The organism is Mesorhizobium sp. WSM4848, assembly GCF_055811375.1.
Map to the genome: position 1 here is coordinate 111,551 of NZ_JBVVPX010000010.1, position 56,587 is coordinate 168,137.

The following is a 56,587-nucleotide window of genomic DNA, read 5'->3' on the forward strand; positions in this document are numbered from 1 at the left end:
GCCTTGAGCGTGCCACCGGCGCGAAACAGCTTTATGCCGAGATAGATCAGATAGAAGGCGCCGACCACCTTCAGCACCGTGAATACGGTGGCCGACGCCGCCAGCAGCGCGCCGATGCCCAGCATCGACAGCGTCATCGCGGTAAAATCGCCAAACGCTACGCCGGCCGCCATCGGCAGCGCTGTGCGCCAGCCCTGGCCGAGCGCATAGGACACGACCAGAAGGATGGTCGGGCCGGGAATGACAAGAAGGATCGTCGAGGCGGCGGCAAAGGCGGCCCAGTTTTCGAAGGACATGTTCGTCTCCTTGAGCTCAAAGAAGAGGATAAATCCTTGGCCTCGCAAAGATGTAAAGGGGCAAAAATCGAAAATGCCTCGGTTAACATCGGGCAACGGTTCTTCACGCTTTTTCAACCATGATTGGTAAAAATGCACTCTATCCGGCCGGACCGTGTTTCCCGCCGACAGCGTAGGGTTTGGGTAGATGCGTGAGTTGCCGCAAGGTCTGACGCCGCCGCACAATGGCGACGAATTCGAAATTTCCGAAATCCAGCTTTCCCGCCGCGCAGTGTTGTCCGGCGCCGGTGCGCTGGCGCTGCTCGGCGTCGCCGGCTGCAGCCAGACACTCGACCTGTCGGCGCTGCAACTCGACGGCGTCACCACTGGCGCGATCACTCCCATCCGCCCGAGCATCAGCGTCGACAAGAACATCACCAGCCCTGGTGTGATGTATGCCTCCGTCACCGACGGCGGCTTCACGCTGCCGGAAGTGCCCTACCTCAAGGTCAAGCCGGAGTTCCGCCGCCAGATCGTCGTCGACCCGACCGGCGAGCAGCCCGGCACCATCGTCGTCCATTCGCAGGAGCGGCTGCTCTATTTGGTGCAGCCCGGCGGTGACGCGATCCGCTACGGCGTCGGCATCGGCAAGGAAGGCTTCCGCTGGTCCGGCCGCGCCAACATCCAGTACGGCAAGGAATGGCCGACCTGGAGGCCGCCGGCCGAGATGATCGCCCGCAAGCCGGAACTGGTGAAATGGCAGGCCGGGCAGCCCGGCGGCCTCGACAACCCGCTCGGCGCGCGTGCGCTGTACATCTACCAGAACGGCCAGGACACCGGCTACCGCATCCACGGTTCGCCCGAATGGTGGAGCATCGGCCAGGCGATGTCGTCGGGCTGCGTTCGCCTGATCAATCAGGACATCATCGACCTCTACAGCCGGGTCTCCAGGAAAAACCCGGTCGTCGTCGTCTGACCCTGCCGGTCATCGTCTGACCTCGAGGCGGCTGGCGGCGGCCGCTCGACTCTCCCGTTGCGCGATCTCGCAAGACAGGCGAATGTGCCTTGCAAAGCCACTGCTCGGGAGACGTGAAGCATGTCCGGAACTTTTGTCATCGCGCAAGGCGGCGGCCCGACCGCCGTCATCAACCAGACGGTGGTGGGCGCCACACTCGAGATCCGCAAACGGCATCCCGGCGCCAAGGTTTTGGGCTCGATCCATGGCGTGCGCGGCATCCGCGACGGCAACTATGTCGATCTTTCGGCTATCCCTGAGGACCGGTTGCGGTTGATTGCGGCGACGCCGAGCGCCGCGCTTGGCTCGACGCGCGACAAGCCGGACGAGGCCTATTGCGAGGTCATCCTCAACGGCCTGAAGAAGGCGGGCGCCGATGCCTTCATCTATATCGGCGGCAACGATACGTCCGGCACGCAGCAGATCCTGACCGACGCCGCCGGCGGCAAGATAGCTTTCGTCCATGCGCCGAAAACCATCGACAACGATCTGGAGGAGAACGACCACACGCCGGGCTTCATTTCGGCAGCCGAGTTCGTCGCCGGCGCCTTTCTCTCGGTCGACCTCGATTTCCGTGCTCTGCCGGGCATCTATGTCGGCATCGTCATGGGCCGGCACGCCGGGTTCCTCACCGCCGCCGCCGCCGCATGGCAGCTTGATCCCGACAGCGGCCCGCATCTCCTCTATGTACCGGAGCGTCCGTTCTCGGCCGCGGCCTTCATCGACGACGTGCGCGCCACGCTGGATCGCCACAAGCGCTGCATCGTCGCAGTCTCAGAAGGCGTCAGCACCGCCGACGGCAAGGCGCTGGTCGAAAGCCTTGTGCCGCCGGACAAACTGGAGCGCGATGCGCATGGCAACGTCAAGCTGTCGGGCAGCGACCTGCCGGCCGCCCTCGAGCGCGCGCTGGCCGAAGGATTGCCGGGCAAGCGGGCGCGCGTCGATGCGCTCGGCTACATGCCGCGCGGCTATGTTGGCGCCATCAATGCCGTCGATGCGCAGGAAGCCTTCGATGCCGGCGTCTTTGCGGTCGCTGTCGCCGAACAGGGCGGCGGCTCGGTGGCCCTGCAATATGACGGCGAGAAAACCGTGCTGAACAAGGTGCCGCTGAAAAACGTTGCCGGCAAGACCCGTCACATGCCCGACGATTTCATGCTGCCGGATGCCAACCAACTCTCCGACGCGGGGATGGCCTATCTGAAGCGGCTGGTTCCCGAAAAGTACAAGGTCGGAAAGCCGTTCGTCTGAGCCGGCTCGCTTCTGATGCCGGAAATCTCGTGATGCCGGATATCTGCTAGATGCTTGACTGGTTCAGCAAGACCGTCATCGACGCCGATACGACGATGCTGACCGAGCCGTTCGTGCATGATTTCGTGCGCGCCAACATCTGGCATCTGCGCGGCCGCGACGTCGACCTGCTTGTCGACACCGGCATGGGGATTTGCCCGCTGGCGCCGGAGATCGACACGCCTGATGGCAAGCCGCTGCTCGTCGTCGCCACCCATATCCACCTTGACCATGTCGGTTCGCTGCACGAATTCCCGCTGCGGGCGGGGCCGAGGATGAGTGCCGCGCAATTCGACAGCATGGACGACGCCGTCACCTACGCCCACATGTTTCATGAACTCGACGGCGCCGTCTCGAGGCTGCCGGCGCCCGGCTGGAGAGCAGCCGAATACAGAATCCCGCCGGCGCCGCTGACGCGGACGCTTGACGAGGGCGATCTGGTCGACCTCGGCGACCGGCAATTCCGCGTGCTGCATCTGCCCGGCCATTCGCCCGATTCGATCGCGCTGTTCGATGAGGCCGACGGGCTGTTCTTCGCCGGCGACGCCATCTACGACGCGATGCTGATCGACGACCTGCCGGATTCCGACCGATCAGCCTATCGCCGAACCATGCAGCGGCTGCTCGATCTGCCCGTCAGCATCGGCCATGGCGGCCATGGGCCAAGCTTCGACGCCAAACGCATGCGCGAGATCGCCACCGGTTATCTCAGGCGAACAGACGGCGCATAAGCCAAGAATCTGGTTGCCCGCCAGAGTATCTTTGACAACATTGGTGAAGGCCGACCGGCGGCCTGATGCAAACGGATTTGTCTCGATGATCACCCGCGGCTTCTCTTCAGGACGAAAGCCCCCGACGGATGCGGATGCGCGTATCCCGCCGGGGCAGTATCTCGAGCAAGGGTTTCCGGTGCTGTCGGCCGGGCCGACGCCGCGTGTGCGCACCGAGGACTGGTCGTTCACGCTCAAGCACGGACCGCGACCGATCAAGACGTGGAACTGGACAGAGTTCAACGCGCTGCCTTTGACCAAAATGACGCGCGACATCCATTGCGTCACCGCGTGGACCAAGTTCGACACGGCGTGGCAAGGTGTGCTGGTCGACGATATTCTGGCGGATGCCGGCATCGAGCCACCGACCGTCTTCACGCTGGCGCTGTCCTTCGACGGCTATACAACCAACGTGCCGACGCAGGATCTCACTGCCGGCAAGGCGATGGTGGCGCTGCTTTACGAAGGCAAGCCGATCACGCCGGACCATGGCGGCCCGGCGCGGCTGCTGGTTCCGCATCTCTATTTTTGGAAGTCGGCCAAATGGCTGAACGGGCTGCAGTTCACCGAGCGCGACGAGCCGGGCTTCTGGGAACTGCGCGGCTATCACATCTATGGCGACCCGTGGCGCGAGCAGCGCTATACGGGCGATCCATGAGCGACGCGCCGGCGGCGCAGTCGCCATGGCAGACGGTGACCATCGCCCGCATCGAAAAACGCACGCCGCGCGTCACCAGCTTTTTCCTCGAGCCGTCGCGGCCCTTTGCCTATCGTGCCGGGCAGCATGTCGATGTCAGGCTGACGGCGCCGGACGGCTATCAGGCGCGCCGCTCCTACTCCATCGCCTCGGCGCCGGAAGCCGGCGGGACGATCGAACTGGCGATCGAAAGGCTCGATGACGGCGAGGTCTCACCCTTCTTCCACGATATCGCGGCGGTCGGCGACGAGGTCGAACTGCGCGGACCGCTCGGCGGCCACTTCGTCTGGTCCGACAGCGACGGCGGCCCGCTTCTGCTGGTCGGCGGCGGGTCCGGCGTGGTGCCGCTGATGGCGATGACCCGCCATCGCGCGGCGCGCAAATCGACGGTGCCCGCGGTGCTGGTGTTCTCTGCAAGGGTCTGGGACGAGGTGATCTTTCGCGACGAGCTGATCGAATTCCACAATCGCCGGGACGGCTTCGATCTGGTGTTGGCGCTGACCCGCGAGGCCGCCTGGCGCCCGACAGACTATTCGCGGCGGGTCGATGTCGCGATGATGGAGCAATCGATGCTGCGGCTGCCCGCGCCGCCAAGGTTCGCCTTTGTCTGCGGCTCGAATGCCTTCGTGTCGGCCGCCGCCCAGGCGCTGACCGATGCCGGCGTTCCGGCAAGCCTTATCCGCACCGAACGCTATGGGGTCTAATGCATGTCGCGCAAAAGTGTGCAGCGGTTTTGCGATAACGACATGCATAACAATAACTTAAAGCGCGTCGCATGAATCCATTCAGCCGCGACGCGCTTCAAGCCCCCCACCTATCAGACCTCAATTTCGAGCGCCGACAGCGGCCTTGAACAGCAGGCGAGAATAAAACCGTCGTCGATCTCGTGATCGAGGATGCCGCCATTGTGGCTCATCTCGACTGTGCCCGAGACCTTTTTCACCTTGCAGGTTCCGCACAGGCCGAACTCGCAGGCTGCGGGAATTCGTACGCCCGAAGCGCGCGCCGTCTGCAGCACGGTCTGGCCGGCAACGCATTCGGCATCGACATCCGAAAGTGAAAAGCGGATCGGCGTTGCGGCCTCGGCAGGTATCTCGACCCCGTCCTCTGCCGGCCCACCTTCTGCCGGCGAACCGAAGGGAGCCGGTATTTCCTCCACCCCCGGGGCCGCAAAGCTCTCCTGATGATAGTTGGCCATGTCGAAGCCGGCCGCCTCCAGCATCTGCCGCACGGCGCGCATGAACGGGTCGGGGCCGCAGCAGAAAATTTCACGCTCGCGAAAATCGGGCGCCAGCAGCGGCAGCCTTATCGCGTCGATCCGGCCCATATGGCCGAACCAGCCCTCACGACTGGACCGCTCCTCGATCATGAAGCCGAGCGTCAGGCCCGGCATGCGGCTGCCGAGCAGCTCGAGCTCCTTGCGGAAGATGATCTCCTCGGGCTTGCGCGCGCAGTTGACGAAGCCGACATCTGTCCATGGCGCGCAGTCGTTCAGCCAGCGCAGCATCGACATCATCGGCGTCACGCCGGAGCCAGCCGAAATGAACAGATACCTGGCCGCGGGATGGCTGTGCAGCGAAAAGTCGCCCGCCGGCCCATAGGCCTTCACGTGAACGCCGGGCTTCAGATTGTCGAACATCCAGCGTGTGCCGAGGCTGCCGGTCTGCGCTTTCACCGTCACCGCGATCGAGAACGGCCGCGACGGCGAGGACGACAGCGTATAGGTCCGCATCAACGGGCCCTCGGTGGTCGGCAGTTCCAGCGTCACGAACTGCCCCGGTCTGTAACGGAACCAGGTCTGGTTGTCGGAGCGGAAGGTGAAGGTCTTCACCTCAGGCGCCTCGTCGCTGACGCCGATGACTTCCAGCACCTGGAGCCTGTCGTTCCAGGGCGCCATCTCGTCGAGATGGCGATAGAGGCCAAGGTCCGTCATTGCATTCATCCCCTTGACCTCGCTCAGGCGACGCTGCGCAGCGCCGGCCGCCCAGCCTCGGCAAGGCGCGGCCCGATGAAGGAGGCGTACCATTCGACGAACTGGATGACGCCGCCCTCATGCAGTTCCGAATAGGGGCCGGGCTCATAGGCCGGCGACAGGATGCCGAAGGCGTTTTCCTCAACGATGCGACGGTCCTGATCGTTGGTTTCGGTCCAGACATGGGTAAGCTCGGCGAGGTCGTAGTCGACGCCTTCGACCGCGTCCTTATGGACAAGCCATTTGGTGGTGACGGCCGTTTCCGTGGCGCTGATCGGCAGCACGCGGAAGGTGACGGCATGATCGCCGAGGATGTGGTTCCAGGTCGTCGGATAGTGATAGAGCAGCAGCGAGCCGATACGGTCGGTCGAAACGCTGTCGGAAAGGTCCTTCTTCACCGCGCGTCTGCCCGTCATCGTATAGCTGACGGCGTCGCGCAGCAGCGGCGCGCGGGTGGCGCGATACTGCCCGGCCGGATCGATGCGGAATTTGCTCGGCAAGCCCGCCGCCTCGCATTTCGCCCAGTGGGCGAGCATCTCCGGATCGCTGTCGGCGCCCTGCACGCCGGTGACGGTCGGCGCTTCCGGGAATGTCTTGCAGAGTTCCGGATGGTTGCCGGCGCAATGGTAGCACTCGCGGTTATTCTCCCAGACGAGCTTCCAGTTGCCCTTCTCGACGATGGTCGATTCGAAGGCGATTTTTGCCTCGCGCAGCCGGTGCGGCAGGAGGTAAGGCTCGATCATGGCGCGCATCGGCGCGAAGTCCGCCGGCTCGTTGGCCAGGCAGATGAAGATGTAGCCGCCAACGCTTTCGCAAGCCACCGGCTTCAGGCCGAACTGGCTCTTGTCGAAGCCGTCCGCCATATGGCGAGCAAACAAGAGCCGGCCGTCCAGCTCGTAGGTCCACTGGTGGTAGGGGCAGACCAGCTTCGCCGCAGTGCCCTTGTCGGCATTGCAGACACGGCTGCCGCGATGGCGGCAGGAATTGTGGAAGGCATTGATCTTGCCTTGCTGGTCGCGGGCCAGCACGAGCGGGTAGTCGCCGATCTGGGCGGTGATGTAGCTGCCAGGTTTCGGCAACTCGCAATCGTGGCCGATGAACAGCCAGTCGCTATACCAGATCAGCTCCATGTCGAGCTTGAAGAAATCTGGATCGGTGTAGAAGGGCTGCTCGAGCGAATAGCCTTGCCTGCGGCCGTGCAAGAGCCTCAGCATGTCGTTGCGCGCGTCCATGTCCTGTCCTCGTGTAAAGGACTGAACTGGTGGTGATGGAGGGAGGACCGCTTGCACGCCGGCGACATGCATCATCCACCTCTTGACCGCCCACCGCGATCAGTCGAGTCTAGAAATCTCGGGCTGGTTTCCGGGCTCTGGAGTGTCCTTGCGGACTCATCGCGACACCTTCCCAGGCTTGTGGCCCAGTGGTCTCCCGTTGCGACTTGAACTCCACCACCGTTGCGGGGGCAGCGCCGGGTTCTGACCGGCTTCCCAATTCTCCGCTTCGTCGTCACCAAGCGGCACCTGAGATGGCGTGATCTAATCATGACGGCCGGCTGACTGCCGGCATGAAAGCGACATCGTATTCATGCGGCGCGACACGGCCGGCGAAACCTGCAGGTTTATATCTGCAGGGCTGAAACCCCACTTTGTCGGAGGCCATTGTCGGCTGCCGTGACATCGAATCCGACCCGCGGCAGAGATCAGGAAGGTTAACAGTTTACAAAAGTGACTATTAGTCGCTTCTAAAATCGAACCGAACGGTTCGTTTCTGTTGACAATGCGTGCAGCACGCTGTGAACGCAGGTCCGCCAATCCGTCAAATCATGAACGGCTAACTTGCCATAAATCGTTGAAAAGAAAACAGAAAATCATTGAAGTAAATGTCTCTGGTACAATTTCAAGGTGTAGATTCTTGGTCCACACGGAACAACTTCGTGATTGGAATCCGCCGAATGGCCTTCCCACATCGGGGCTGTCCGAACGACGCGCATCCTCCCAAGACACGCCGCTAGACGGACGGAAGACTAAGATACTGGAGTACTAAAATGAAAAAGATTGCTCTTGCTGCCGTCGCCGTTCTGGCCACCGGCAGCGCCTTTGCCGGCAGCGACCATTATGGGTCCAACGCCGCCAACCAGCCGACTGCTGCGGTTGACAGCTCCTACACGGCCTCTGTCCAGACGCCGGCTCACGCTGAAAAGCAGCCCGTTCTCCAGGGCTCCGACCGCAACCTTTTCGGCAACAATTAACAGCCGATCCCAACAGCAAAGTGGCGGTCCGCCGCTCGGGCTTTGAGGAACTCAGGAGTACTAGAAATGAAGAAGATCATTCTTGCCACCGCCGCCATTGTGGCCATCTCCGGCAGCGCTTTTGCCGGTAGTGACAACTTTGGATCGAATGGCGCCAACCAGCCGGCCGCTGCGGTCGATAGCAACTCGTACACGGCTTCGATTCGGAATTCGGCTTCGGCGCAGAATCCGGTTCCGGCTGACGAGAAACCCGTCAACGGCAGCGACCGTAACCTGTTCGGCAACAACTAACAGTTCGTTCCAACGGCAGCCGCGGCATTTTCCCGCCGCGCTGGTGCTACGGTACGCAATAACGGCTCGCCGGTCTACACGCGCTGAACTCGTCGGGCGACGTACAGAAGTCCGCCCCGCAGGGCAGCGACCGGAACGCACAAGAGCGGCGGGCTTTTGCCCGCCGCTCTCGTTTGTGGGTCACCAAACATCCATCAGTTCGGCTGCCGCTCTCAGGCTGCCTTTGCTTCCGCTTTGTGGAGCGTGAATGAATGTCCGTCGGCATCGAAAATATGCAGGTCGCCGGCATCGGCATTCAACCGCAGCGCAGCGCCGCGCTTGACCTCCACGTTGCCTGGCAGCTTGGTCACCAGCGGCAGGTCGGCGCGGCCGATGTCGACATAGACGAGCTGGACCTCGCCGAGCTGCTCGACATAATCCACCGTTCCCTCGAAAAGATAATCCGCGCCGGTGGCGATCATCAGATCCTCCGGCCGCACGCCGAAGCTCACCGAAGCGCCCGTCGCCGAGGCCGGCGTGGCGATCGGCACCGTCGCCTTGCGGCCTCCGACATGGCTGACGATGGTCGGGTTGCCTGATTTGTCGATCGTCGCCGGCAGGATGTTCATGGCCGGCGAGCCGATGAATTGCGCGACGAACAGATTGCCGGGTTTCTTGTAGAGCTCCATCGGCGTGCCGACCTGCTCGATATGGCCCTCCTTGAGCACCACGATGCGGTCGGCCAGCGTCATCGCCTCGACCTGGTCGTGGGTGACGTAAATCATCGTTGTAGCAGGCATCGACTCCTTGAGCTTGGCGATCTCGATGCGGGTTGCGACGCGCAGTGCCGCGTCGAGGTTCGACAGCGGCTCGTCGAACAGGAAGACCTTGGGATTGCGCACGATGGCGCGGCCGATGGCGACGCGCTGGCGCTGGCCGCCCGACATCGCCTTGGGCAACCGGTCGAGATATTTGGTCAGCTGCAGGATTTCCGCCGCCTGGCGCACCCGCTTGTCGATCTCGGCCTTGCTCTCCTTGCCGATCTTCATCGAGAACGCCATGTTGTCGTAGACGGTCATGTGTGGATAGAGCGCATAGGACTGGAACACCATGGCGATGCCGCGCTTCGACGGCGGCACGTCGTTCACCACCTCGCCGTCGATTTTGAGCTCGCCGGAGGTGATTTCCTCAAGCCCGGCGATCGACCGCAGCAAGGTCGACTTGCCACAGCCCGAAGGGCCGACGAAGACGATGAACTCGCCCGACTTTATGTCGAGGTCGATGCCGTGGAGAATGTTGAGATTGCCGTATGATTTCTTCACTTGCCTTAGCGTGACATCGGCCATGGGTTCCCTCCAGTGAATTGCAAACTCAATCGATACGCCCGAACCAGGCGCCGTAGCCGTCGAGGCGGATAAAACCGGCGTCAGTCTGTCCCGAAAACCCGTGCCCCGGCAAGGGCTGCAGCGAGCGTCCGCCGAGATCGACTTCGGCCGGTCGGCTGCCGAGATTGAAGGCGCAGACGATCTGCTCATTGCCCTCGCGGCGCGTGAAGGCGACCGTATCGCCCTGGCTTTCGATGAACTCGATGTCGCCCTTGGCCAGCGCCGGATGCAGACGGCGGAAAGCGAGAAAGCGCCGGTAGTGTTCGAGCAGCGAACTGTCGTCGCCCTGCTGCACATCGACGGCCTGCGAAAGGTGCTTGGCAGGCACTGGCAGCCAGGGCTTTGCCGTGGAGAAGCCGCCATTGCTGTCGGCGCCATTCCAGACCATCGGCGTGCGGCAGCCGTCGCGGCCCTTGAATTCCGGCCAGAACCGGATGCCGTAGGGGTCCTGCAGGTCTTCGAATTGCAGCTCGGCCTCGCCGAGCCCAAGCTCCTCGCCCTGATAGATGCAGACCGAGCCGCGCAGCGACATCAGCAGCGCCGAGATCACCTTGAGATAAGCGGACTGGTCGGCCTCGCCGCCCGCCCAGCGCGAGGCAGTGCGCATCACGTCGTGGTTGGAGAAGGCCCAGCACGACCAGCCGTCGCTGGCGACCTTGCCAAAGGCTTCCAGCACCGAACGCACCTTTGCCGCGCTGATCTTTTCGGGCGCCAGGAAGTCGAACGAATAGCACATGTGCACGCGCTTGCTGCCGGCGGTATAGGCCGCCACCACCTCCAGTCCGCGCTGCGAATCGCCGACTTCGCCAACCGCCGCCGTCGCCGGATATTCGTCGAGCAGGGCGCGGAAGCGTTCGAGGAAGCCGAGGTTTTCGGGGCGGCTCTTGTCGTAGAGATGGTCCTGGTAGTTGTAGGGGTTGACGGAAGGAGCGGTCTGGTCGTTGCGCTGTTCGGGCGGCAGCGGCGGATTGTCCTCGAGGCCCTGGCTGTGGAAGTAGAAATTGATGGTGTCGAGGCGGAAACCGTCGACGCCGCGCTCCAGCCAGAAGCGGGTGACATCGAGCAGCGCGTCCTGGACCGCGCGGCTGTGGAAGTTGAGATCGGGCTGCTCGGCCAGGAAATTATGCAAATAATATTGCTGGCGGCTGGTGTCCCACTGCCAGGCCGAACCGCCGAAGATCGACAGCCAGTTGTTGGGTGGCGTGCCGTCGGGCCTGGCGTCGGCCCAGACATACCAGTCCGCCTTTGGGTTGGTGCGGCTCGAGCGGCTTTCCTTAAACCACGGATGGATGTCTGCCGTATGCGACAGCACCTCGTCGATCATCACCTTGAGCCCGAGCCTGTGCGCCTCGGCGGTCAGGGCGTCGAAATCGGCCAGCGTGCCGAACATCGGATCGACGTCGCAATAGTCGGATACGTCATAGCCGAAATCCTTCATCGGCGACTTGAAGAACGGCGAGATCCAGATGGCATCGACGCCGAGCGCCGCGATATAGGGCAGCCTGCCGATAATGCCCCTGAGGTCGCCGATGCCGTCGCCGTTCGAGTCTTGATAGCTGCGCGGATAGATCTGGTAGATCACGGCACCTCGCCACCAGTCGCGGTCGACGGCGAAGTCGGGGCTCAACGTCGCTTTCACAGCGGATTGCATGATCTCAACCTCCCTTCACCGAGCCGGCGAGCAGCCCGCGGACGAAATAGCGCTGCAGCGAGAAGAACACGATCAGCGGCACGACAATGGTGATGAAGGCCGATGTCGTCAGGATCTCCCAGTCGCCGCCGCGCGAGCCGAGCAACGCGTTGAGCTTGGCGGTCAGCACGATCTGGTCGCCCTCGGTGCCGAGGAAAACCATCGCGACCAGCAGGTCGTTCCACACCCACAGGAACTGGAAGATGGCGAAGGAGGCCAGCACCGGGAACGACAGCGGCAGCACGATCTTGACGAAGATCTCGAAATCGCTGGCGCCGTCGATGCGCGCCGATTCCATGATTTCGCGTGGCAGGCCGGCAATGTAGCTTCTCAGCAGATAGATGGCGAAGGGCAGGCCGAAGCCGGTATGCGCCAGCCAGATGCCGAGATAGGTTTTCGACGGCACGCCGAAGAAGCTGCCGACGCCGTTGTAGAGTTTTAGCAGCGGGATCAGCGACATCTGCAGCGGCACGACCAGGAGCCCGATGATCACTGCGATGAGCAACGCCCGGCCGGGAAAGCGCATCCAGGCCAGCGCATAGGCGGCGAATGCCGCGATCAGGATCGGGATGACCGTCGCCGGAATGGTGACGGTCAGCGAATTCATGAAGGAGCGGCCGATGCCCTCCGAAAACAGCACCGTATTGTAATTGTCGGTGGTGAATTTCGGTGCCGCCGACGAGGCGTAGTAGACGCGCTGGCCGCGCTTGCCCTCGAACGGCTTGGTCGAGGTCATGACGAAACTGCCGTCGGCGTTGAGCTGCAAGGTCTCGCCGTCGCCGAGATCGGCTGTCGTGCCGGCGGGATATTGCGTCGGCGCCGACGACTTGACGCCGAAGGCGCTGATGTCGCGGGCCGGATCGTCGCCGAAGATGTTGCCCTCGAGGACGAACTTGCCGTCCTTCTCGACTTGCGCCGAGGCAGGTGGCAGCCGGCCCGCTTCCGTCTGCGTCGAACTGGCGAACGAGTTCCACCAGCCCGAGGCGATGATCTGGTCCTTGTCGCGCAGCGACGAGACGAGAATGCCGAGTGTCGGGATCGTCCAGATCGCGACGAAGATGAAGACCGCGATATGGACGCCGAAACGGCTGGCAAAGGACTTTCCGGTCGACGCGGCCATCTCAATGTCCTCCCGTCTCTTTGTTGGCCTGGCGGATGTTCCAGACCATGATCGGAATGACTGCGATCATGATGATGATGGCGATGGTGGCGCCGCGGCCGAAATCGCCGCCGCCGCGGAACATCCAGTCGAACATCAGATTGGCCAGAACCTGGCTGTTCCATTGGCCGTTGGTCATGGTCAGCACGATGTCGAAAACCTTCAGCACCAGGATGGTGATGGTGGTCCAGACGACGGCAATCGTGCCCCAGATCTGCGGCACCATGATCTTCCAGAAGATCTGAAACGGATTGGCGCCGTCGATGACGGCCGCCTCCAGCGTCTCTTCGGGAATCCCCCGCAAGGCAGAGGACAGGATGACCATGGCAAAGCCGGTCTGGATCCAGATCAGGATGATCATCAGGAAGAAATTGTTCCAGAACGGCAGCGATATCCAGACCTGCGGCTGGCCGCCGGAATATTGGATGATGGCGTTGAGCAGGCCGATCTGCGTCTGGCCCGCGCCACGATACTCGTAGATGAATTTCCAGATGACGCTGGCGCCGACGAAGGAGATGGCCAGCGGCAGGAAGATCAGGCTCTTGGCGATGGTGCCCCACCAGATCTTGTCGGTGAGGACGGCGATGATCAGCCCGAGGAAGGTGCAGGCGGCGGGCACCACCGCCAGCCAGATGATGTTGTTGAGGATGGAGTTGCGGAACTCGCGATCGCCGAACGCCCATTCATAGTTGGTGAAGCCGACGAAATTGGTGCCGCCGCGATCGAGGAACGACAGTCTGAGCGTCTCCACGACCGGGTAGATCAGGTAGATGGTAAGGATGATCATGGCCGGGCCGACGAACAGCCACGGCCGGATCAGCCCCTGCCGGCGCAGATTGTCGATGGCCGCAGCACCTGCGACGCCGCGCGACGGGAAGATGATGTCCACCAGTTTGTTGGCGCCCCAGAAATAGGCGACGCAGCCGCCGACGCCGATGATGATGACTGTTATGGCCGAGAAAATCTGAGCCGCCACGGGTCCCTCCCTCTGCGCATGATCCGCCAGTCGAGAATGGCTTTGGCGACGCGATCACAGGCCGATTCAGTTATTTGGAACGCGACCGGATGCAAGGCAGGGTTTTGCTCTTGCTGGTCGCGCGTCATGCCGGAATGTGCTCATAAAAATGCTGCGGCGCGGGCCGCCGGTCGGATCCGGGCCACTGGGGCCCGGATCCATGCAGGATCGTAGTCCGCAGTTCAGCCGGGACGCCTACTTGATCGCGTCCCAGCTCTTCTGGATATCGGTGGCGACATCCTGGGCGGACTTGCCGCCGACGAGATCGATCATACCGGTCCAGAAAGCGCCGGCGCCGATCTTGCCCGGCATCAGGTCGGACCCGTCGAAGCGGAAGGTCGAGGCCTCGGCAAGGATTTCGCCCTGCTTCTTCAGCGCGTCGCTGGCATAGGCGTCCTTGTTGACCGATTTGAACGGCGTCACGAAGCCGCCCTGGGCCATCCAGATCTCATGGGCGAGCGGCATCTTCAGGAATTCGATGAACGCGCGGGCACTCTTGCTGTCCTTGGTGATCATGGCCAGCGTGCCGGCGCCGAGCACCGGGGTGCCGAGGTCGGGCTTGGCAGCGTAAGGTGGGTAGTAGAAGAAGTCGGCGTCCTGGCCGATCTCGGTGCCTTCCGGAAAGAAGGTCGGGATGAACGACGCCTGGTGGTGCAAATAGCATTTCGGCGGCACCGAGAACAGGCCCTTCGGGCTATCGCGAAAATCGGTCGCCGCCACCGCCTTGGCGCCGCCATCGACCATCTTGTCGTCGGTCGCGATCTTGCCGAAAATGTCGATGGCGTTGACCACCGCGGGGTCGTTGAACGGAATCTCGTTCTTCACCCACTTATCGTAGGTCTCGGGCGTCTGGGTGCGCAGCATGATGTCCTCGACCCAGTCGGTCGCCGGCCAGCCGGTGGCGCCGCCCGACCCGAGCCCGATGCACCAAGGCGTGCCGCCGTCGGCGATGATCTGCTTTTCGAGCTCGGCGAGCTCTTCCTGCGTCTTCGGCACCTCGTAGTCGGCTTCCTCGAAATTGTCCGGCGAGTACCAGACCAGCGATTTCACGTCGGCCTTGTAGGGGAAGGCGAAGAAGCCCGGCTTGCCATCCTTGTCCTTGAAGGTACCGAGATCGACCCATGACTGGCCGGCGCCGTAATTGTCCTTGATCCAGCTGGCGGTGTCATCGCCGAGCGGCGTCAGCAGGCCCTTGGACGCCAGGTCCTGGATCAGGCCCGGCTGCGGCAGCACGGCGATGTTGGGCGGGCTGCCGGCCTGCGTGTCGATGACGATCTGCTGTTCGTAATTTTCCGACGAGGAGTATTTGACCTCGGCGCCGGTGGCTTCCGAGAAATAGTCGAGAACGGTGCGGATGAGGCCCTCGTCCTCGCCGCGCCATGGCCCGAAGATCGACAGCGTCTCGCCCTTGAGGTCGACCTTCTTGAGTTCTTCGTAGTTCGCCCAGTTGAAGCGGGGGTCTTCGCCCGGCTTGAACTTCAGTTCGGCTTGCGCCGGTGCGCCCAGGGCGAGCGCGACAGAAGTGGCGCCCAGCAGAAGCATTTTCCTCATCGGTATTCCCTCCCAGTGGTGACAAACATGGGACGGAACCTCCATTCCGTCCGCCGACGCCGCAAGACTGTGACTCACTCGGAAAGGAACCGCAACCTTTCGAACAGTCATCCAAAGCGCTTTGGGTTTCTCGATCACGCCATCGAATCGATCAGGAGTCAAGAGGGTGAAGGGTTAATCGATTTAATGCGCTGGCATTAAGGAGTAACAAAGTGCACTGCAGCACCATTTTGGGCACTGCAACAGCAAATTTTGCTTCAAACCGGTTAAAAAGGGTGCTTATGGTCTTGGCATTCGGCAGCACTACCCGCGGCGGGGGCGAGCGATCCATAGTTAAAGCGCTTTGAGGCTTGGAGGCCTCCGGTGAACCTCAAACAGCTTTCCCACATGCTGGCGCTTTCGCAGACGACGGTAAGCCGCGCGCTGAACGGCTACCCGGAAGTCAACGAGGAAACGCGCCGTCGGGTGATCGACGCCGCCAAGCGCCACGGCTACCGTCCTAACCCTAGCGCGCGTCGGCTGGCTACCGGCAAGACCGGGATGATCGGTTATGTCTTGCCGACCGGGGCGGCCGTCGACATCGACCCGCATTTTGTCGAATTCCTCTCCGGTCTCGGCGACTACGCCCGTTCGCACGAACTCGACCTGGTGCTGTCCCCGGCCGATGCCGACGACCAGGAGACGACCTATCGGCGTATCGTCGCCAACCGGCAGGTCGACGCCGTCTACATCTCCTCGCCGAGGCCGGCCGACCGGCGGGTGGCGCTGGTCAGCACGCTCGGCATTCCCTTCATCGTCCATGGCCGCAGCGAAGGGCTCGATTTCGACTACCCTTTCACCGACATCGACAATGAGGGCGCCTTCCACGAGGCGGCACGGCTGCTCGTCCAACTCGGTCACCGGCGGCTGGCGCTGATCAACGGCGATGGCCGCGAGACCTTCGCCATTCATCGTGAGCGTGGCGTACGCCGGGCGCTGGCGGCGAGCGGCCTGGTGCTTGACGAAGGCGATGTCTGTTCCCTCGCCATGACCGAGGAGAACGGCTACCGCGCCGCCAGACGCTTACTTGAGCAAAGCGATGCGCCGACCGCGATCGCCTGCTCCAGCCTGATCATGGCGCTCGGCGTCGTGCGCGCGGTGCGCGATCTCGGCCTGACCATCCCCGGTGATCTGTCGCTGATCGCCCATGACGACGTCTTCCCCTGGCTGAAGCCGGAGAATTTCTCGGTGCCGTTGTCGACGACGCGTTCGTCGATTCGTTTGGCCGGCGCGCGCGTTGCCGAGCGGCTGGCAGCGCGGATTTCCGGATTGGAAGAGGGCGCCTGCGGCGAAGTCTGGCCGGTCGACCTGGTGATAAGGGGATCGGTCGCGGGCGCACCGACGTGAGGGTCAAATCCCAATCGCTCTGAGCGACCGAGGTCGACTCTGAGTGGACGTTCGAGAGGCAGCTCACGGGAAATAGGATCGTCCTCCGGCTTGGACCCAATGTAATTCCAAGGCGCGATCTGGCGCCGAGGGGACGAAGAGAGGTTTCGTGAAAGCCTCAGGAATCTCAATTTCACAACGATCCGAGGCGTCGTCGTAGCCGAGCGTCCCTTGCGAAATCCGCACCGCAATATTCGTAACGCGTCGTGGCTCATTGGACCACCTATCCAGAGCCGCTATGCTGTCTGGCATGGCAAGCCATTGAAACTCTTGCATTTCGCGGATTAGACGTTGCGCCCGACGCGTTAGGTATGAGAGGTGTTCCATTTTCTGCACCAGACATACCTATCATCTCTCTAATTCTTAGCGCCAGGCGTAGAGCATTCTACGTGAACTTCTTTCTCGAGTGGCGGAATTTCTAAAACAACACCTGATTCTGAAATGCTGTTCAAATATTTTCTGAAGCAATTGTCAAATTCATATAAACCAAAATCGCCATCACCAATACAATTGTTAAACGTTTTATCATAATACTTATTCGCTTTCGCTGACGAAAGGCGCGAAGCCAATGGAAAAATATAAGACAATGGCGCAGCAATAGAATCGCGTTGGTATCCAGCGCCCAATTTCTCCAGTTCCCGGAACTGGTTACTCTTCTGAGCTAACGCTGCAAATATAAAAGCGATGTTGTCATTTTCATCTGAATTCGCCGGTTGCCACGGATGTTCCCCTATCTCAGCGAGAGCCGACAGTGAAATATACGAAAACAGGTCCGCTTCGTTCCGGTTTTCCCAAAGTAATTTCCAATAGCCGGTACAGTCACCTAAGCCATGTAGTTTGGCTAACTGCCTGTCGAGATCTTCCCAAGTATTACCTGATGCTGAATTGGTCGTCTGGCAAATAGAAGCAAGAATGGCCAACAGGGCGAGCCGGTAATTTTTTTTACACCCGTCATCTCTACTCCATTCCAGTGAAAAAGGTTCTGGTAAGAGAATAGCATCCCTTTTTCGAGCCGACGCCAGTCTTTATATCCAAGGCCGGACATGCGGCTTGCCGGACTTTGGCCGCATCTCGGCCATTGGCGGCAACCAGCTGAGTGAGGTTCGACCCTAATACGTGTGGCACAAAAGTGCGTAGCGGATTTGGGGAGTCGGCGCGCAAAAAGTAGAAGCCTCAAGCGTCATACCTATTCCTTCGCCGCCTCGGCCGCCTTGATGTCTAGCAGGCCATGGCCGAAATCATTGTCCCGCCCCTTGGGGCCGAGGTCCCTTGCCGTGGCGGCCAGTGCTTTCTCGACCCAGTCGGCGGAACGGTCGGGTGCGGCATGCAGCAGATTGGCGATCGCGCCGGTGACGATCGCTGCGGCAAACGAGGTGCCAGTGACGACATCCGAACCGGCGCCGCTCGGCGCCACCATCTCGACGCCGGGAGCGGAGAGGAACACGTAGGCGCCGCGATTGGCCTGCTGCATCAGCCCGTCCTTGGCATCGGTGGCGGTCGCCGCGATGACGCCGTCGAAGGCGGCCGGGTAGCCGTAGGGCGCCTTCGGCCCGTTGTTGCCGGCAGCGGCGACCAGCACGATGCCGAGCGCCCGGGCATTGCGGCAGGCGACGCCGAGCAGGTCGTTCTTCGGGCCGACGAAGCTCATATTGATGATGCGGACATCCTGCTCCGCCGCCCAGTCGAGCGCCGCAAGGATGACGTCCATGGTCGATTTGCCGCCCTCGAAGGCGCGGGCGTGGTAGATCCTGGCGCCTGGCGCCATGCCTTTGAGCGCGCCGACGCCGGCGATCAGGCCGTCGATCGAGGTGCCGTGATCGCGCGCCTCGATCGGCACATCGGGCATGGCGTCGAACTGATCGGCGATGACGCCGGAGAGTGCTGGATTGGTGTCGTCGATGGCGGTGTCGACGACGGCGATGCGCACGTTCTCGCCGCTCGCCTCTTTCACATCGAGCGCGATGCGCTCGAAGGCATAGTTGACGATGGTGGCTGCCTGCTGCAGCGAGTAGATATGGTTGGGCTCGCGCCGCAAAGTGCGGCCGTCGGCGGCAAGCTGCGCCAGCACGACGCCGACCGGGCGGCCATCAGGAATGCCGAAGCGCACCAGCGTGGAGCCGAGCAACTGAGACTGGCGCTGCGAGCGCACTTCGAGGCCAAAGGAGGCGGCGATCTGCTGGACGGCGCCGCCCTCCACCGTCACCAGCACCTCGTCCGGCACGAAATCACCGACGATGGCGCGCGGCGGCTCGGCCGCGACGAGATCGCTGGGCGAAACGATCGGACCGCCCGGCGCGGCGGTCTGTATCGCTGCCGCACCGGCAGGCGGGACCGGCGGCGGCAACGCACCGCTGGCCGGATCGCGGCGCGGATCGGGCGTCGGCAGCGGCGCCTGGCCGCCGACCGGATTGGGGAACAGGTCGACGATCAGCGCGGGTAGGAAGACCGCACCTGTCGCGGCGGGACCTGCGCCGGGCCTTTCGCCGCTGCCATCCTCTGTGTCGCCCCTGACGCAGTCGGCCGCCGCCGTCCCTCGGTTCAGGCAGTCGATTTCTGCCTGGGTGAGGTTCGGATCATTGGTCTGCGCCAAGGCAGGCGTGGCGGCGATTGTCATCGCCGCCCCAAGCAGCGCCGCAAATCGGATGACCGCCCTAGCCGCCATCGACCGGTTTCCTTCCCTCGACCACAGCCTCCGCGAAAGGCTGGGCGGCAATAAGCCCAAGCACTTTTTCATAGTCGGCGGCAGTCGTGGCCGGGATGCCAAGGCGGAAGACACCGTCGGCGGTCGGCCCGCCGGCAATCTTCAGCTGGTGTTCGCCAAGAAAAGCGACAATGTCGGCCATCTTCGCGTCCGGCTTGAACTTCACCAGCGCGAACGGCATTTTCGCCAGATCGCCTTGCTGGCCGGCAATTTCGAAATCGCTGTCCAAGCCGCCGGGCTGCTGAAACGACTGCACGACAACAAGCGCCAGCAGAGCCGCGGCCGCAGCCCAGGCGACGGCGGCGGGAACCGCCGTGAAGCGGCCCCACACCTGTGCCAGCCAGGACGACGACGCCGGCGCGCGCACCGGGCCGGCCTCGGCGTCGAGCGCCCGGGCGAAGCGGCTGAGCGCATCGGCCGGCGGACGGATCGCCTCATTGGATGCAGCGGTGCTGGAGAATTCGGCTTCGGCCTCGCCGAGTGCGGCAAGCGCTGCCGGGTCGGTCGCCAGCCATTCCTCGACGGCTTCGAGCTCCGCACCTTCAAGCGAGCCGTTCAGATAGAACGGCAGCAGCGTTTCCATTTCATCGCGACGCGACATCTTTTCAGCGGCGCTCATGGCCACCCCCTGTCGTAACCGGCGGCCTTGAGGGCCTCGCCGAGTTTCTTGCGGGCGTAGAACATCCTGGTCTTGACGGTGGCGACCGGGATGCCGAGCACCTCGCCGATCTCGGTCACCGACTGTCCGTGGTAATAGGCAAGGTCGATCACCGTTCGGTGTTCTTCCGGCAAGGCATCGACGAAGCGCCGCAAGGCGGCACCCTTGTCTTCCTTCATGGTGACGACTTCCGGCGTATCGGCGCCGTCGGCGATCTGGGCCGCGTCATCGTCGTCGATCCAGTCTTCCTTTTTCTTGCGCAGCGACGACAGCGCCTTGAAGCGGGCGATGCCGAGCAGCCATGTCGAGACTTCCGAGCGCCCCTCGAACCCGGGCGCCTGGCGCCAGAGTTCGAGAAACACCTCGTTGGCGATATCGTCGGCCATCATTTCCGATCCGGTCTGGCGCACCACGAAGCGGTAGACCCGCGCGTGGTGGCGCATGAACAGGAGCCGAACGGCGGCACGGTCGCCCTTCGCGACCCGGCCGACAAGCGCGCGATCGGTTTCCGTCGCTGCCGTCATGGCCGATCGAGCCGCCTGGCTCCTGCCTGCTCTGTCGCTGATCGGCCCAAAAAGGTTCACCGCTTTCCGCCCGGATTTTTGAAAGCTAACCGAAGAGCGGAGAGGTTGCCAGAGTGTACGTTCTCCCGGTTTTTAAGGGTCCTGTCTCAGTCAGGGGCGCCAAGCAAAAGGCGGCCGTCAGGCTCGCAGTGACGGCGGTCACAAGGCGGCTCATGTGCGTCGGGCAAGGTGCAGTCGTTCAGCCTCGGACGGAGCGCCATTGGACGACACCGCCGCGCAGGATTCCCGACAGTTTTGTAACTCACCGGTCCGCTGCCGGGCGACTAAGGTCCCGATCGCAACCACTAACCCAGCTGAAGAAGCGAATGTCATGACCAACTACTGCTTTGCGGCCGCGATTCTCGTGGATCGATCGCCGATGCCGGTGTTCGATGCGCTCAATCGTCCATGCGACTGGTGGGGCGCATGAAGCCTTGCGCGGTCGGAAGGAGCTTTCCATGAGACAGATTAGGCTGAAAGCGCCGGGAGGCTTGGAAAATCTCAAGCTGGTCGAGACGGATTGCCCGGAACCAGGGCCGGGTGAGTTGCTTGTCAGGATACGGGCGTGTTCGTTGAATTTCCACGACAGCATGGTGGCGCTGGGAAAGAAACCGTGCGCCGATGGCCGTATCCCGCTGTCCGATGGCGCTGGAGAAGTGGTTGCGGTCTCAGATGATGTCCAAGAATTCAAGGCCGGAGATGCCGTCGTCAGCACCTATTGGCCCCATTGGCTGGCCGGCGAACCGACGCCAGCCAGTAAGAGTGGCGAATTGGGAGATGATGTTGACGGCTATGCCAGCGAGTATGTGTGCATGCCCTGGCATGCCTTCACAAGGGCACCGGCAGACTTCACGCATATGGAGGCGGCAACGCTTACCTGTGCCGGGGTCACCGCCTGGAGAGCCCTGATGGTGTGCGGCCAGGTGACGCCCGGTGATACGGTGCTGGTCCTTGGCACGGGCAGTGTATCGCTATTCGCGCTGCAATTCGCAAAGATTGCGGGCGCCCGGGTTATCGCCACTTCTTCATCGGAGGAGAAGCTGGAAAGGCTCGAGCAGCTTGGAGCCGACATTGTCGTCAATTACAAGGCAGTGCCGGATTGGGGCCAGAAGGCAAGGGTTTTGACGGACGGACGCGGCGTCGATCATGTGATCGAGGTTGGCGGGCCGGGCACGTTGGCGCAGTCGATAACAGCTTGCAGGATGGGCGGCCACATCGCACTAATCGGTGTCTTGACTGGTTTTGCCGGACAAGTTTCGATCCCGGCCCTGTTTTCCAATCAGATTAGGGTCAGCGGAATCTCGATTGGCAGCAGGGCAGACCAAGAAGACATGATTCGTGCCATAGAGGCCAACCGTTTGAAGCCTGCTATCGACCGCGGTTTTCCGCTGCAGGAGATCGCCAATGCCTTCAAGCACTACGAGTCCCAAAAGCATTTTGGCAAGGTCTGTCTCGAACTTTGACTGCTGTATCTGGCCTCCATTTGGCGTTGCGCATTTCGGCCCCGGCTTCATGTTCTCCGTAAGCAAGCAGGCTAGGCACCCCATTCAGCCGAGAAACGACTTGGCCTTCATGGTGGCCGGCACCGGCACGCCGAGGCGTGCTAGTACCGTCGGCGCAAGCTGCAGCTGGTCGAGCAGCGTATGGGCCTCCGGACCCTTGCCCTGTCCGAAATAATACAGAGCAAAATCCTGCATCTCGTCGTCATGGCCGCCATGATGGCCGCGATCGGTCTGGCCGTGATCGGCGGTGACGATGACCTCGTAGCCGGCTTTCCGCCAGCGCGGCAGGAAGGCTGCGAGCATGCCGTCCATCGCATAGACGGCATGGTCCATCTCATGGCAGTCATGGCCGAAGCGGTGGCCCATCGAGTCCAGCGTGCAGGTGTGCAGGATGCCGTAGTCGATGCCGTGTCGCCTGGTCAGCATGGTCAGCGTCGCGAACAGGTCGACGTCGCTCGGCGTCATCTGGTTGCGGGCATTGTAGCCGGTCATGGTGTGGAACCGGCCATGCGCGATCGATCCGCCCGGCTCGTCGAACTCCATGTCCTCGACCAGATCGAACGGATAGGCGCGGAAGAATTCTGACCAGTAGGAATGGGTGACCGCACCTGTCTTACCGCCGGCCTTGCTGACCTCGGAGAAGATGTCCGGTTGCTCGACGCGGAACCGGTTCTCGTTGGTCAGGATACCATGCACCTGCGGCGGCACGCCGGTGTGGATCGAGGCATAGCAGCAGGCCGAGGTCGACGGCAGCACAGAACGCATCTTCCAGATGCGCGCTTCGCCCGATTGCACCCAGCCTTCGAGATTGCCCATCAGCCGGCGCCAGTTGCGATAAGGCACGCCGTCGAGGATGATCAGCAGAAGTTTTGTCTTCAGCGCCACCGGGGTGTCTAATTCCCCGCGCTGGCCATGCGCCGTCCCTTGATCGCCTTTTCCAGCCAGCCGATCTCCATTTCGGGGACTGAGGACAAGAGAAGGTCGGTATAGGCGTCGAACGGCGGCGCCAGCACCTGGCTTTTCGCGCCGTAGCGCACCACCTCGCCGCGATACATCACCGCGATCGAATCGGCGATCGACTTCACCGTGGCGAGGTCATGGGTGATGAACAGATAGGCGACGTTCTCCTCCTTCTGCAGCTCGAGCAGCAGCTTCAGGATGCCGTTGGCGACCAGCGGGTCGAGCGCCGAGGTCACCTCGTCGCAGATGATCAGCTTCGGCTTGGCGGCAAGCGAACGGGCGATGCAGACGCGCTGCTTCTGGCCACCGGAAAGCTCGGCCGGGTAGCGGTCGATGAAACCCTTGCCCATTTCGATCTTGTCGAGCAGCTCGGCGACGCGCTTGTCGCGCTCGCGGCCGCGCAGACCAAAATAGAATTCGAGCGGCCGGCCGATGATGGTGCCGACGGTCTGGCGCGGGTTCATCGCCACGTCGGCCATCTGGTAGATCATCTGCAACTGGCGCAGATCCTCTTTCGGCCGATCGGCGAGCCGGTTGGCGAGCGGCCGCCCGTCGAAGGTGACGGTGCCTTGTTCGGGCGGCAACAGGCCGGTGATGGCGCGCGCCAGCGTCGACTTGCCCGAGCCGGACTCGCCGACCACCGCCAGCGTTTGGCCCGGATAGATGTCAACCGAGACGTTCTTCAGCACCTTGATATGGCTGCGGCCATAGGCGGCGGTGATATTCTTGACCGACAGGAACGGCGTCGTGCCGGGCTTTTGCTCCTGGTGCTCGATCTCATGCACCGACACCAGCGCATTGGTGTATTCCTGACGCGGCTCCTTGATGATCTGGCGGGTGCCGCCCCATTCTACGAGCCGGCCGTGGCGCAGCACCATGATCTCGTCCGAGACCTGAGCGACGACGGCAAGGTCGTGAGTGATGTACAGCGCCGCGACATGCGTGTCGCGGATGGCGTCCTTGATCGCCGCCAGCACGTCGATCTGCGTCGTCACGTCGAGCGCCGTGGTCGGCTCGTCGAAGACGATCAGGTCGGGCTCGGAGCACAGCGCCATCGCTGTCATCACGCGCTGCAGCTGGCCGCCGGACACCTGGTGCGGAAAGCGCTCGCCGATGCTTTCGGGATTCGGCAGGCTGAGCTTCTTGAACAGCGCGACGGCGCGTTTTTCGGCCGCGGCCCGTGTCGCCGTGCCGTGCAGCAGCGTCGCCTCGACCACCTGATCCATCAGCCTGTGCGCCGGGTTGAAGGCCGCCGCCGCCGATTGCGCGACATAGCAGACCTCGCGGCCGCGCAATTTGCGAAAACCTTCCTTGCCGCCCTTGAGGATGTCGCGGCCGTTGAGGATGACTTCGCCGCCGGTGATGCGCACGCCGCCGCGGCCATAGCCCATCGATGCCAGGCCGATGGTCGACTTGCCGGCGCCGGACTCGCCGATCAGGCCGAGCACCTTGCCCTTCTCGAGTGTCAGCGAGACGTCGTGGACCAGCACGATGTTCTTCGGCGCTTCGCCCGGCGGGAACACGGTGGCCTCGATGCGCAGATTGCGGATATCGAGCAGCACGGACTTTGCTCGCTGGTCAGCCATTACCCGCGCCCTCCCTTCAGGCTCGTCGTGCGGTTGAGCACCCAGTCGGCGACAAGGTTGACGGAAATCGCCAGCATCGCGATCGCCGCCGCAGGGATGAGCGCCGCCGCGATGCCGAAGACGATGCCGTCCTTGTTTTCCTTGACCATGCCGCCCCAGTCGGCGCTAGGCGGCTGCACGCCGAGGCCGAGGAAGGACAGCGTCGACAGGAACAGTACGGCATAGATGAAGCGCAAGCCGAGTTCCGAAACCAGCGGCGACAACGCATTGGGCAGGATCTCGCGGAAGATGATCCACACGCTGCCTTCGCCGCGCAGCTTGGCCGCCTCGACGAAATCCATGACGTTGATGTCGACGGCGACCGCCCGCGACAGGCGGTAGACGCGGGTCGAGTCGAGAATGCCCATGACCAGGATCAGCGTCACCAGATTGGTCGGCAGCACCGAGAGCACGACGAGGCCCATGATCAGCGTCGGGATCGACATCAGGAGATCGACGAGGCGCGACATAAGCGTGTCGAACCAGCCGCCGAAAACCGCCGCCGAGAAGCCGAGGATGGCGCCGAGCGAGAAGGACAGCGCGGTGGCCAGCACCGCGATGAGCAGCGTGACGCGGGCGCCGTAGATCATGCGCGAAAGGAGGTCGCGGCCGAGATTGTCGGTGCCCAGCCAATGTGTCGCCGACATCGGTCCCCAGACATCGCCGACGATCTCGCCATTGCCATACGGAGCGATCCACGGCGCGAAGATCGCCGCAAGCACGAACAGCGCAGTCAGCACCAGGCCGATCAGCGCGGGGACCGGGATGCGTTTTATGTCGAGCATACCCGCTCCCCCTTATTTCGGGTGTCTGAGACGCGGATTGGCGACGATCGCCGCTATGTCCGCAATGATGTTGAGGCTGATATAAACGGCGGCGAAGATCAGGCCGACCGCCTGCACCACCGGCACGTCGCGCTTGGTGACATGGTCGACGAGATATTGGCCCATGCCCGGGTAGACGAAGATCACTTCGACCACGACGACGCCGACGATGAGATAAGCGAGGTTGAGCATGACGACGTTGATGATCGGTGCAATCGCATTGGGAAAGGCATGCCTGCGAATGACGGCGAATGCCGAAAGCCCCTTGAGCTCGGCGGTTTCCACATAAGCCGACTGCATCACGTTGAGGATCGCGGCGCGCGTCATGCGCATCATGTGGGCGAGCACCACCAGCGTCAGTGCTGCCGCCGGCAGCATGATCGCCTGCATGCGTTCGCCAAAAGGCATTCCGTCATAGACCGTCGAGATGCCGGGGAAGATCTGGTATTTCACCGCAAAGAAATAGACGAGCACGTAGCCGATAAAAAATTCGGGAAACGACGTCGAGGCGAGCGCCAGTCCGGAGATCAGTTTGTCGACCCAGCCATTGCGGTAGCGCACTGCAATCAGGCCGAGGATGATCGCCAGCGGCACCGCCACGACCGCCGCCCAGAAGGCGAGGAACAGCGTGTTCCATAGCCGTCCCTTGATCGACGTTGCAATATCCTGTCCGCTCGACATGGCGGTGCCGAGATCGCCGGTCACGACGCCGCCGAGCCAACGGAAATAGCGGACAAAGGCCGGATCGTTGAGGCCGAGCTGCTCGCGCAGATTGGCAAGCGACTCCGGTGTCGCCGACTGCCCGAGGATGGCTTGCGCGACGTCGCCGGGCAGGATCTGGGTGCCGGCGAAGATCAGGACCGATACGGCCAGCAGCAGGAGGATGCCCAGCGCAATGCGCTGGGTCACCAGTTTCAAGATGGGGGACGACATCTCCGCAAGGCCGGGCTCAAGCTTCGAGCCAGCACTTTGCCGGAGCGTAATAGTTCATCAACTCCTGATGCGGGTCGTCGACCCAGCCGGCGACCTTGGGTCCTGTCGCGTCGATGAACTGGTTGAACATGGGCAGGATCAAGCCGCCTTCGTCGCGAACGATCATCGCCATGTCGCGGTACATCGCCTTGCGCTTGGCCTCGTCAAGCTCGGCGCGCGCGGCAAGCACCATCTTGTCGAAGTCCGGGCGCAGGAAGCGGGTGTCGTTCCAGTCCGCAGACGAGATATAGGCGGTGGAATACATCTGGTCCTGGGTCGAGCGTCCGCCCCAATAAGATGTCGAGAAGGGCTGCTTGTTCCAGACTTCGTTCCAGTAGCCGTCGCCGGGCTCGCGCTTGACCTCGATGATGATGCCGGCCTTGGCGCAGCTCTGCTGATAGAGCTGGGCGGCGTCGACCGCACCCGGGAAGGCGACGTCCGAGGTCCTCAGCAGAACGGTACCGTCGTGACCCGACTTCTTGTAGTGAAAGTTGGCCTTGTCGGGATCGAATTTGCGTTGCTCGATGTCGTCGGAGAACAATGGATAGGAGTTGTTGATCGGAAAATCGTTGCCGAGCGAGCCGTAGCCTCTCAAGATTTTGTCGAGCATTTCCTCGCGGTCCATCGCCAGCTTCAGCGCCATGCGCAGATCGTTGTTGTCGAACGGCGCCGTGTTGCAATGCATGATGAAGACGTAGTGGCCGGGTCCCGAATGGTTGCGGATGGTGACGCCCGGCAGACGCTTGATCAGGTCGACGATCTTGGGCTCGACGCGGTTGATCATGTGGACCTGGCCGCCCTGCAGGGCGGCCGTGCGCGCCGTGGAATCGTTGATGACGATGATCTCGATCTGGTCGGCATGGCCCATCTTGTCGCCCTGCCAGTAGTTGGCGAAGCGCTCACCGCCATGGCGCACGCCCGGCTCGTTGGTGGTGATCTTGTAAGGCCCGGCGCCGATGCCGGCATCGGGCTTGTCCTTGCCGCCATTGGGCTGGACGATCAAATGGTAGTCGCTGAGCAGATAGGGAAGGTCGGCATTGGCTTCCTTCAAGGTCAGCACGACTTCCTTGCCGCTGGCGTTGATGCTCTCGATGCCCTTCATGTAGCCGAGCGCGCCCGACTTCGACTTCTCGTCGGAATGACGCTCGAGCGTGGCGGCCACGTCCTCGGCGGTCACTGTCTTGCCATTGTGGAACTCGATGCCGTCTCGGATCTTCAGCGTCCAGGTCTTGGCGTCGTCCGACGCACCGATCTCCTCGGCGATGCGGTATTCGATGCCGCCGTCAGGCGCCAGTTCGACGATCACTTCACCCCACATCTTGCCGAAGGCGGTCGGCGGCTGGGTCATGAACAGGGCCGGATCGAGACTGTTGGTGGACTCGCCGCCGACCAGGCCGGCCTTCAGCGTGCCACCCTTGACCGGACCCGCGGCGCGCGCCGCACTTGAAAGCAGTGAGTTGGCGAAGGTTGCGGTGATGCCGAGCGCTGCCGCCCGGCCGAGAAAATCACGACGGCTCAGTTTGCCGGATGCGACGCGCCGGCTTAGAAATTCCAGTTCGTTCGACATGTTGAGTTCCTCACTCTGTTGGTTCGACCTTGTGGCCGTTTTTTATGGTTTCTTCTGAGGAGAATAATGACCGCAACGGAAAGCTGTAAGCAAGGCCGAATGCGACATGCCGTGGCGTAAATCGTACGTCGCAATTGGACCAATCTCGATAAGCGCTCAAAGCAGCGCGCGCGGGATTTTCTCTTCGAAATTGCGCTCGAAAACCAGGATTTCGCCTTCATAGCCTTCGATTCTGGCGCTAACCATGAAGCTTTGCGCGTCGGACCGCATTTCGGCTGATGTTTCGGTGCGCACCGACCATCCATTTCGCGACAGCGTTTGGGTCCAATGCGTCTTGCCCGACGCCGACAACGGATCGTCGGGGTGGATCGTCCATGTCTCTCGCGCGATGCTGCCATTGGCGAGGCCATGCTCCAGATCGCGCACCTCGCCGAAATCGTCGACGATGGAGAGCGTAACAATTCCGGTCTTCTCGTCGCGATCGACATGACGCTCGGAATTGGCGGCGCGAATCGTTTCCGTTGACCAGGGTGCGGCTGCCTCCGGCGTGGGGAACGCGACTTCGTCGTCTTGCGCCAGCGGCCGCAGCGGCAGCTTCAGCCTTGCCGCCGACAGATCGAGCCGGACCGGTTCCGGCGATGGCCAAATCATCGGCCAGTAGGCGTTCGAAACGGCAATACGCAGACGGTGGCCTGAAGGTACGCGATAGGCACATTGGTCGAGCACGACCCGGGCTCTGACGGTTTTGCCCGGCACCAGCGCTTGCGGGAGTTCGTGCGAGTTGCGGTGCGTCAGGTTGAGCACGCCGTAGGAGATCAGCTCGGACGCTCCGTCGGGGTGCACATCGCACAGCCGGATGGCGATGTTCGCCTGGCGCCGGTCCGACGAGACCCGGACCGACACCTCCGGCGCACCGACAATGTCGATCGCCTCGGTCAGCACCGGCTGGTCGAAACACACCGACAGCGCATCGTCGGGGCGCTGGTCGCCGGGCAATTCCGGGCCGAAGGTGAAGGGAAAATATTCGCCACCGGCAAGGCCGCAGCTTTGCGGCGAAGCGACGATGGCCGGCTTGCTGCCTTCTGCAATCAGTTCGACCTCCTGTGTTTTGATATCAGGCGACGGCCACACCGGTTCGGCGACCCAGCGGCCCGGCCGTTCGGGATGACAGCGTGCGGGACGGACGCTGTCCATGACATAGGCGCGATAGGCCGGGTCGGCCTCGACGCCGGTGTCGATGTCTTTCAGCCAGCGGTCCCACCAGCGCAACGCCTCCTGCAGGAAGCCGATGCGCGGTTCGGGTGCCGCATAGTGCGGGTATTTATGGATCCACGGGCCGACAATCCCTTTGACCGGCGCCTCGATATTGGCGGCAAGATGGGAAATGGTGTTGCGATAGCCGTCATGCCAGCCGCCGATCGACAGCACGGCGGCTTGGATGGCCGAATAGTCCTCGCAAATCGAGCCGCGCTTCCAATAGGCGTCGCGGTGCTGATGCTTTAGCCACAACGGCGCCAGGAAGGGCTGGTTCGCCAGCCGGGTCAGCCACAGGTCGCGCCAGCGATTGTCGCCGGCGAGCAGCGGGTCCGGCGGCCGCGACGAATAGGACAGCATGGTCGAGGCCCAGCCGAAATTCTCGATCAGCAGGCAGCCGCCCTTGTAGTGGATGTCGTCGGCATAGCGGTCGACGGTCGAGCACAGGCTGATCACCGCCTTTAGCGCCGGCGGCCGCTTGGCTGCCGTCTGCAGGCAGTTGAACCCGCCCCACGAGATGCCCATCATGCCGACACTTCCGTTGCACCAGGGCTGGGCCGCTGCCCAGGCGATTACGTCGCAGGCGTCCTGCAATTCCTGCTCGGAATATTCGTCGTCCATCAGCCCTTCGGAATCGCCATTGCCGCGCATGTCGACGCGGATCGAGGCGTAGCCGTGACCGGCGAAATAGGGATGCGTCAGCTGGTCCCGATAGATCGTGCCGTCGCGCTTGCGGTAGGGCAGATGCTCGAGGATCGCCGGCACCGGATCGTCGACGGCATCGGCCGGCATCCATACCCGCGCCGACAGCCGGCAGCCATCCGGCATGACGATCCCCACGTCCGGAAATTCGACGACCTTTCGGGGAAATTCAGTGACGGTTTTCATGCGGCCACATGATGGAGCCGCTGCCGATGCGTCATGGGCCAGCCAAAGAAATCGGCTGGTCAATCCGCGTCAACTCAGCGGAATGTCGTTGTCGGCCTTGCTCACCTGATAGGCGCTGGACAATTCATCATAGTGTGCGGAGATTTTGCCGATCCGCGTTTCCAATCGCCGGCGCTCGGCCTCAGGCAGCGATCGCACCATTCTGCGGATCGAAAAGCTTTTCCAGTAGGCGTTCTCGGCGTTGTAGCCGCCGGGGTCGAGGGTGAAGATCTCTTTCAGAATCTTCAGATCGTGCGGGATGGCGAAGCTGTCGCGCGAATCCTCGTGCGAAAAAAGATAGTAGAAATTGTCGAAGCCGGTCCAGGTGATAGCCGACAGGCAGAGCGAGCAGGGTTCATGCGTGGCGAGAAAAATCGCGTCCTTGGTGTCGACGCGCTCTGCCTTCGGCATTTCGTAGAACCGCTTCAGGCAGTGCACTTCGCCATGCCAGAGCGGGTTCTCCGTCTCATTGTTGGTCTCTGCGAGCACCAGCGAGTGGTCTTCCTTCCGCAGGATCGCTGCGCCGAACAGCTTGTTGCCGTGGTCGACGCCTTCGGCCGTCTTCGGCACGATGTCATGCTCGATCACGTCGAGCAGGCGGTCGATCAGCGAGACGTTGGCCATCATGCGGTCCCGTCGGGGAGATGGATCTCGTAAGCGTGCGAGAAATGGCACTCTTCGAAGTTGGCGCCGTCGCCGCCTCGGTCGACGACGAGGAAATCCTGGGCCTCGCCGATCGGCGTCAGCACGCCGTGCCAGCGATTGCGCGGATAGTTGACGCCCTGCCCGGGCGCCGTGAGGAAGGCGTGCGGCTCGCCCGGACCTGTGTCGCCATCATGGCAGACGATGACCAGGAACGGCCGTGGCGACAGCGGAATGAAAGCCTGGCTGCCGAACGGGTGACGCTCGACCATGGTCAGCTTCAGCGGAAAATCATAGGGCGTGCCACGCACCATGGAGATCAGCACGCGCCCATTCGGCCCCTGCGCTTGCGCCGTGGCGAGGTCATGGTAGCGCTCGGCCTTGCCGCCATTGATCGGGTAGTGATTGTCGCCGCCCATATCGATGACGTCACCGAACGCGGCAAAATTTTCGCGGGTCAGCGGCCGCGCCACGATGCGGGTCATGACGCGCGCCTCCCGACGCCGGCGCCACCAAGCTTGGCGTGCCGGTTGACGTCCTTGTAGAGCAGATAGCGGAATTTTCCGGGGCCGCCGGCATAGCAGGCCTGCGGACAGAAGGCGCGCAGCCACATATAGTCGCCGGCCTCGACCTCGACCCAGTCCTGGTTGAGGCGGTAGACCGCCTTGCCCTCCAGCACGTAGAGACCGTGCTCCATGACATGCGTCTCGGCGAAGGGGATGACCGCACCCGGCTCAAGCGTGACGATGGTGACGTGCATGTCGTGGCGCATGTCTTCAGGGTCGACGAAGCGCGTCGTCGCCCAACGGCCCTCGGTGCCGGGCATCGGCGCCGGCGCAATGTCCTGTTCGTTGGCAAAGAAGACTTGCGGGGCATCAATGCCTTCGACGGCGTCGTAAGCCTTGCGGATCCAGTGGAAGCGGACAGCAGCGCCGCTCTCGTTGCGAACGCTCCATCCGCTGGCTGGCGGCAGGAAAGCAAAGCCGCCCGGCTGCAAGTCATGCTTCTCGCCAGCCAGCAAAACGCTCAACTCGCCCTCGACCACGAACAAGGCGCCCTCGGCGCCGGCATCCGGTTCCGGCCGGTCGCTGCCGCCGCCGGGCGCGACCTCGACGATGTATTGCGAAAACGTCTCAGCAAACCCGGACAGCGGGCGCGACAGCACCCAGACGCGGGTCTTGTCCCAGAACGGCAGGGCGCTGGTGACGATGTCCTGCATCACCCCCTTTGGAATGACGGCATAGGCCTCGGTGAAGACAGCGCGGCCGGTCAGCAGCTCGCTCTGGCCGGGGTGGCCGCCCTGCGGCGCGTAATAGGTTCGGTCGGCCATTTTCATCGTATCCATCAGTTCAAAGCCTGTTTTTGAAGCCAAAGCGTATTGTGGAGCCAGGGCCTATTGTGGAAACCAGGCCTATTGTGGGAGCATGTCCTTGAGGCGGAGCAGCGCGATGCGCTCGACCTGTTTGCAGGCGGTTTCAAATTCAACGGCGCGGCTGTTGCCGATGCGCGCTTCGAACTCCGCCACGATTTCTTCCTTGGTCTTGCCTTTCACTGCGATGATGAAGGGGAAGTCGAAACTGGCGACGTAGGCGGCATTGAGCTTGGAGAACAGCTCGCGCTCCGTGGCGGTCAGCGCGTCGAGCCCGGCGGAAGCCTGTTCCCTGGCCGATTCCGGCGTCAGCCGCTTGGCTTGCGCCAGTTTGCCGGCAAGGTCGGGATGGGCATTGAGCACGGAAAGCCGCTCGGTCTCACTGGCGCCGCGAAAGACGCGACATAGCGCGTTATGCAGCCCGCCGGCACTGTCATGCGCCGGGCCGAGCTCCAGCTCGTAGGCGCGCTCGGCGACCCACGGCGAATGCTCGAATACACCGCCGAATGCCTGGACGAAAGCCTCGAATTCCATCTTCGACGGGCGCAGCGCCTGCGGCCGGAACGGATGGTTCTCTTGCCAGTGCCTTGCGATGTCGATGCGTCGCGCCAGCCAGACCCTGTCGTGCGATTTGACGTAGTCGACGAAGCGTTTCAGCGCAGCGACCCGGCCCGGTCGGCCGACGAGGCGGCAATGCAGGCCGATGTTCATCATGCGCGGCCGTCCCGCCTTGCCCTCGGCATAGAGCGTGTCGAAACTATCCCTGAGATAGGCGAAGAACTGGTCGCCCGAGTTGAAGCCCTGCGGCGTGGCGAAACGCATGTCGTTGGCGTCGAGCGTATAGGGGATGATGAGCTGCGGCTTTGCCGACCCGCCCGGCCCACCATGCTCGAACCAGTAAGGCAGCTCGTCGTCATAGGTGTCCGACACATAGTCGAAGCCGCCCTGTTCCGCCGCAAGCCGCACGGTGTTGATCGACGTGCGGCCGGTGTACCAGCCGGTTGGCCGCGCCCCGGTCACCTCGTAGTGCAGCCGGATTGCCTCTTCCATGTCGCGGCGCTCGTCCTCCGGCGCATGGTCGCGGTAGTCGATCCATTTCAGCCCGTGCGAGGCGATCTCCCAGCCGGCCTCCTGCATCGCCACGACCTGGGCGGGCGAACGCGCCAGTGCTGTGGCGACGCCGTAGCAGGTGACCGGCACCTCAGCCTCAGTGAACAGGCGCAGCAATCGCCAGAAACCGGCGCGGGCGCCATATTCGTAGATCGATTCCATGTTCCAATGGCGCTGCCCGGGCCAGGGTGCAGCGCCGACGATCTCGGAGAGGAAGGCTTCCGAAGCCTTGTCGCCATGCAGGACGCAGTTCTCGCCGCCTTCCTCGTAGTTGACGACGAACTGCACCGCTACATGCGCCCCGCCAGGCCATTTCGGATCCGGCGGATTGGCGCCGTAGCCGCGCATGTCTCGTTCGTAACGCATTGTCGCTCCTGCCGGATAGTGTGATCAGGATAGTCGAAAGGGCCGCTTGGGCATTCCCCCGAAAATTTTTGAAAGTGTTTTTGCAGCACTTCACTCGACCGGGACTTATGCATCGCCTTTAATTGGCGCACAATTCGTCAAGCTCGTTTTGAGTGTACCGGAATGGGAGCAGCCAGTGGCGGAAACGTCGAAAGCCGAAGGCGGACGTCTGACGACCCATGTTCTCGACACCGCGACCGGCCGGCCGGCGGCCGGCCTGTCGATCGAGCTTTACCGCATCAACGACGACATGCGGACGCATCTGAAGACAGCGGTCACCAATGCCGACGGCCGCTGTGACGCGCCGCTGCTTGCCGATGCGGAGTTCCGCACCGGCGAATACGAGCTGGTCTTCGCGGCCGGCGACTATCTGCGCCGGCAGGGGTTGAGACTGCCGGAACCGGCCTTCCTCGACAGCGTGCCGATCCGCTTCGGCATGGCCGAGCCGGTGCACTATCATGTGCCGCTGCTTATATCGCCCTACGGCTATTCGACCTATCGGGGGAGCTGAGATAATGACGAGGCTCAAAACACGCAGCGAGATACGCTTCATCCTCAATGGCGAGAAGGTTGCGTTGACCAAGGTTGCGCCCGACGAGACCTTGCTCGACTGGCTGCGGCTCGAGCGCTCGCTGTGCGGCACCAAGGAAGGTTGCGCCGAGGGCGATTGCGGCGCGTGCACCGTTCTGGTCGGAAGGCTCTCTGCCGGCCGGCTGGTTTATGAAAGCGTCAATGCCTGCATCCGCTTCCTTGGCTCGCTTGATGGCACGCATGTCGTGACTGTCGAGCATTTGCGCGGCGACGGCGAAAAACTGCATCCGGTGCAGCAGGCGATGGTCGATTTCCACGGCTCGCAATGCGGCTTCTGCACGCCGGGCTTCGTCATGTCGCTTTATGCCCTATGGATGCGGTCGCCTGAGCCTTCGGATGCAGCCATCGAAAAGGCGCTGCAGGGCAATCTCTGCCGCTGCACCGGCTACGAGGCGATCATGCGGGCGGCACGTGCCATCTCCAGCTACGGCAAGGCCGCAAAGGATCCGCTGGCGGCGGAGCGCAAAGCCATCACGAGCAAGCTCGAAGCGATGAAAGACGGTTCGCGCATCGAGATCGGCGCCGGCAAGCAGCGCCTGGTCGTGCCGGCCGACGCCGACGATCTCGCCGCGGTGCTCGACAAGGAGCCGAGCGCCACCATCGTTGCCGGTTCGACCGATGTCGGCCTGTGGGTGACCAAGCACATGCGCGAGATATCGCCGGCGATCTTCATCGGCAATCTCGACGGGCTCTGCGCGGTTTCCGAGGATAAGGGCATCATCTCGATCGGCGCTGGTGTCACCTATACCGAAGCTTTCTCAATATTGGCGAAGCGCATACCCGCGCTCGGGCCGCTGTTCGATCGCATCGGCGGCGACCAGGTGCGCAATATGGGCACGATCGGCGGCAACATCGCCAACGGCTCGCCGATCGGCGACACGCCGCCGCCGCTGATCGCACTCGGCGCGCGGCTGACGCTGCGCCGCGGCAACAAGCGGCGGACGATCTCGCTTGAAGACTTCTTCATCGCCTATGGCAAGCAGGACCGGCAGCCGGGCGAATTCGTCGAGGCCGTGCATGTCCCAGTGCCGGGCAGGGATACCAAATTCGCCGTCTACAAGATCACCAAGCGCCGTGACGAGGACATCACCGCAGCACTTGGCGCATTCCTGCTGACCCTGGCCAAGGACGGCACGGTGGCGGAGATGCGAATTGCCTATGGTGGCATGGCGGCAACGCCGAAGCGGGCTTTTGGCGTGGAAAAGGCGCTGCTCGGCAAGCCCTGGACGAAGGCGACGGTCGAGACCGCCATGGCCGAGTACGCCAAAGACTTTACCCCGCTGACCGACATGCGGGCGAGCGCCGAATACCGGGCGCTGGCGGCGCGCAACCTGCTGTTGCGGTTCTTCGCCGAGACCAGCGGCACCAAGGGGCCGATCCAGGTTTCAAGATACGAGGCGGCTTGAGATGGCAACGTCGATTTTGAAGGCCGCGATTCTTCCCACCCCCCTCTGTCCTGCCGGACAGTCCGGCAGGACAGAGGGGGGTGCGAAGGAACACCGCCTCACCGAGGTTGTTCAATGACCACGCACGCTCCCAACCTCAAGGCGCAAAAAATCTCCGGTGGCGTTGCCACCGACCAGCGCCATGATTCCGCCCACAAGCATGTCCGTGGCACGGCCGTCTATATCGATGACATGCCGGAATCATCTGGCACGCTGCATGGCTGCCTCGGGCTTTCGACGGCCACGCACGCCACCATCACCAGCATGGACCTGTCGGCGGTGCGCGCAGCGCCCGGGGTCATCGACGTGCTGACGGCGAGCGACGTGCCGGGCGAAAACGATATTTCGCCGACCGGCCGCCACGACGAACCGGTGCTGGCCGCCGGCAAGGTGCAGTTTTTCGGCCAACCGATCTTTTGCGTCATCGCCGAAACCCGCGAGCAGGCGCGCCGCGCCACCAGGCTGGCCAAGGTCGAATACAAGGAATTGCCTTTCGTCACCGACATCGGCGTCCTCGATCCCAGCAAGGACAAGCTGGTCACGCCGCCACTGACCCTGAGGCGCGGCGATGCAGCGGCTGCGATCAACGCCGCGCCGCGCCGGCTGAAGGGAAAAATGCGCATCGGCGGCCAGGACCATTTTTATCTCGAAGGCCAGATCGCCATGGCCATTCCCGGCGAGGATCAGGACGTCACGATTTATTCCTCGACCCAGCATCCGAGCGAAATCCAGCACATGGTCAGCCATGCGCTCGGCGTTCCGAGCCATGCGGTGACGGTGGAGATCCGCCGGATGGGCGGCGCTTTCGGTGGCAAGGAAACGCAAGGCAACCAGTTTGCCGCGCTCGCGGCGATTGCTGCGAAAAAGCACCATCGCGCGGTGAAGATTCGGCCCGACCGCGACGACGACATGATCGCCACCGGCAAGCGCCACGACTTTCTGGTCGATTACGAGGTCGGCTTTGACGACGAGGGCAATATTCTCGGCGTCGATTTCATGTTCGCGGCGCGCTGCGGCTTCTCGGCGGACCTGTCAGGACCAGTGACCGATCGCGCGCTGTTCCACTGCGACAACACTTATTTCTGGCCGGCGGTCCATGCGCAATCGGCGCCGCTCTACACCAACACCGTGTCGAACACCGCCTTCCGCGGCTTCGGCGGGCCGCAAGGCATGGTCGGCGCCGAGCGCGTCATTGAGGAGGTCGCCTTTGCCGTCGGCAAGGATCCGCTCGAAATCCGCAAGAAGAATTTTTATGGCACCAGCGACCGCAATATCACGCCCTATCACCAGACGGTCGAAGACAACATCATCCACCGTATCGTCGCCGAGCTGGAGGCGAGTTGCGACTATGCGAGGCGCCGCCGCACGGTTCGTGCCTTCAACGCCAACAGCCGCTTCATCAAACGTGGATTGGCGCTGACGCCGGTCAAGTTCGGCATCTCGTTTACCGCCACCCACTACAATCAGGCCGGCGCGCTGGTGCATGTCTACACCGACGGTTCGGTGCATCTGAACCATGGCGGCACCGAAATGGGGCAGGGCCTCTACGTCAAGGTGGCGCAGGTGGTGGCGGAAGAATTCCAGATCGACCTCGACCAGGTAAAAATCACCGCGACGACGACCGGCAAGGTGCCGAACACCTCGGCGACCGCCGCCTCGTCCGGTTCCGACCTCAACGGTATGGCGGCGCAGAACGCGGCCCGGCAGATCAAGGAGCGGTTGACCAACTTCGCAGCCGAAAAATACCAGGTGCCGCGCGATCAGGTGCTGTTCCTGCCCAACCGGGTGCGCATCGGCAACCAGGAGATCGCTTTCGCCGATCTCGTCAGGCAGGCTTACATGGCGCGCATCCAGCTTTCGGCGGCGGGCTTCTACAAGACGCCGAAAATCCACTGGGATCGCGACAAGGGCGAGGGTCGTCCCTTCTATTATTTCGCCTATGGTGCCGCGTGCTCGGAAGTCTCGGTCGACACGCTGACCGGCGAATATGTCGTCGAGCGCACCGACATCCTGCACGAGACCGGACGCTCGCTGAACCGCGCCATCGACCTTGGCCAGGTCGAAGGCGGCTTCATCCAGGGCATGGGATGGCTGACGACGGAGGAGCTTTGGTGGGACGAAAAGGGCCGGCTGCGCACCCATGCGCCGTCGACCTACAAAATCCCCTTGGCCTCGGACCGGCCGAAGATCTTCAACGTGACGCTGGCCGATTGGCCGGAAGCGACTGAGCCGACGGTGCACCGCTCCAAGGCGGTCGGCGAGCCGCCGCTGCCGCTCGGCATCTCGGTGCTGCATGCGCTGTCGGATGCGGTGGCAAGCGTTGCCGACCACCGGATCTGCCCACGCCTCGACCCACCGGCGACGCCGGAGCGGGTGCTGATGGCGATCGAACGGCTGAAGGAGGAGGCCAAGGCTGGTGCTTGAACTCGGTCCCGGGGTTCGTACAAGGCGTGCAATCCGGGCCGAAAAACCCTATGTTTCCAGCTAGGGAAAGCAAAAACATGACCTCGAAAGTGCAAAGCCTGAAAGCATTTCTTGGCGGGGTCGGCCGGGTTGCCCTGGTCGAGGTGGCCGGGACCAAAGGCTCGACGCCCCGCGAGAAGGGCGCCTTCATGCTCGTCTCGGGCGCGGCGATTTTTGGCACGATCGGCGGCGGCCAGCTCGAATATATGGCGATCGACAAAGCGCGGCAGCTGCTGGGTCGAACGACAGCTCCAGTCTCCGGTTCTGGTGAATTTGCCGATGTCGGCGCCGCCCCTCATCCGCCTGCCGGCACCTTCTCCCCGTATAGTGACGGGGAGAAGGGAACTGGCCGCAACGCTGGCGACCCCCTCTCCCCGTCCTTACGGGGAGAGGGTAAGGGTGAGGGGCAGCGCGACCTCGGCAAAGCTGTCGCCACGCTCGACGTCCCGCTTGGGCCTGAGATCGGCCAGTGCTGCGGCGGCAGGGTCGAGGTGCTGATCCGGCTGGTCGACACGGCGTTGGCGCAAGAGCTGGTTGCTGCGGCGGAAGCCGAGCAGGCGCAGCTGCCGCATGTCTACATCTTCGGCGGCGGTCATGTCGGCCAGGCGGTGGCCTCGGCGGTGGCCTTGCTGCCGGTCCGTGTCGTCGTTGTCGAGACGCGGGCTGAGGCGTTGGAAGGCATACCGGAAGCGGTCGAAACAAGGCTGACGCCGATGCCCGAGGCATTGGTGCGCAAAGCTCCGGCTGGCGCCGCGTTCGTCGTCCTCACTCACGACCACGCACTGGATTTCCTGATCGTCGCCGAGGCGCTGAAACGCCGGGATGCAGCCTATGTCGGCATGATCGGCTCGAAGACCAAAAAGGCGACGTTCAGTAACTGGTTCCTGAAGTCGGCGGACGGCAGCGAGGCGGAATTCGCCCGCCTCGTCTCACCGATCGGCGGCGAGGCGGTCAAGGACAAGCGCCCGCAGGTGATCGCGGCCTTGGCGGCTGCCGAGATCATGACCGCGCTGGCCGCCCATGCTGGCGCACGAGCCGCGCCGCACCCCGTCTCTCGTGGCAAGGCAATGGCCGGCTGACGGCCAAAATTCGAGCAACGCTCATTTGCCGGCCAGAATATCCTTGATCAGCCGTTGGCAGCGCTCGGCCATAAAATCGAGCAGCAGCCGCACCTTCGGGTCCTGCAGCTTCTTGTGCGGGTAGACGGCGGCGAACTGGACCGGCGTCGGTGGCGTGTCGGGCAGGATCACCTTCAGCCGCCGGTCGCGGATGAACGGCTCGACCTCGAAGCGCGGCTTGTTGATGATGCCGCGGCCCGACAGCGCCCAGCCGGTCAGCACGTCGCCATCGTCGGTGTCATAGGGTCCGTGCACTTCGAATTTCCGCGGACCGTCGGCCGTTTGCAGCGTCCACACATATTCGCGCGCGCCGGCGTAGCGCAGCATCAGGCAGTCGTGCTTCTTGCCGATTAGTTCCTGCGGCTCGGTCGGCTCGCCGCGCGTCTCCAGATATTTCGGCGCCGCCACCAGCACCCGCTCGCACTCCATGATGCCGCGCATTCTCAGGCTGGAATCCTCGATGATGCCCAGTCTGAACGCGACGTCGATGCCTTCCTTCATGATGTCGACATTGTGGTCCGAAAGCCTCAGCCGCACCTCGATGTCAGGATATTTGTCGTGAAAATCGGGGATTCCCGACGCCACCAGCCGCCGGCCAAGCCCGAGCGGCGCTGTCACCTTGATAGTGCCGCGCGGCTGGCCGGACAAAGCGCTGACCGCGGCTTCCGCCTCGGTGATCGCTTCCAGCACCTGCTTGGCGCCGGAATAGAACACCGTGCCGTGCTCGGTCGGCATCAATTGCCGCGTCGTGCGGTTGAACAGCCTGACACCGAGATGCTTTTCGAGCTCCTTGATGCGGTTGGAGGCGACCGCCGGCGAAATGCGCATGTCGCGCCTCGCCGCCGACAGATTGCCGAGCTCGACGACGCGGACGAAGACGGCGATGTTGTCGAGATAGGCCATGCGGCTCCGGGACAAAAGTTCTAAAGCGTCCTTGCGCGTCCAAGGGACGCGCGGCGCTGTAGTATTTTCCATTTTTTTTTGAAAGTCATCGTGCAGCTCGGCCCTTTCCGTTTGCGCTCCAGTCCGTAAAGTCACCCGATCGGCAGGGACGGCTTTATCAATGATGGATTTCGCGATTTTCTGGGACTGGCTGAGTTTCGCCGTGCGCTGGCTGCATGTCGTCACCAGCATAGCCTGGATCGGCTCGTCCTTCTATTTCGTCGCCCTCGATCTCGGCTTGCGCCAGCGTCCGGGCATGCCTGCCGGCGCCTTCGGCGAGGAATGGCAGGTGCATGGCGGCGGCTTCTACCACATCCAGAAATATCTGGTGGCGCCGGCCGAAATGCCCGCGCACCTGACCTGGTTCAAATGGGAATCCTACGCCACCTGGCTGTCGGGCTTTGCCATGCTGTGCGTCGTCTACTATGCCGGGGCGGACCTCTTCCTGATCGATCCCAACGTGCTCGCCATGTCGGTGCCTACAGGCATCTTGCTGTCGCTGGCGACAATCGGCGTCGGCTGGGTCGTTTATGATCTCCTGTGCCGTTCGTCGCTTGGCAGGAGTGATACCGGCCTGATGCTGGTGCTCTATGGCGTGCTGGTGTTCATCGCCTGGGGTCTTACCCATCTGTTCACCGGCCGCGCTGCTTTCCTGCATCTTGGCGCCATCACCGCGACGATCATGTCGGCCAATGTCTTCATGGTCATCATCCCGAACCAGAAGATCGTCGTCGCCGACCTGATCGCCGGCAGGAAGCCAGATCCGAAATACGGCAAGATCGCCAAGCAGCGCTCGCTGCACAACAATTACCTGACGCTGCCCGTTCTGTTCCTGATGCTGTCGAACCACTACCCGCTGGCGTTTGCTACCCAGTTCAACTGGGTGATCGCCTCGTTGGTTTTCATCATCGGCGTGCTGATCCGGCACTATTTCAACACCATGCATGCGCGCAAGGGCAACCCCACCTGGACCTGGCTGGCGGCGGCCGTGCTGTTCGTCATCATCATCTGGCTGTCAACGGCGCCGAAAGCGCTGACCGGCGACGTCAAGGCGTCCTCGACGGCACAGGTCTATATCGCCTCGGCGCATTTTCCCGCAGTGCGCGATACGGTGCTTGGCCGTTGCTCGATGTGCCATGCGCAGGAGCCGTCCTACGAGGGCATCTATCACGCGCCGAAAGGCGTGGTGCTAGACACGGACGCCGGTATCGCCGGGCAAGCCCGCGAGATCTACCTGCAGGCCGGCCGCAGCCACGCGATGCCGCCCGCCAACGTCACCCATATCACCGACAAGGAGCGGGCGCTGCTGGTGGCATGGTTCGAGGAGGCGGGGAAATAGGCATGACCAGCACGCTCCTGCGCGGCCGCACGCTGTCCTTCCTGCGCTGGCCTGAGACCGTCGACGACCATTCCGCCTGGCGCTACGAGGACGATGGCGGCCTGCTGCTCCGCAACGGCAGGATCGTTGCCGCGGGCGCCTATGCCGACGTCGAGAAAAAGGCTGATGAGGGCGCAAAGAAGATCGACCATCGCCCGCATTTGCTGCTGCCTGGTTTCATCGACCCGCATGCGCATTTTCCGCAGATGCAGGTCATCGCCTCCTACGGCGCCGAATTGCTCGACTGGCTGAACGCCTATACTTTTCCCGAGGAGAAAAAATTCCAGAACGCCCAGCATGGCCGCCGCATCGCCAGGCTGTTTCTCGACGAAATGCTGCGTCACGGCACGACGACCGTCGCCGCCTATTGCTCGGTGCACAAGGAATCGGCCGAGGCGTTCTTCGCCGAGTCGCATCACCGGAACATGCTCAACATCGCCGGCAAGGTGATGATGGATCGCAACGCGCCGGAGGGTGTGCTCGACACGCCGCAATCGGCCTATGACGACAGCAAGGCGCTGATCGCCGAGTGGCACGGCAAGGGGCGCCAGCACTATGCCATCACGCCGCGCTTCGCCATCACCTCCTCACCCGAGCAATTGGAGATGGCGGGCGCGCTGTGCCGCGAACATCCAGATCTGCACATGCAGACGCATTTGTCGGAAAATCACGCCGAGATCGCCTTTACGCTGCAACTTTATCCAAAGGCCAGCGACTATACCGATGTCTACGAGCACTATGGGCTGCTCGGGCGCAAAAGCCTGTTCGGCCACTGCATCCATCTGTCGGAACGCGAGGCGGATGCGCTTTCGGATACGGGCTCGGTGGCCGTGTTCTGTCCGACCTCGAACCTGTTCCTCGGCTCGGGCCTGTTCGACTATCAGCGCTACCGCACGCGTGACAAAGCCCTCCGCATCGCGGTCGCAACCGATGTCGGCGGCGGCACTAACTATTCGATGCTGCGCACCATGGACGAGGGCTACAAGGTGATCGCGCTGAAAGGCGAGAAGCTCAATCCGTTCCAGTCGTTCTGGCAGCTCACCCGCGGCAATGCCGAGGCGCTGTCGGTCTTGGAAAAAGTCGGCACGCTCGACCAAGGCAGCGATGCCGATATCGTCGTTCTCGATGCGCGCGCCACGCCGGCGATGCGGCTGCGGATGGAGACGGCGGACACGCTGGCGGAGGAGTTGTTTCTGCTGCAGACGCTGGGCGATGATCGCGCCGTGCGCGAGGTCTACGTCGCCGGACGGGCGGCCAAGACGGATATGGCGGTTTAGCGATCCCACACGTCCCGCTTGACCCAGCGGCAGCCATCGGTCAAAGCGTGCCGCGACATTGACAGGGGAACGACATGGCCGTTGCGGACGATATCGCTCTGATCCAGAAACAGGAAGCCGAGCTTGTCTTCTCGGTCTTTGACGAAGCTGTCGCCTTCAAGATCGGCTCGGCGATCCGCGACCGGGCACTGTCCCAGGGCTTGCCGATCATCGTCGACATCAGGACCTTCGACCGGCCGCTGTTCTACGCGGCAATGCCGGGCTCGAACGCCTCCAATCCAGACTGGGCGCGACGCAAGATCAATGTGGTGCAGCGGTTCCTGAAAAGCACTTACCGCATGGTGCTGGAGCAGCAGCGCCCCGACCGCAGCTTCAAGCCAGGCGAGGGGCTCGACATATCAGACTATGTGCTGGCCGGTGGTGGCTTTCCGGTCACGGTCAAGGGCGCCGGTGTGATCGGCGTGATCGCGGTCTCGGGTCTGCCGGAACGCGAGGATCACGGCGTCGTCGTGGATGCACTCTGCAGCCACCTCGGCGTCGACGGGCGCGAACTGGCATTGCCGCCGGAAGCAAAGGCCTGACGTTGGCGCCGCCCCTCATCCGCCTGCCGGCACCTTCTCTCCGTATAGTGACGGGGAGAAAGGAAGAGCTCCAACGCTGGCGACCCCCTCTCCCCGTCTCTATACGGGGAGAGGGTAAGGGTGAGGGGCAGCGCAAGCGCCAGAGATGCTTGCAGAACCTCGGCGGCAGCTCAGTATGACCATTCTCGATCCCAAGACCTTCCTCGCCGCCATCTTCAATGCTGCCGTTGCCGTCGCTGATCCCCAGAGGACGATCAGGGATCATCTGCCGGCAATGCCGAAGGGGCGCACCATCGTCATTGGTGCAGGAAAAGGCTCGGCGCAGATGGCGGCGGCTTTCGAAAAAGTGTGGGACGGGCCGATCGAAGGGCTGGTCGTCACCCGTTACGGCTATGGCGCGACCTGCCAGCGCATCGAGATCATCGAGGCGGCGCATCCGGTGCCGGATGCCGCCGGGCTCGAAGCGTCGCGCCGGCTGCTCGAAAAGGTGCGGGGCCTGACCGCGGACGATCTGGTCGTGGCGCTCATCTCAGGCGGCGGCTCGGCGCTGCTGCCGGCGCCTGCCGAAAGTCTGACGCTGGCCGACGAGATCGCCGTCAACGAGGCGCTGCTCGCCTCCGGCGCGCCGATCGCCGCCATGAACACCATCCGCAAGCATGTTTCCACCATCAAGGGCGGCAGGCTGGCGGCAGCTGCCCATCCGGCCAAGGTGGTGTCGCTAGTTGTCTCCGACATTCCCGGCGACAATCCGGCGCTTGTGGCTTCCGGCCCGACCGTTCCCGATTCCGGCAACCGCCAAGAGGCGCTGGCATCGATCGCCGCCTATGGCATGAAGCTGCCGGCTGCCGTGATGGCGCATATCAATTCGCCGGCCGCCGATGCGCCGCGCGTCGACGATCCGCGTTTTTCGCGCAGCGAAGTGCATCTGATCGCCTCGGCCGGCGTCTCGCTGGAAGCGGCCGCAGCCGAAGCGAGGCGCCATGGCATCGAGGCGGTCATCCTCTCCGATTCCATCGAGGGCGAGGCGCGCGAAGTTGGGGGTGTTCATGCGGCAATCGCCCGTGAAGTCGCGACGCGCAACCGGCCTTTCCGAAAGCCGGTGTTGGTCTTGTCGGGTGGCGAGACGACGGTGACCTTGCGGGCAAAGGGCAAGGGTGGTCGTAACACCGAGTTTCTGCTTGCCTTCGCCATCGGCATCAGCGGTATCGGGGGCATCCATGCACTGGCCGCTGACACCGATGGCATCGACGGTTCGGAGGACAATGCCGGCGCCTTTGCTGACGGCTCGACGGTGTCGCGGATGCGGGCCGTGGGCGTCGATGCCAAGGCGATGCTTGCCGGCAACAATGCCTGGACGGCATTCAACGCCGTCGGCGATCTCTTCGTGCCCGGCCCGACCGGGACGAATGTCAATGATTTGAGGGCGATCCTGATCAGATAGGCTCAGGCGGCCATCAGCTTTTTCACCGCCTTCATGTCCTGCAGGAACCGCTCGCGTTCGGCCTGTTTGTCCGCCGGCTCGCGAATACGCAGGATGAAGGACGGGTGGATGGTGACAAACACAGGCAAGCCATCGGCCCGTTCCACGACCGCGCCGCGCATCTTCATGATCGGCACGACCTTGCCGAGCAGTGACTGCGCTGCCGTTGCGCCGAGCGCAACCGCCAGATTGGGCTTGATCAAATCGAGTTCCTTGTCGAGCCACCAGCGGCAGGCCTGCACCTCGCCGGCATTCGGCTTCGAGTGGATGCGCCGCTTGCCGCGCGGCTCGAACTTGAAATGCTTGACCGCATTGGTGACATAGACTTTCAGCCGGTCGACGCCGGCATCGTCGAGGATGGCGTCGAACACCTTTCCCGCCGGACCGACGAAAGGTTTACCGGCCAGATCCTCCTGGTCGCCTGGCTGTTCACCGACGAAAACCACCTTGGCCCTGTCAGGCCCTTCGCCGAACACGGTCTGCGTTGCGTTGCGCCACAGCGGGCAGCGGCGACAGGCCTTCGCCACTTCGCTGAGTTCGGGAATGGTGCTTGCGCCATCGTCCTCCGCCGTCTCAGGCAATTCAGGCTTGGGCCAGCGTCTTGCCTGCACCTTGGCGTGGTGTGGAGAATTTGTCTGCATCCTGGCGATCATGGCTGATGCGGCCTTGCCCGCTGCTGCGATCAGATGCGGAATGAGCGAAGCCCTGGAAAGGTTCCTTCAAATAGCCGAGACCCGGCTTTCGCCGGGCGAATGACCGGCGATGCGATCGCCTCACACCTCGTGCAGATAGAGATGATAATCCAGTTCGCTGACCGTGCGCGCCACCCGCAGATATTCGGATTGCTTGATCGCCACGAAGGTCCGGTGCAGGTCTTCCCCCAGCGCCCCTTTGAGGAATGACGAGCCCCTTGCCGCCTCGATCGCGGCGCGCCAGTCCACCGGCATGGTGGTGCGCGTGATTGCTGATTCGTAGCCATTGCCGGTGGTTTCGGGGCCTGGATCGAGGCCTTCGTCGAGACCTTTGACGATGCCGGCCAGCACGGTTGCCGCCACCAGATAAGGGTTGGCGTCGACGCCCGACGGCCGGTGCTCGATGCGCCGGTTTTTCGCATCGCCTGCCGGCACGCGCAATGCCACCGAGCGGTTGTTGACACCCCAGGTCGGCGCCACCGGCGCATAGGATTGCGAAACGAAACGCCGCCATGAATTGGCGTGCGGTGCAAACACCAGCATCGATTCGGCCATGGTCTGGATGAGGCCGCCCAGTCCGCGCAGCAGCGGCAAGGACCAGGTCTCGCCGCTGGCTTCGGCAAAGACGTTGTTGCCGGCCTTGTCCTGCAGCGAGACATGGAAATGCATGCCGGAGCCGGCGTATTTCTCGATCGGCTTGGCCATGAAGCAGGCAGTGACGCCGTGGCGGCGCGCCTGCCCCCGCACCAGCCGCTTCAGCATGACGAGGTCGTCGGCCGCCCGCATCACGTCCTTGCGATAGTTCAGCGTCAGTTCGTATTGGCCGGGCGCATATTCGGAAATGACCGTCTCGGCCGGGACGCCTTGCACCCTGGCCGCGGCATAGATGTCGGAAAACAGCGGCTCCATGCCGTGCAGATGGTCGACGGAATAGACCTCCGTCTTGGCCGAGCGGCGGCCGTCGAGCACCGCGTGCGCCGGCTGCACCTTGCCGTCGGCGTCGCGCTCGTTGGCGAGCAGGAAGAATTCGAGCTCGAAGGCGCCGGCCGGATGCAGGCCCTTGGCCGCCAGTATCTCCACCTGACGGGCCAGTGCCAGGCGCGGGTCGGAGGACATCGGCTGACCATCGAGATGGTACATCGCCATCAGCACCTGGCCGCGCGGTGGCTGTGTGCCGAACAGCGGCACCAGCGTGCCGGGGATAGGCCATGCCCGCAGGTCGCCGTCGCCCGTCGCCCAGATCAGTCCGGTCTCGTGCACGTCCTCTCCGGTGATGTCGAGGCCGAGGATCGAGATCGGCATATGCCTGCCGCCCTGGAAGATGCTCATCAACTCGTGCCGGCGCACGATCTTGCCACGCCCGACGCCATTGGCGTCGGTCAGCACGATGTCGAACGCTTGGATCTCGGGATGGGCGTCGAGAAAAGTTTGCGCCTCGGCGGGCGTCGAGCCCGAAGGGGAGGCGATGATGGCGTTCAAAGTTTGCTTGTGCGCTTCTCTCATGTGCAAGCTTGTCTCATGCCGCGAGCCTTGCCGCAACCGCGCCGAAGGCGGCGATCAGGCGGTTGACCTGGGCAGCGCTGGTCGCCGGCGAGATCAGCATCATGTTGTGGAACGGCGCGATCAGCACGCCGCGATTAACCAGCGCGACATGGATCGCCGCTTCGAGCGCCGGTGCGTGCGCTGTTTCCGCCTCGCCGCCATTCCTCAGCGGGCCGGGTGCGCAGATGAACTCGACGCGGGCGCCGACTCGGGCAACATGCCAAGGCAGGCGGTAACGGTCGATGACGGCGGTCAGCCCGGCGTCGAGCCGCCGCGCCAGATGGTCCATATGGCTATAGTTCTCGTCGGTCATCACCTCTTCGAGCGTGGCGCGCATCGCTGCGAACTGCAGCGGATTGGCCGAGAGCGTCGTGCCCATGCCGGAATAGCCTGGTTCCTTGGTCCTGACATAGTCGGCATAGCGGGTGGCGACGCCGTCGCTCATGCCCCAGACGCTGGCCGGCACGCCGCCGGCGATCGGCTTGCCGAGCACGAACAGGTCCGGCTCCAAGCCGTGTTTCCCGGTGTAGCCGCCGGGACCGGTCGAGATCGTGTGCGTCTCGTCGATCAGCAGCAGGGTGCCGGCGGCGCGGGTGAGACGCCGCAGCGCCTTGTGGAAGCCGCGATCGGGCAGCACCATGCAGGAATTGGTCAGCACCGGCTCGGTGACGACACAGGCGATTTTCTGGTCCCGGAGTGCAGTCTCAAGCGCCGGCACATCGTTGAACTCGACGACTTCGGTCGCTCGGGTCAGGTCGCGGAATTCGCCGGCCAGTCCTGGCCGGTTGGCCGGTCTGCCGTCGACCAGCCGCACCATCGTCTCGTCGACCGAGCCGTGATAGCAGCCGTTGAAGACCAGGGTCTTTTCCCGGCCGGTGATGGCGCGGGCGACGCGCAACGCGAAGCGGTTGGCATCGGTCGCCGTTGTCGCGATCTGCCAGAACGGCAGGCCGAAGCGCTGTTGCAGCAGCGGGCCGATGGCGAGTGCATCTTCCGAAGGCAGCATGTAAGTCAGGCCACGTCCGGCCTGCCTACGGATGGCGTGGGCGACCGGTGGCGGCGAATGACCGAACATCGAGCCGGTGTCGCCAAGACAGAAATCGTCGAGCCGGTTGCCGTCGATGTCAGTGATAGTGGCGCCTCTGGCGCTGTCGACCAGTATCGGAAACGGCGTCGGCCAGTCGTTCATCCAGTGCATCGGCACGCCGCCGAAGAAGCCCGGCAGGCCGTTGCCGACCTTGGCTGCCGATTTCGGCCTTGCCTTGCGGAAGGCCTCGGCCTCGGTCTCGCGCAGATCGGCAATCCGAGCAGTGCTGATGCCACCGATCGCCGTCTTTGAATGGTCGATTGGATGCATGAATGACCTCGAATAGGGCAGTAGGGCAGTAGGGCAGTAGGGGAATAGGTGCCTTACTGCCCTACTCCCCTACTCCCCTATGCCGAAATATCAATGACGCCGCAGTCGCCGGCGGCGCTGCCGAAGGCGACGCGGCGTTCTTGCCTGTCCCACATCATCGAGGTAATGGCGCCCTTGCCCGGTCGGCGCAGAAGCACCTCTTTGGCGTCGGCGAAACGCACCGCCATCACCATGCCGTCGTCATAGCCGACGGCGACGACATCCTGGCTTGGATGGCAGGCGACCGAGGTCACCATGGAGTTGCCGCGCGTGCCGAGTTCCAGCGGCGCCTTGCCCATCGGCCCATCCTTGCCCGAAAACGGCCAGACGATCGCCGCCGGTGCGCCGGAACTGGCCAGCCATTTTCCCTTGGGCGCCCACGACAGGCTTTTGACTTTGCCGGGATAGCCGCTCATCCGCATGTGCTTGCCATCGGCGAGCTTCCAGCCATGCAGCGCGTTCTCCTGCATGGTGGTGACGAGGAAGGCGCCATCCGGCGAGAAGGTGATGCCGGTATGGGCGCCGGCCCATTCCAGCTCGACCGGCTTGCCGTTCGCCGCCGGGAAATGCAGTGTCGCGCCATTGTAGCGGGCGACGCCGAAGCGCATGCCCTTGGGCGAGAACGCCAGCCCCTCGACTGAACGCGGATGCAAGAATTCCTTGGTCTTGCCGTCGGCGAAACGCACGAAGGCGGTCTTGCCCGATGCATAGGCGACAGCGCCTTGTGGTCCGGCGGCGACGCTGGTGATCCATTTCTTCCCGGCGCTTGCCAATTCTGCCGCATTGCCACCGGCGGTAACGGAAAAAATCTTGCCGTCCTCGCCGCCAGTGATCAGCCGGTCGTTGGCCGCATCGTGGAAGGCCGCGAGCAGCCCGTTATTGGCCTGCGCCGTCTTGTGGCCATGGTCCAGCCGATGGATCGTGCCGTCGGCCAGTGCGAAATGCGGTACGTCGCCAAGGAAAACGGCGGCGATGCAATGTCCCTGGAGATCAAGCGGGGCGACTGTCGGCATGGGAGATTCCATTCGAGATTGGTTTGGTCGCCGTGCCGCTGCGGAGGAATCGTTAGCGCGGCTAGGTGCGACGCGACCTTCTCCCACGACAAGGGGAGAAGGAAAGAACGTGCAGCGCTAGCGTTATAAGGTCTGAAAATCAAGCGGCCTGGCAGGCATCAAAACTCTTCTTCAGCCGCTCGGCGTCGAGTTCGCGGCCGATGAAGACCAGCCGGCTCTCGTGCTTCTCGCCGTCCTTCCAGGCGCGCTGGTGATCGCCCTCGATGATCATGTGGACGCCCTGAATGACGTAGCGCTCGTCATCGCCTTGAAGCGCGATGATCCCTTTCAGACGCAGGATGTTCGGGCCTTCCATCTGGGTTATCTTCTCGATCCAGGGGAAGAATTTTTTCGGGTCCATCTCGCCGCCCCGCAGTGACACCGACTGCACCGTCACGTCATGTATATCGGACGGGTGCGCGTGATCATGGTGGTCATGCCCGTCATGGTGACGATGCCCGTCATGATCGTGATGGTCATGATCGTGATGATCATGGTCATGATGGTCGTGGTCGTCACGCGCCTCGAGGAAATGCGGGTCGTTCTCCAGCGCTCGGGAAAGGTCGAATGCGCCGCGGTCGAGCACCTCGGACAGCGCCACACCGGCGCGCGTGGCGCGATGGATCCGGGCCGCCGGGTTGATCGCGCGGATCGTCGCCTCGACCTTGCTCAGTTCCTCCGGCGTGACGAGATCGGTCTTGTTGAGCACGACGACATCGGCAAAGGCGATCTGGTCCTCGGCTTCGCGGGAATCCTTCAGCCGCAACGGCAGGTGCTTGGCGTCGACCAGCGCCACCACCGCGTCGAGCCTGGTCTTGGAGCGCACGTCGTCGTCCATGAAGAAGGTCTGCGCCACCGGCACCGGATCGGCGAGGCCGGTCGTCTCGATCACGATGGCGTCGAAGCGGCCTGGCCGGCGCATCAAGCCCTCGACGACGCGGATCAGGTCGCCGCGCACAGTGCAGCAGACGCAACCATTGTTCATCTCGTAGATTTCCTCGTCGGATTCCACGATCAGCTCGTTGTCGATGCCGATCTCGCCGAACTCATTGACGATGACGGCGTAGCGTTTGCCGTGGTTTTCCGAAAGGATGCGGTTGAGCAGTGTCGTCTTGCCGGCGCCAAGGTAGCCGGTGAGAACGGTTACGGGGATTTGTGTCGTCTGTGCATCGCTCATGTTGGGCCTCGAAAAGGATTGTTGGCCCCATATAGGATGCACGCCGTGCTTTTGCACGTGGCAACCGATGGGCCAATCAGGTCGACAACATTGCCGGACTTTCCCGACATTGCCGGGTTTTCATTGGCGTGGGCTGGTCTCGCTGCCTAGATAAGACCAAGGCAGCTTGCTCGAAAGAAAACCAAAAGAGGCGCCGGATGTCCGATAAACCGTCCTCCTTGCCATTGAGCCGGCGCCAGGCGCTTGGCCTCATTGCCGTTAGCGCGGGCGGCGGTGTCTTTCTGCCGGGCATCGCGCTGGCGCAGCAGGCCTCGCTTTATGCCGGGCTTGCCCTGTTCGATAGCGGCGCCGGCGTTTGCGCGATCACACCGGAAGCGACCGAGGGCCCGTTCTATTTCGACCCGAAGCTCGAACGCGCCGATATCACCGAAGGCAAAGCGGGCATTGCCCTCAATCTGCGGCTGCAGGTCGTCGACGCAGGCTGCCGGCCGCTTGCCGGCGCGCGGGTCGATATCTGGCATTGCGACGCCCAAGGCCATTATTCAGGCTATCCGGGACAAGGCGACGGCCAGGATGTCGACACCTCAGGCCAGAGTTTTCTGCGCGGGTGGCAAAAGACCGATGACAGCGGCATCGTTTCGTTCGCCACCATCTATCCCGGCTGGTATCGCGGCCGCACCACCCATATCCACTTCAAGGTCTTCCCCAACGACAATTCGATGATGACCGGCCAGCTGTTTTTCCCCGACGGCCTGAGCGAACAGATATTCACCACTGTCGCGCCCTACACCGACCGGTCTGGCATGCGGGATACGTCGAACGCCAGGGACGGTATCGCGCGGCGTGCCGGACCGCATTCGCAGGCGGCGCTGCGTGAGGTGGCGGACGCCTACCAGGCCTTGATGATCATCGCGGTGAGGGCTGATTGAGTCCCGCATCGTGTGTGCGGCGCTCCTGCCGAACTGGTCCACCTGCGCTGAAAAGTCGTTTGTCATCTAACTGAAATAATCATCTGGCATTAGCCACGGCGGACACCGCATTGCTTGCCGGCAAAGCTGTTTTGCAAAGCCGGATCTTTTTGATCGTCCATTGCCAACCGGGCGGCTGCCTCTATGCTGTCCACACCGGTTCGGCCGAAGAGGGATAGCCATGGCCAAGGCGGATAAGACTGCGACAATGAGCCGGCTGCATGCGGCGGCGCGGCTGGCGCGTACGGCACTCGCCGCGCGGCTCTTGGCGCACGGCTTCTATGCCGGCCAGGACCAGATCATGCTGGCGCTCGACCGTGAGGACGGGCAGACGCCCGGCAATCTTGCCGGTCGCCTTGGTGTTCGCCCGCCGACCATCACCAAGACCATCAACCGGCTGCAGGCGCAGGGCTTTCTGGAAAAACGCGCTTCTTCCGCCGATGCCCGCCAGGCCCATATCTTTCTGACCGACACTGGCCGCGAAATCATTCATGCCATCGAGAAATCGGTGAAGAAGACCGAGAAGCAGGCGCTGAAGGGGCTCGATAAAAAGGACCAGAAGGCGCTGTTCAAGCTGCTCGCCCGCGTTGAGGCGAACCTCTCGAACGGAGAAATGGTTCTCGTCGATGATGAGATCGAAGTCGACGAATGATCCGCGGCTGACGCCATCAGGCAGCGGCTGCTGACGATGCATGGACCAATGCCGACCAGCGGCCCGGCGTAACACCGAACGCCTTCTTGAAGTGCCTGCTGAAATGACTTTGGTCGTTGAAACCGGCCGCTATTGCGATCTCAGCCAATGACTCGCTCGCCTCTATCATGCGGCGTGCTCGTTGCAGCCGGCGCATCAACAGAAAGCGGTGCGGACTGGTGGAGAAAGCGGCACGGAAATGCCGCGATAGGGCGTAGCGATCGAGCCCGGTGATCGCCTCCAGCTCGTCGGAGCGGACGGTACGGAAAGCATTTTCTTCCAGATAGTCGCGTGCCAGGCTGACAGCCCGCCACGCTGTCCTTGGGATCGGTTTCGCCGGCAGGCCTGAATGCCGTGCCAGGCTTTGCATCAATTGCGCAACGAAGTCGGCGACAAACAGATCATCCAGCTTCTGGTCCAACGGCCCGAGCGCCGAAAGCAGCCGCCTGCGGAAAACAGGGTCCGTCACCACGGCATTCCTGACGAAAGGCAGCGACGCGCCTGTCTGATCGAGGCAGTCCAGCGCGATGGACGGCTCCAGATAAAGCATCCTGTAACGCAAACCGTCTTCAGTGCCGGCGCCGCCATCGTGCAATTCGTCGGGATGGAGCACGATAATCTGGCCGGGCAGGCTGCGATGCGTCGCGCCGCGATACCGGAAGGTCTGTACGCCATGCAGCGTCACGCCGATGGCGTAGGTATCGTGACGATGGAGATCGAAGGCGCTGCCGTGGAACCGGGCCTCGATACGCTCCATTCCGACGCAATCGGGCGCCGGGATGACGCAGTTCTCAACCGCGTCAACGCACAAACGTCCAAGACCCTGAAAGGCCTCGCCATCTAGACCGTGTGACATCGCTTCATTCACCAACCTCGAATGGCAAATGTCTCATGTTCGACACGAAATTTGCAATCGTGCTGCAGGACGACCTTCCCGTCTGGCAAAAGCTCAACGCCACCGCGTTCCTGACCAGCGGCATCGTCGCGCAGTATAGCGACATCATAGGCGAACCCTATCGCGACCGCGCCGGCAATATCTACAATCCGCTCTCGATCCAGCCAATCATCGTGCTTTCGGCCGATCGCTCGACGCTCAGTGCGATCCACCGGCGGGCGCTGGAGCGCGGTGTGACGACCTCGCTCTACGTCGAGGAAATGTTTTCGACCGGCCACGACGCGGCGAACCGCGCCATCTTTGCCGAATTCGCACCCGACGACGCCAAGGCCGTCGGCATCGCGCTGCGCGCCGAAAAGAAGCTTGTCGACAAGATCACCAAGGGTGCCCGCATGCATCCCTGATGCATAGCGACACTGGTTCAACCTGTTGATGCTCGGTGTCCTCGGCGCTGCCGTCATCGTCGCCAGCGGCTTTGTATCGTTCATCGCGAGCACCGGGTTCGCGTGCGCAACCGCGCTGCCCTCGACGTCGAGGTGGAGGCGCTGGCAAAAAAACTTTGATTTGTTTCGGAAGGGTGGCATAAGGCCGCGTTTAAACTGTTTAGACCATGATTCCGAAAACGGGCATCCGGTTTTCGCTGGAGATCATGGATCAGCTCTAGATCGTCGGGGGAGCGCAAGGCGCTGGCACAGAAGATCAAGCTTTCGACGATCGCGGATGCACTCGGTGTGTCCACGGCCACGGTCTCGCTGGCCCTGCGCGACAGCCCGCTGGTAGCTGGAATCACCCGCGACCGCATCAAGGAACATGCCCGCGCCATCGGCTATATCTACAATCGCCGCGCCGCCAGCCTGCGCACCTCGCGTTCGGGCATCGTCGGCGTCGTCGTCCACGACATCATGAATCCCTTCTTCGCCGAGATCCTGCGCTCGATCGAAAGCGAGCTCGACCGCAGCCGGCAGACCTTCATCCTGTCGAACCATTACGACCAGCTCGAAAAACAGCGCACCTTTATAGACACGCTTTTGCAGCTTGGCGCCGACGGCGTCATCATGTCGCCGGCCATCGGCACGCCGCCCGAAGACATCTTCATGGCCGAGGAAAACGGCCTGCCGGCGGTGCTGATCGCACGCACCGTCGAAGGCGCTGACGTGCCGGTGTTTCGCGGCGACGATGCCTATGGCACCGCGCTAGCCACCAACCATCTGATCTCGCTTGGCCATAAACGCATCGCCATGATCGGCGGCACCGACCAGACCTCGACCGGCCGCGACCGCTACCAGGGCTATCTCAACGCCATGGAGGCGGCAGGGCTGGAGGTCGGGCCGTCCTGGCGCATCCCCGGCCCGCGCACCAAACAGGCTGGCTTCGAGGCCGCCGGGCAGTTCCTGGCGCTGAAGGACAAGCCGACCGCGGCCTGCTGCTGGAACGACCTCGTCGCCATCGGCCTGATGAACGGCATTGCACGCGCCGGGCTGGTACCGGGCATTGACATATCCGTGACCGGCTATGACGATCTCGAGGAAGCGGCGATCGCGACGCCGGCGCTGACCACCGTGTGGAATGGCCAGCGTGAAGTCGGCCGCCGCGCCGCCAGCGCGCTGCTCGACAAGCTCAATGGGCAAATGGTGCGGCCGTCACAGGAACTGATCAAGCCGGAGCTGCATGTGCGCCAGTCGACCGGCAAACCAGTGGAACGTGCATGACAAAAGCCGAACAGCAGCAAGCAGTCGCCATTCTGGTGCCGGGCCAATTCAACGACCACGCGGTCGGCCGCATCGACCGGACGTTCAGCCGCGTCTGGATTGAACGGCCTGATGCATCGCTGGTCACTGACGAGATGCGCCGGACGGTGCGCGGCATTGCCGCCTTTGGCGGGATCAACGCAGCCCTCATCGACGCGCTGCCGAATCTCGAGATCATCGCCAATTTCGGCGTCGGCTATGATTCGGTCGATGCCCGTCACGCAGCGCAGCGCGGCGTCATGGTCACCAACACGCCGGATGTGCTGACCGAGGAGGTCGCCGATACGGCGATCGGGCTTTTGATCAACACCGTCCGAGAGTTGCCGCGCGCCGAGACCTGGCTGCGCGACGGCAGTTGGGCACGCAACGGCAACTATCGCTTGAGCCGGCTGACCTTGCGCGGCCGTCGTGTCGGTATTTTCGGCATGGGCCGCATCGGCCTTGCCGTTGCACGCCGGCTGGAGGCCTTCGGGCTGCCGATCGCCTATCACAACCGGCGCCAGGTCGAAGGCCTCTCCTACGAATACCACGGCACGCTGAAAGGCCTCGCCGAGGCGGTCGATACGCTGATCTCGGTGGCGCCCGGCGGCGCCTCGACGGAAAAGGCGGTCAACGCCGAGATCCTGTCGGCGCTCGGCCCGAATGGCGTCTTCGTCAACATCGGTCGCGGCAGCACGGTGGACGAGGCAGCTCTTGCCGCGGCGCTTGCCGGCGGCACCATCGCCGCTGCCGGCCTCGACGTCTTCGCCGACGAGCCGAACGTGCCGCCGGCGCTGCTCGCCGCTCCCAACACCTCACTTTTGCCGCATGTCGGCTCGGCTTCGGAACATACCCGCCGCGCCATGGCCGATCTGTGCGTCGACAATCTGATTTCCTGGTTTTCGCAAGGGAGGGCGCTGACGCCGGTGCCGGAAACGGAAACGGAAAAAGTCAAGGCGCGCAGCTGAGCGGCACGCTTTCCTGTTTGTTAACGATTAACGACGGCTTAACGCTTTGACATCATTCTTTATCTATCGCCAAACACGTGGAGAACGCAGATGAAAGCACTTGCTGCATTGATAGCGGGGGCCGCGCTGTTCGGCAGCGTTCAGCTGTTTTACAGCGGCGGAGGCGAAGGCCGCCCAGCCGATGAGTCAGCGCAGTCACCCGGCGACTACCGGCTGGTGGCCAATGGCGACGAAGCGTCCTGTGCGGTCAAGCGCGGCACTGAGGTTGCGGATGGCCTGTCGCTGTTGACGGTCACTGAGAATTGCCACCGGGTCTTGCCCGGCATCGAGCGCGCGAAATTCTGGCTTGAGCAGGATGACGGCACA

53 protein-coding genes, 1 pseudogene and 1 riboswitch (2 of these 55 cut by a window edge) are annotated in these 56,587 nt (G+C 63.0%); of the genes and pseudogenes, 25 read left to right on the forward strand and 29 right to left on the reverse strand.

All coding sequences use genetic code 11. The features are described from left to right. On the reverse strand, positions 1-296 hold the beginning of the coding sequence (locus tag AC0L16_RS12345; RefSeq protein ID WP_473621013.1) for a LysE family translocator. It extends 328 nt beyond the left edge of the window; only the first 296 of its 624 coding nucleotides appear in the window; the start codon lies at positions 294-296; its stop codon lies off the left edge, out of view. 187 nt (positions 297-483) lie between these two features. Between AC0L16_RS12345 and AC0L16_RS12350 the strand changes: the two genes are divergently transcribed. From AC0L16_RS12350 to AC0L16_RS12370, 5 genes are all read left to right on the forward strand, one after another. Further along, positions 484-1,251 carry a L,D-transpeptidase gene (locus AC0L16_RS12350; RefSeq protein ID WP_473621014.1) on the forward strand — a complete coding sequence of 256 codons (768 nt, stop codon included), beginning with the start codon at positions 484-486 and terminating at the stop codon, positions 1,249-1,251. Positions 1,252-1,371: 120 nt separating this feature from the next. Continuing rightward, positions 1,372-2,538: a diphosphate--fructose-6-phosphate 1-phosphotransferase gene (locus AC0L16_RS12355; RefSeq protein ID WP_473621016.1), complete on the forward strand. Its 1,167-nt coding sequence runs from the start codon at positions 1,372-1,374 to the stop codon at positions 2,536-2,538. A 50-nt stretch (positions 2,539-2,588) separates the two neighbouring features. Continuing rightward, positions 2,589-3,308, forward strand: a complete 720-nt coding sequence (locus tag AC0L16_RS12360; protein WP_473621017.1) for an MBL fold metallo-hydrolase — start codon at positions 2,589-2,591, stop codon at positions 3,306-3,308. 85 nt (positions 3,309-3,393) lie between these two features. Then, positions 3,394-4,005: a molybdopterin-dependent oxidoreductase gene (locus AC0L16_RS12365; protein ID WP_473621019.1), complete on the forward strand. Its 612-nt coding sequence runs from the start codon at positions 3,394-3,396 to the stop codon at positions 4,003-4,005. Continuing rightward, positions 4,002-4,748 (forward strand): FAD-binding oxidoreductase, encoded by a 747-nt coding sequence (locus AC0L16_RS12370; protein WP_473621020.1) that lies wholly within the window; start codon positions 4,002-4,004, stop codon positions 4,746-4,748. The genes AC0L16_RS12365 and AC0L16_RS12370 overlap by 4 nt, the downstream gene beginning before the upstream one ends. A 113-nt stretch (positions 4,749-4,861) precedes the next feature. Here AC0L16_RS12370 and AC0L16_RS12375 read toward each other — a convergent pair whose 3' ends face one another. Then, positions 4,862-5,977 (reverse strand): FAD-binding oxidoreductase, encoded by a 1,116-nt coding sequence (locus AC0L16_RS12375; RefSeq protein WP_473621021.1) that lies wholly within the window; start codon positions 5,975-5,977, stop codon positions 4,862-4,864. A gap of 23 nt (positions 5,978-6,000) precedes the next feature. Next, positions 6,001-7,248, reverse strand: coding sequence for an aromatic ring-hydroxylating oxygenase subunit alpha (locus AC0L16_RS12380; protein ID WP_473621022.1), 1,248 nt, complete (start codon positions 7,246-7,248; stop codon positions 6,001-6,003). A 104-nt stretch (positions 7,249-7,352) separates the two neighbouring features. Further along, positions 7,353-7,555, reverse strand: a riboswitch (cobalamin riboswitch). Positions 7,556-8,060: 505 nt separating this feature from the next. Here AC0L16_RS12380 and AC0L16_RS12385 point away from each other — a divergent pair. Further along, positions 8,061-8,264: a DUF680 domain-containing protein gene (locus AC0L16_RS12385; protein WP_473621023.1), complete on the forward strand. Its 204-nt coding sequence runs from the start codon at positions 8,061-8,063 to the stop codon at positions 8,262-8,264. A 66-nt stretch (positions 8,265-8,330) separates the two neighbouring features. Next, positions 8,331-8,555, forward strand: coding sequence for a DUF680 domain-containing protein (locus AC0L16_RS12390; RefSeq protein WP_473621025.1), 225 nt, complete (start codon positions 8,331-8,333; stop codon positions 8,553-8,555). 212 nt (positions 8,556-8,767) lie between these two features. Here AC0L16_RS12390 and AC0L16_RS12395 read toward each other — a convergent pair whose 3' ends face one another. The 5 genes from AC0L16_RS12395 to AC0L16_RS12415 all read right to left on the reverse strand — a co-directional run bounded on the left by AC0L16_RS12395 (position 8,768) and on the right by AC0L16_RS12415 (position 15,334). Continuing rightward, positions 8,768-9,880, reverse strand: a complete 1,113-nt coding sequence (locus AC0L16_RS12395; RefSeq protein ID WP_287063945.1) for an ABC transporter ATP-binding protein — start codon at positions 9,878-9,880, stop codon at positions 8,768-8,770. A 25-nt stretch (positions 9,881-9,905) separates the two neighbouring features. Beyond that, on the reverse strand, positions 9,906-11,570 hold the full coding sequence (bglA, locus tag AC0L16_RS12400) for a beta-galactosidase BglA (protein WP_473621026.1): 1,665 nt from the start codon (positions 11,568-11,570) through the stop codon (positions 9,906-9,908). A 4-nt stretch (positions 11,571-11,574) separates the two neighbouring features. Beyond that, complete coding sequence (locus AC0L16_RS12405) at positions 11,575-12,729, reverse strand: carbohydrate ABC transporter permease (RefSeq protein WP_473621027.1); 1,155 nt, start codon at positions 12,727-12,729, stop codon at positions 11,575-11,577. Position 12,730: 1 nt separating this feature from the next. Beyond that, a complete protein-coding gene (locus AC0L16_RS12410) occupies positions 12,731-13,744 on the reverse strand; it encodes a carbohydrate ABC transporter permease (protein WP_473621028.1) in 1,014 nt (337 codons plus the stop codon). Between the two features lie 234 nt (positions 13,745-13,978). After that, a complete protein-coding gene (locus tag AC0L16_RS12415) occupies positions 13,979-15,334 on the reverse strand; it encodes an ABC transporter substrate-binding protein (protein ID WP_473621029.1) in 1,356 nt (451 codons plus the stop codon). A gap of 363 nt (positions 15,335-15,697) precedes the next feature. Between AC0L16_RS12415 and AC0L16_RS12420 the strand changes: the two genes are divergently transcribed. Beyond that, complete coding sequence (locus AC0L16_RS12420; RefSeq protein ID WP_473621030.1) at positions 15,698-16,720, forward strand: substrate-binding domain-containing protein; 1,023 nt, start codon at positions 15,698-15,700, stop codon at positions 16,718-16,720. A 395-nt stretch (positions 16,721-17,115) separates the two neighbouring features. On the opposite strand, the gene AC0L16_RS12425 is transcribed toward AC0L16_RS12420, so the two are convergent. The 4 genes from AC0L16_RS12425 to AC0L16_RS12440 all read right to left on the reverse strand — a co-directional run bounded on the left by AC0L16_RS12425 (position 17,116) and on the right by AC0L16_RS12440 (position 20,642). Next, complete coding sequence (locus AC0L16_RS12425; RefSeq protein WP_473621032.1) at positions 17,116-17,679, reverse strand: hypothetical protein; 564 nt, start codon at positions 17,677-17,679, stop codon at positions 17,116-17,118. Between the two features lie 266 nt (positions 17,680-17,945). Continuing rightward, entirely contained in the window at positions 17,946-19,421 is a 1,476-nt protein-coding gene (locus AC0L16_RS12430) for a S8 family serine peptidase (protein WP_473621033.1), read from the reverse strand. Then, complete coding sequence (locus AC0L16_RS12435) at positions 19,411-20,079, reverse strand: anti-sigma factor (protein WP_473621034.1); 669 nt, start codon at positions 20,077-20,079, stop codon at positions 19,411-19,413. Before AC0L16_RS12435 ends, AC0L16_RS12430 begins: the two co-directional genes overlap by 11 nt. Beyond that, on the reverse strand, positions 20,076-20,642 hold the full coding sequence (locus tag AC0L16_RS12440; protein WP_095493938.1) for a sigma-70 family RNA polymerase sigma factor: 567 nt from the start codon (positions 20,640-20,642) through the stop codon (positions 20,076-20,078). Before AC0L16_RS12440 ends, AC0L16_RS12435 begins: the two co-directional genes overlap by 4 nt. 259 nt (positions 20,643-20,901) lie before the next feature. On the opposite strand from AC0L16_RS12440, the gene AC0L16_RS12445 reads away from it, so the two are divergent. Next, on the forward strand, positions 20,902-21,111 hold the full coding sequence (locus tag AC0L16_RS12445) for a hypothetical protein (RefSeq protein ID WP_473621035.1): 210 nt from the start codon (positions 20,902-20,904) through the stop codon (positions 21,109-21,111). Between the two features lie 28 nt (positions 21,112-21,139). Then, a complete protein-coding gene (locus tag AC0L16_RS12450) occupies positions 21,140-22,144 on the forward strand; it encodes a zinc-dependent alcohol dehydrogenase family protein (RefSeq protein WP_473621036.1) in 1,005 nt (334 codons plus the stop codon). An 84-nt stretch (positions 22,145-22,228) separates the two neighbouring features. On the opposite strand, the gene AC0L16_RS12455 is transcribed toward AC0L16_RS12450, so the two are convergent. The 10 genes from AC0L16_RS12455 to puuE all read right to left on the reverse strand — a co-directional run bounded on the left by AC0L16_RS12455 (position 22,229) and on the right by puuE (position 33,799). Beyond that, positions 22,229-23,068, reverse strand: a complete 840-nt coding sequence (locus AC0L16_RS12455) for an alkaline phosphatase family protein (protein WP_473621038.1) — start codon at positions 23,066-23,068, stop codon at positions 22,229-22,231. 8 nt (positions 23,069-23,076) lie between these two features. Continuing rightward, positions 23,077-24,729, reverse strand: coding sequence for an ABC transporter ATP-binding protein (locus AC0L16_RS12460; RefSeq protein WP_473621040.1), 1,653 nt, complete (start codon positions 24,727-24,729; stop codon positions 23,077-23,079). Beyond that, the gene (locus tag AC0L16_RS12465; RefSeq protein ID WP_473621041.1) at positions 24,729-25,553 is read right to left on the reverse strand and encodes an ABC transporter permease; all 825 of its coding nucleotides are present in this window, start codon (positions 25,551-25,553) and stop codon (positions 24,729-24,731) included. Before AC0L16_RS12465 ends, AC0L16_RS12460 begins: the two co-directional genes overlap by 1 nt. Before the next feature lie 12 nt (positions 25,554-25,565). Next, positions 25,566-26,525 carry an ABC transporter permease gene (locus tag AC0L16_RS12470; protein ID WP_473621042.1) on the reverse strand — a complete coding sequence of 320 codons (960 nt, stop codon included), beginning with the start codon at positions 26,523-26,525 and terminating at the stop codon, positions 25,566-25,568. A gap of 16 nt (positions 26,526-26,541) precedes the next feature. Continuing rightward, positions 26,542-28,131 carry an ABC transporter substrate-binding protein gene (locus AC0L16_RS12475; RefSeq protein ID WP_473621044.1) on the reverse strand — a complete coding sequence of 530 codons (1,590 nt, stop codon included), beginning with the start codon at positions 28,129-28,131 and terminating at the stop codon, positions 26,542-26,544. A 156-nt stretch (positions 28,132-28,287) separates the two neighbouring features. Beyond that, complete coding sequence (locus AC0L16_RS12480; protein ID WP_473621045.1) at positions 28,288-30,273, reverse strand: CocE/NonD family hydrolase; 1,986 nt, start codon at positions 30,271-30,273, stop codon at positions 28,288-28,290. A gap of 69 nt (positions 30,274-30,342) precedes the next feature. Beyond that, positions 30,343-30,936: a nucleoside deaminase gene (locus AC0L16_RS12485; protein WP_473621047.1), complete on the reverse strand. Its 594-nt coding sequence runs from the start codon at positions 30,934-30,936 to the stop codon at positions 30,343-30,345. Further along, entirely contained in the window at positions 30,936-31,439 is a 504-nt protein-coding gene (locus AC0L16_RS12490; RefSeq protein ID WP_473621048.1) for an ureidoglycolate lyase, read from the reverse strand. The genes AC0L16_RS12485 and AC0L16_RS12490 overlap by 1 nt, the downstream gene beginning before the upstream one ends. Continuing rightward, complete coding sequence (locus tag AC0L16_RS12495; RefSeq protein WP_473621049.1) at positions 31,436-32,299, reverse strand: bifunctional allantoicase/(S)-ureidoglycine aminohydrolase; 864 nt, start codon at positions 32,297-32,299, stop codon at positions 31,436-31,438. Before AC0L16_RS12495 ends, AC0L16_RS12490 begins: the two co-directional genes overlap by 4 nt. A gap of 66 nt (positions 32,300-32,365) precedes the next feature. Further along, entirely contained in the window at positions 32,366-33,799 is a 1,434-nt protein-coding gene (gene puuE / locus AC0L16_RS12500) for an allantoinase PuuE (RefSeq protein WP_473621051.1), read from the reverse strand. Between the two features lie 175 nt (positions 33,800-33,974). Here puuE and uraH point away from each other — a divergent pair, with 175 nt between their 5' ends. The 4 genes from uraH (at position 33,975) to xdhC (ending at position 39,416) form a co-directional block, all read left to right on the forward strand. Next, a complete protein-coding gene (gene uraH / locus AC0L16_RS12505; protein ID WP_095493926.1) occupies positions 33,975-34,349 on the forward strand; it encodes a hydroxyisourate hydrolase in 375 nt (124 codons plus the stop codon). Positions 34,350-34,353: 4 nt separating this feature from the next. Further along, on the forward strand, positions 34,354-35,835 hold the full coding sequence (gene xdhA / locus AC0L16_RS12510) for a xanthine dehydrogenase small subunit (protein ID WP_473621052.1): 1,482 nt from the start codon (positions 34,354-34,356) through the stop codon (positions 35,833-35,835). Positions 35,836-35,949: 114 nt separating this feature from the next. Then, on the forward strand, positions 35,950-38,298 hold the full coding sequence (gene xdhB / locus AC0L16_RS12515) for a xanthine dehydrogenase molybdopterin binding subunit (protein WP_473621054.1): 2,349 nt from the start codon (positions 35,950-35,952) through the stop codon (positions 38,296-38,298). A gap of 77 nt (positions 38,299-38,375) precedes the next feature. Then, a complete protein-coding gene (gene xdhC / locus AC0L16_RS12520; protein ID WP_473621056.1) occupies positions 38,376-39,416 on the forward strand; it encodes a xanthine dehydrogenase accessory protein XdhC in 1,041 nt (346 codons plus the stop codon). Between the two features lie 21 nt (positions 39,417-39,437). On the opposite strand, the gene AC0L16_RS12525 is transcribed toward xdhC, so the two are convergent. Next, on the reverse strand, positions 39,438-40,358 hold the full coding sequence (locus AC0L16_RS12525; protein ID WP_473621058.1) for a LysR family transcriptional regulator: 921 nt from the start codon (positions 40,356-40,358) through the stop codon (positions 39,438-39,440). Positions 40,359-40,518: 160 nt separating this feature from the next. On the opposite strand from AC0L16_RS12525, the gene AC0L16_RS12530 reads away from it, so the two are divergent. The 4 genes from AC0L16_RS12530 (at position 40,519) to AC0L16_RS12545 (ending at position 45,074) form a co-directional block, all read left to right on the forward strand. Continuing rightward, positions 40,519-41,736 (forward strand): urate hydroxylase PuuD, encoded by a 1,218-nt coding sequence (locus AC0L16_RS12530; RefSeq protein ID WP_473621060.1) that lies wholly within the window; start codon positions 40,519-40,521, stop codon positions 41,734-41,736. Between the two features lie 2 nt (positions 41,737-41,738). After that, entirely contained in the window at positions 41,739-43,052 is a 1,314-nt protein-coding gene (gene guaD, locus AC0L16_RS12535; RefSeq protein WP_473621061.1) for a guanine deaminase, read from the forward strand. A gap of 74 nt (positions 43,053-43,126) precedes the next feature. After that, the gene (locus AC0L16_RS12540; protein WP_473621062.1) at positions 43,127-43,633 is read left to right on the forward strand and encodes a heme-degrading domain-containing protein; all 507 of its coding nucleotides are present in this window, start codon (positions 43,127-43,129) and stop codon (positions 43,631-43,633) included. A 175-nt stretch (positions 43,634-43,808) separates the two neighbouring features. Continuing rightward, complete coding sequence (locus AC0L16_RS12545; protein ID WP_473621064.1) at positions 43,809-45,074, forward strand: glycerate kinase type-2 family protein; 1,266 nt, start codon at positions 43,809-43,811, stop codon at positions 45,072-45,074. A gap of 2 nt (positions 45,075-45,076) precedes the next feature. Here the strand turns inward: AC0L16_RS12545 and AC0L16_RS12550 are convergent, their stop codons facing one another. The 5 genes from AC0L16_RS12550 to AC0L16_RS12570 all read right to left on the reverse strand — a co-directional run bounded on the left by AC0L16_RS12550 (position 45,077) and on the right by AC0L16_RS12570 (position 50,972). After that, entirely contained in the window at positions 45,077-45,799 is a 723-nt protein-coding gene (locus AC0L16_RS12550) for a UdgX family uracil-DNA binding protein (RefSeq protein ID WP_473621091.1), read from the reverse strand. Positions 45,800-45,886: 87 nt separating this feature from the next. Next, on the reverse strand, positions 45,887-47,308 hold the full coding sequence (locus AC0L16_RS12555) for a glutamine synthetase family protein (RefSeq protein ID WP_473621092.1): 1,422 nt from the start codon (positions 47,306-47,308) through the stop codon (positions 45,887-45,889). 13 nt (positions 47,309-47,321) lie between these two features. After that, positions 47,322-48,704, reverse strand: coding sequence for an aspartate aminotransferase family protein (locus AC0L16_RS12560; protein WP_473621065.1), 1,383 nt, complete (start codon positions 48,702-48,704; stop codon positions 47,322-47,324). 77 nt (positions 48,705-48,781) lie between these two features. Beyond that, complete coding sequence (locus tag AC0L16_RS12565; RefSeq protein ID WP_473621067.1) at positions 48,782-49,756, reverse strand: WD40 repeat domain-containing protein; 975 nt, start codon at positions 49,754-49,756, stop codon at positions 48,782-48,784. Between the two features lie 139 nt (positions 49,757-49,895). Continuing rightward, positions 49,896-50,972 (reverse strand): CobW family GTP-binding protein, encoded by a 1,077-nt coding sequence (locus tag AC0L16_RS12570; protein WP_473621069.1) that lies wholly within the window; start codon positions 50,970-50,972, stop codon positions 49,896-49,898. A gap of 197 nt (positions 50,973-51,169) precedes the next feature. Between AC0L16_RS12570 and AC0L16_RS12575 the strand changes: the two genes are divergently transcribed. Beyond that, entirely contained in the window at positions 51,170-51,901 is a 732-nt protein-coding gene (locus AC0L16_RS12575; protein ID WP_473621070.1) for an intradiol ring-cleavage dioxygenase, read from the forward strand. Between the two features lie 220 nt (positions 51,902-52,121). Then, positions 52,122-52,592: a MarR family winged helix-turn-helix transcriptional regulator gene (locus AC0L16_RS12580; RefSeq protein WP_473621072.1), complete on the forward strand. Its 471-nt coding sequence runs from the start codon at positions 52,122-52,124 to the stop codon at positions 52,590-52,592. A 16-nt stretch (positions 52,593-52,608) separates the two neighbouring features. Here AC0L16_RS12580 and AC0L16_RS12585 read toward each other — a convergent pair whose 3' ends face one another. Beyond that, a complete protein-coding gene (locus AC0L16_RS12585; protein WP_473621073.1) occupies positions 52,609-53,487 on the reverse strand; it encodes an AraC family transcriptional regulator in 879 nt (292 codons plus the stop codon). A gap of 35 nt (positions 53,488-53,522) precedes the next feature. On the opposite strand from AC0L16_RS12585, the gene AC0L16_RS12590 reads away from it, so the two are divergent. The 5 genes and pseudogenes from AC0L16_RS12590 to AC0L16_RS12610 form a co-directional block, all read left to right on the forward strand. Next, the gene (locus tag AC0L16_RS12590; RefSeq protein ID WP_473621075.1) at positions 53,523-53,930 is read left to right on the forward strand and encodes a DUF2000 family protein; all 408 of its coding nucleotides are present in this window, start codon (positions 53,523-53,525) and stop codon (positions 53,928-53,930) included. A 37-nt stretch (positions 53,931-53,967) separates the two neighbouring features. Beyond that, positions 53,968-54,089, forward strand: a pseudogene (locus tag AC0L16_RS12595) (EamA/RhaT family transporter); the annotation flags it as partial. Positions 54,090-54,212: 123 nt separating this feature from the next. Further along, positions 54,213-55,235, forward strand: a complete 1,023-nt coding sequence (locus tag AC0L16_RS12600) for a LacI family DNA-binding transcriptional regulator (RefSeq protein WP_473621094.1) — start codon at positions 54,213-54,215, stop codon at positions 55,233-55,235. Then, complete coding sequence (locus tag AC0L16_RS12605; protein ID WP_473621077.1) at positions 55,232-56,221, forward strand: 2-hydroxyacid dehydrogenase; 990 nt, start codon at positions 55,232-55,234, stop codon at positions 56,219-56,221. The genes AC0L16_RS12600 and AC0L16_RS12605 overlap by 4 nt, the downstream gene beginning before the upstream one ends. Positions 56,222-56,311: 90 nt before the next feature. Next, positions 56,312-56,587, forward strand: the 5' portion of a protein-coding gene (locus AC0L16_RS12610; protein WP_473621078.1) for a hypothetical protein. 120 nt of this gene lie beyond the right edge of the window; only the first 276 of its 396 coding nucleotides appear in the window; its start codon is at positions 56,312-56,314; the stop codon falls past the right edge of the window.

Bases quoted from the DNA above. Each gene is read 5' to 3' on its own strand.
- AC0L16_RS12350 (WP_473621014.1), top strand. From the start codon at position 484: ATGCGTGAGTTGCCGCAAGGTCTGACGCCGCCGCACAATGGCGACGAA.
- AC0L16_RS12355 (WP_473621016.1), top strand. From the start codon at position 1,372: ATGTCCGGAACTTTTGTCATCGCGCAAGGCGGCGGCCCGACCGCCGTC.
- AC0L16_RS12360 (WP_473621017.1), top strand. From the start codon at position 2,589: ATGCTTGACTGGTTCAGCAAGACCGTCATCGACGCCGATACGACGATG.
- AC0L16_RS12365 (WP_473621019.1), top strand. From the start codon at position 3,394: ATGATCACCCGCGGCTTCTCTTCAGGACGAAAGCCCCCGACGGATGCG.
- AC0L16_RS12370 (WP_473621020.1), top strand. From the start codon at position 4,002: ATGAGCGACGCGCCGGCGGCGCAGTCGCCATGGCAGACGGTGACCATC.
- AC0L16_RS12375 (WP_473621021.1), bottom strand. From the start codon at position 5,977: ATGACGGACCTTGGCCTCTATCGCCATCTCGACGAGATGGCGCCCTGG.
- AC0L16_RS12380 (WP_473621022.1), bottom strand. From the start codon at position 7,248: ATGGACGCGCGCAACGACATGCTGAGGCTCTTGCACGGCCGCAGGCAA.
- AC0L16_RS12385 (WP_473621023.1), top strand. From the start codon at position 8,061: ATGAAAAAGATTGCTCTTGCTGCCGTCGCCGTTCTGGCCACCGGCAGC.
- AC0L16_RS12390 (WP_473621025.1), top strand. From the start codon at position 8,331: ATGAAGAAGATCATTCTTGCCACCGCCGCCATTGTGGCCATCTCCGGC.
- AC0L16_RS12395 (WP_287063945.1), bottom strand. From the start codon at position 9,880: ATGGCCGATGTCACGCTAAGGCAAGTGAAGAAATCATACGGCAATCTC.
- bglA (WP_473621026.1), bottom strand. From the start codon at position 11,570: ATGCAATCCGCTGTGAAAGCGACGTTGAGCCCCGACTTCGCCGTCGAC.
- AC0L16_RS12405 (WP_473621027.1), bottom strand. From the start codon at position 12,729: ATGGCCGCGTCGACCGGAAAGTCCTTTGCCAGCCGTTTCGGCGTCCAT.
- AC0L16_RS12415 (WP_473621029.1), bottom strand. From the start codon at position 15,334: ATGAGGAAAATGCTTCTGCTGGGCGCCACTTCTGTCGCGCTCGCCCTG.
- AC0L16_RS12430 (WP_473621033.1), bottom strand. From the start codon at position 19,421: ATGGCGGCTAGGGCGGTCATCCGATTTGCGGCGCTGCTTGGGGCGGCG.
- AC0L16_RS12435 (WP_473621034.1), bottom strand. From the start codon at position 20,079: ATGAGCGCCGCTGAAAAGATGTCGCGTCGCGATGAAATGGAAACGCTG.
- AC0L16_RS12440 (WP_095493938.1), bottom strand. From the start codon at position 20,642: ATGACGGCAGCGACGGAAACCGATCGCGCGCTTGTCGGCCGGGTCGCG.
- AC0L16_RS12450 (WP_473621036.1), top strand. From the start codon at position 21,140: ATGAGACAGATTAGGCTGAAAGCGCCGGGAGGCTTGGAAAATCTCAAG.
- AC0L16_RS12460 (WP_473621040.1), bottom strand. From the start codon at position 24,729: ATGGCTGACCAGCGAGCAAAGTCCGTGCTGCTCGATATCCGCAATCTG.
- AC0L16_RS12465 (WP_473621041.1), bottom strand. From the start codon at position 25,553: ATGCTCGACATAAAACGCATCCCGGTCCCCGCGCTGATCGGCCTGGTG.
- AC0L16_RS12470 (WP_473621042.1), bottom strand. From the start codon at position 26,525: ATGTCGTCCCCCATCTTGAAACTGGTGACCCAGCGCATTGCGCTGGGC.
- AC0L16_RS12475 (WP_473621044.1), bottom strand. From the start codon at position 28,131: ATGTCGAACGAACTGGAATTTCTAAGCCGGCGCGTCGCATCCGGCAAA.
- AC0L16_RS12480 (WP_473621045.1), bottom strand. From the start codon at position 30,273: ATGAAAACCGTCACTGAATTTCCCCGAAAGGTCGTCGAATTTCCGGAC.
- AC0L16_RS12485 (WP_473621047.1), bottom strand. From the start codon at position 30,936: ATGGCCAACGTCTCGCTGATCGACCGCCTGCTCGACGTGATCGAGCAT.
- AC0L16_RS12490 (WP_473621048.1), bottom strand. From the start codon at position 31,439: ATGACCCGCATCGTGGCGCGGCCGCTGACCCGCGAAAATTTTGCCGCG.
- AC0L16_RS12495 (WP_473621049.1), bottom strand. From the start codon at position 32,299: ATGGATACGATGAAAATGGCCGACCGAACCTATTACGCGCCGCAGGGC.
- puuE (WP_473621051.1), bottom strand. From the start codon at position 33,799: ATGCGTTACGAACGAGACATGCGCGGCTACGGCGCCAATCCGCCGGAT.
- xdhA (WP_473621052.1), top strand. From the start codon at position 34,354: ATGACGAGGCTCAAAACACGCAGCGAGATACGCTTCATCCTCAATGGC.
- xdhB (WP_473621054.1), top strand. From the start codon at position 35,950: ATGACCACGCACGCTCCCAACCTCAAGGCGCAAAAAATCTCCGGTGGC.
- xdhC (WP_473621056.1), top strand. From the start codon at position 38,376: ATGACCTCGAAAGTGCAAAGCCTGAAAGCATTTCTTGGCGGGGTCGGC.
- AC0L16_RS12525 (WP_473621058.1), bottom strand. From the start codon at position 40,358: ATGGCCTATCTCGACAACATCGCCGTCTTCGTCCGCGTCGTCGAGCTC.
- AC0L16_RS12530 (WP_473621060.1), top strand. From the start codon at position 40,519: ATGATGGATTTCGCGATTTTCTGGGACTGGCTGAGTTTCGCCGTGCGC.
- guaD (WP_473621061.1), top strand. From the start codon at position 41,739: ATGACCAGCACGCTCCTGCGCGGCCGCACGCTGTCCTTCCTGCGCTGG.
- AC0L16_RS12540 (WP_473621062.1), top strand. From the start codon at position 43,127: ATGGCCGTTGCGGACGATATCGCTCTGATCCAGAAACAGGAAGCCGAG.
- AC0L16_RS12545 (WP_473621064.1), top strand. From the start codon at position 43,809: ATGACCATTCTCGATCCCAAGACCTTCCTCGCCGCCATCTTCAATGCT.
- AC0L16_RS12555 (WP_473621092.1), bottom strand. From the start codon at position 47,308: ATGAGAGAAGCGCACAAGCAAACTTTGAACGCCATCATCGCCTCCCCT.
- AC0L16_RS12560 (WP_473621065.1), bottom strand. From the start codon at position 48,704: ATGCATCCAATCGACCATTCAAAGACGGCGATCGGTGGCATCAGCACT.
- AC0L16_RS12565 (WP_473621067.1), bottom strand. From the start codon at position 49,756: ATGCCGACAGTCGCCCCGCTTGATCTCCAGGGACATTGCATCGCCGCC.
- AC0L16_RS12570 (WP_473621069.1), bottom strand. From the start codon at position 50,972: ATGAGCGATGCACAGACGACACAAATCCCCGTAACCGTTCTCACCGGC.
- AC0L16_RS12575 (WP_473621070.1), top strand. From the start codon at position 51,170: ATGTCCGATAAACCGTCCTCCTTGCCATTGAGCCGGCGCCAGGCGCTT.
- AC0L16_RS12580 (WP_473621072.1), top strand. From the start codon at position 52,122: ATGGCCAAGGCGGATAAGACTGCGACAATGAGCCGGCTGCATGCGGCG.
- AC0L16_RS12585 (WP_473621073.1), bottom strand. From the start codon at position 53,487: ATGTCACACGGTCTAGATGGCGAGGCCTTTCAGGGTCTTGGACGTTTG.
- AC0L16_RS12590 (WP_473621075.1), top strand. From the start codon at position 53,523: ATGTTCGACACGAAATTTGCAATCGTGCTGCAGGACGACCTTCCCGTC.
- AC0L16_RS12605 (WP_473621077.1), top strand. From the start codon at position 55,232: ATGACAAAAGCCGAACAGCAGCAAGCAGTCGCCATTCTGGTGCCGGGC.